The sequence below is a fragment of the Faecalibacterium sp. Marseille-Q3530 genome, assembly GCF_017377625.1.
Lineage (GTDB): Bacteria > Bacillota > Clostridia > Oscillospirales > Ruminococcaceae > Faecalibacterium > Faecalibacterium prausnitzii_E.
The window spans coordinates 1-56064 of the sequence record NZ_JAFREH010000011.1 but is presented as its reverse complement, the minus strand read 5'-3'; the positions used below and the strand labels follow the sequence as shown (position 1 = coordinate 56064).

Sequence of the window (56064 nt, the reverse complement as noted above, 5' to 3'; positions counted from 1 at the left end):
ATCCCCTACCCGGCTCTCGCGGGCTTTTTCGCCGCCGCCAGTATGCTCATCTCCAACATCGGGCTGGCGGGCATCATCCGGCTGTCCACCCCGGTTCTGGGCGCACTGTATCCGGCGGCCATCGTGCTCATCGCGCTGTCGTTCCTGCCCAAAGCGTTCCAGAAGCGGAGCGTCTACGTCTGCACCGTCGCACTGACGGCCGTGCAGAGCGTCCTTGCGGCCCTGCCGTTCACCGCAGCCTTCGTCACCGCCCTGCCGCTGGGGGCCTATGGCTTCGGCTGGGTCGTCCCGGCAGCGGCGGGACTTCTGGTCGGGTTCCTGTTCCCATGAAAAAGTGCCGTGCGGCTGCACGGCACTTTTTTATGGAAGTCCTGTTTACTTCAGCGAGTTGACCAGGCGCTGGAATGCCTTCTGCACACGCTTGGCCACCGTGGCCTCGGTGTAGTAGAAGTTTGCATCCGGCAGCTTGCCGCCCACGGCGGCGGGCGAAGCGTCATAGAGCACCTGCAGATAGGCGTTGACGTCTGCCTTCATCTCGTCGCCGATGCGGTAGACGATGTTGCACTTGGGCAGCGCCTTCTTCGCGATGGCTGCCTTGGCCACCACGCCGACCTTCTCGCAGAGTGCGGCGGTGCCGTCCAGATCGTCGTTGGCGGCATCCACGCTCTTCTGGTAGTCCTTCAGGAAGTTGATGACCTCCTCCGGGTGCTCCTCTGCGTAGGCGGTGCGCACCACCGTCACGCCGGTGATGAGCTGGGTGTCGCAGACCTTGTTCCACTCCTTGGTCAGGTCCAGCACGATGCGCAGGCTGCTGTCCTTCATCTGGGCGGCAGTCACATAGGGCTGGGGCAGCACAGCGATGGCGTCTTTCTTCGTGGCAGCCATCTGGGCAGTCACCTCAGATGCCTCGCTGTAATATTCGATCTTCACATCCTTGTCGGGGTCGATGCCGTTCTTCCGGAGCAGATAGCGCAGCACATACTCCGGGGTAGTCCCCTTGCCGGTGGACAGGATGGTACGGCCCTTCAGGTCTGCAAAGCGGTGGACGGTGTCGCCCTTTTCCACCACATACAGCACGCCCAGCGTGTTCACGGCCATGACCTGGATGCCGCCGTTGGTCTTCTGGTAAAGGGTGGCGGCGAGGTTGGCCGGGATGGCGGCGATGTCCACTTCGCCCTTGATGAGCTTGGGCACGACCTCATCGGCGGCACCGTAGAGCTGCAGGTCGTAGTTCTGGGAAGCCGTTCCGTTCTTTTCCATGGCCAGCAGATTCACCAGACCCATGGTGGTGGGGCCTTTCAGGCCGGCCACCCGGACGGTGGTGTTCGTCTTGGCCGATGCCCCGCAGGCCAGCATCCCGACGAGCAGCGCCGCCGACAGCAGCAGGGATGTCAGTTTTTTCATCATTGTGTTGTTCCTTCCTCTCTTGATCTGTTCCAATCGTGAACAAATTTGCAAATTTTTCGAAAAACATTTGCTTTACAGGCTCAAGTTTACTATAATAGAGCCAAAAATACCGTTGCACGCGCAACGGAATCGCCAGTGGGCGGTGAGGGCCCGGAGAAAACCTCACAGGACGGCTATGGAAAACATTCTTCCTTTGTTACGATCGACCTCTCTTTTCACCGGCATCGAAGACGACGCGCTCCGCGTTCTGCTGAGCGAGCTGGGTGCGGTGATCCGCAGCTACGGCAAGGGCGAAGCTCTGGTGCAGGCGGGGATGCCCAACCGCCGGGTGGGCATCGTGCTCACCGGCAGCATCGAAGCCTACCGCCCTGCGCCGGGCGGGGCCCGTGTGCCCATCACCCGGATGGGGCCGGGCGGCATCTTCGGCGATGTGCTGGGCGGCTCCAGTCTGGACAGCCCCGTCACCGTGGTGGCAGCTTCCAGCTGCGAGGTGCTGCTCTTCCCCTATGAGCGGCTGCTCCTCTCGGACGGCAGCGCCGCCCACCAGCAGGCGCTGCAGAACCTTGTGCGCACCATCAGCGACAAGTATTTCCTGCTCTCCCGCCGGGTGGACCTGCTGGTGCTGAAAAGCCTGCGGGCCAAGGTCTGCGCCTACCTGCTCAGTGAGGCTGAGCAGCAGGGCAGCCTGACCTTTTCCATCCCCTTCTCCCGCATCCAGCTGGCCGACTACCTCAACTGCGACCGCAGCGCCCTCTCGCGGGAGCTGAGCCTGATGCAGCGCGACGGCCTGCTGGACACCTACCGTTCCAGCTTCAAGCTGCTGCAGCCGGATGCGCTGCGGCAGATGGTGCTCTGACGGCCCGTTCCTGCGTACAATCCATAAAACGAGGTAACATTCATGTCCAAACCAATTCTCTGGATCGTCATTCCCTGTTACAACGAGGAAAAGGTCCTGCCCATCACAGCCCCGATGTTTTTGCAGAAGCTCCAGTCGCTGGCCGAAAAGGGCCTTGTCAGCGACAAGAGCCGGGTGCTCTTCGTCAACGACGGCTCCCGCGATTCCACCTGGGAGCTCATCTGCCGGTTCGCAAAGGAAGATGAACACTTCATCGGCATCTCCCAGAGCCGGAACCGCGGCCACCAGAACGCCGTGCTGGCCGGGCTGATGGAGGCCAAGGCCAGCGACTGCGACGTCACCATCTCCATCGACTGCGACGGGCAGGACGACATCAACGCCATGGACGAGATGGTGCAGAAGTATCTGGACGGTGCCGAGGTAGTCTACGGTGTGCGCAGCCGCCGCGACACCGACACCTTCTTCAAGCGGTTCACCGCCGAGGGGTTCTACCACCTGATGAACGCTCTGGGGGCCGACATCGTCTTCAACCATGCCGACTACCGGCTCATCAGCGCCCGTGTGCTGGAGAGCTTTGCGGACTATAAAGAAGTCAACATCTTCCTGCGCGGCATGGTGCCGCTGGTGGGCTTTCCCAGTGCGACCGTAAGCTACGAGCGCCACGAGCGTCTGGCCGGCGAGAGCCACTACCCCCTGCGCAAGATGCTGGCACTGGCCTTTGACGGCATCACCAGCCTGTCCAACAAGCCCATCCGGCTCATCACCGGCGCAGGCATCGTCGTCAGCCTCATCAGCTTCATCGGCGTCATCTGGGCCATCGTGCAGGCGGCGCTGGGCAGCGTGGTGGCAGGCTGGGCCTCCACCATCTGCATCGTCTGCTTCGTGGGCGGCGTCCAGCTCATCTGCCTGGGCGTCATCGGCGAATACATCGGCAAAATCTACATGGAGACCAAGGCGCGCCCCCGCTACATCATCAGTGAGCGCACCTGGGCCCCGTATGAAAGGAAGTATCACGGATGAGCAAACAGAGCTGGAAAGGCAGTACCCTGCTGAACCCGGAGCCGCCGGTGCTGGTCTCCTGCGGCGGGCTGGAGACCCCCAACCTCATCACCATCGGCTGGACGGGCACCATCTGCACCCAGCCCAGCATGGTATCCATCAGCGTCCGGCCGGAGCGGTTCAGTCACCACCTCATCCGGGAGAGCGGGCAGTTCGCCATCAACCTGCCCACGGAGGAACTGGTCCGCTCGGTGGACTGGTGCGGCGTCAAAAGTGGCCGGGATGTGGACAAATTCGCCGCCTGCGGGCTCCATGCAGCCCCCGGCACAGTCCTGACCGACTGCCCCATCCTCGAAGAAAGCCCGGTCAACCTCGAATGCCGGGTCACGCAGGTCATCCCGCTGGGCAGCCATGACCTCTTTCTGGCAGAGGTCGTAGCCTGCGATGTGGACGAGAGCCTGCTGGACGAGAACGGCAAGCTCTGCCTCGACAAGGCCCGGCTCATCGTCTACAGCCACGGCGAGTACCTGAGCCTCGGCAAAAAGCTGGGCACCTTCGGCTACAGTGTGCGGAAAAAGAAAACGCGGCGGAAATGACTCCCGCCGCACTTGACAAAAACGATAAAACGCACTATACTAAAATCAAAGAAGGCACTGCGACAAGCGGTTGACCTCTTGCTATCAGGTTAGTTCAAAAATTGAACCGTCGCCTTTGCCGAGGTGGCGGTTCAGCGTTTTTTCACGATAATGGTGATCGTAAATTCACCAATATGGAATGTAATACGCATTGCCTCACCCCCTTTCGGGAAGTGTAGGCCAACCGCCTGCCGTATGTGCAGTGCCTTGCTACCTAAGTAGCAGATTCAGTATAGCATAGATTTCGACAAGATGCAACAAAAGCGGGAAACACGGAAGCGTTTCCCGCTTTTGTTTATTGTTCCAGCAATTCGGTCAGGCAGCGCACCGTCCGGCCATGATTTCCGGTCACGGTCTCGGCGTGGAGCAGGCTGCTCAGAACGCTTTCCTCCACGCACTCCGCCACCGCGCGGAAGAGCGGGTTGATGGCGTCATCGTGGAGGATGGCCATAGGCAGGATGGCCGTGTCGGCGTAATGCGGCATCCGGTTGGCCGTGGTAAAGGCGATCACGATCTCGCCGCTGCCGTTGCCGCAGTAGGAGCCGGTGCGGGACAGGCCCACCAGCGCCCGGTGGCAGAGCCGCCGCAGCTGGCGCTCGCTGAGCGGGATGTCCGTAGCCAGCACCGTGATGATGGAGCCTTTGTCCTCAGGGGGCGGGATCTTCGCATCCAGCGGCGTCTGGAGGGGCGTCCCCGCCACGACGAGGTCGTCGAAAACGGCATGGTTCGAGAGGACGAGCGCACCGATGGTGTAGGTCTTCCCGTCCAGCTCCACCTGCCGGGATGCCGACCCGATGCCGCCTTTCAGGCCGTGGCAGCGCATCCCGCGCCCGGCTCCAACGGCACCCTCGGCAAAATCGGCCCGGCAGTCGGCCAACGCGGCAAAGACATGCTCTTCGGTCACATGCAGGCCCCGGATGTCATTCAGGCCGCTGTCGTTGCACTCGCAGACGACCGGGTTCACGCTGCCGGTAGTCTCGCAAATATCCGGATTACGCTGCAGCATATACTTCACCAGTGCCGTCTCCACGGTGCCCACACTGAGGGTATTGGTGAACAGGATCGGCGTTTCCAGCGTCCCCAGCTCGTCAATCTGGACCAGGCCGGTCGTCTTGCCGAAGCCGTTGATGACATGGCTGGCCGCCAGCACCTTATCGTGGAACACATCGCCCGGATGCGGCAGCAGAGCCGTCACGCCGGTCTGGACATTGCCGTCCGCCAGTGTGCAGTGCCCCACCGTCACGCCCGGCACATCGCTGATCTTGTTCCGGGGGCCGTGCGGCAGTCTGCCGACCCGGAAGCCCCATTTGTTCGTTTCGATTCCCATTGCAGCATCCTCCTTTGGACCAGTGCTTTTATTTTTCGTGTTTCACCCGCTCCATGGCCCCCAGGTCATACGGCGTGTTCTGGTAGACATAATAGTTCAGCCAGTTCTCATACAGCAGGTGCGCATGGGCGCGCCAGCGGAAGAGGGGCGGCTGCTCCGGATCGTCGCCGGGGTAGTAGTTCTTCGGGATGGCGATGGGCAGGCCCTTTGCCACATCCCGCTTGTACTCTGCATCCAGCGTGTACTTATCATACTCCGGGTGGCCGGTCACGAAGATCTGCCGCCCGTTTTCGGTGCTCATGAGGAACGGCCCGGCCTCGTCGCTCTCGGCTAGGATGCGCAGTGCCTCGCAGCGGTCCACATCCGCGCGGGAGATGCCGGTATGGCGGCTGTGGGGGGCGTAGAACACCTCATCAAAGCCGCGGACCAGCGGGTTCGACGGGCGGGTGACCCGGTGCTCGAACACGCCGAACATCTTCTGGGGCAGGATCTCCTTCCGGACGCCGTAGTGATAGTACAGGCCCGCCTGTGCACCCCAGCAGACATGCAGGGTGGAGTAGACATTCGTCTCGCTGAAGTCCATGATCTCGCACAGCTCCGGCCAGTAATCCACCTGTTCAAACGCCATCGTCTCCACCGGTGCGCCGGTGATGATCATGCCATCGTAGCGGTTGTTCTTCACTTCATCAAAGGTCTTGTAAAAGGCCTCCAGATGCGCCGCGGAGACATGGGTGGCCGCGTGGCTGGCCGTCTGGAGCAGGGTCATGTGGACCTGCAGCGGCGTGTTGGCCAGCAGCCGGGCGATCTGGGTCTCGGTGGCGATCTTGGTCGGCATCAGGTTCAGGATCAGGATCTCCAGCGGGCGGATGTGCTGGGAGGCCGCCCGCTCCCGGTGCATGACGAAGACATTCTCCTCATAGAGGGCGTCGTAGGCGGGGAGCGTTTTGGGGATGATCAGGGGCATGACGATTTCTCCTTCGGGATCAGATTTTGTCGAGTGCCTGTGCGATATCCGCGATCAGGTCCTCGCTGCTTTCCAGACCGCAGCTCATCCGGACCAGCTCGGCCGGCACACCGGCAGCCTTCAGCTGCTCGTCGGTCATCTGGCGATGGGTGCTGGAAGCCGGGTTCAGGCAGCAGGTGCGGGCGTCGGCCACATGGGTCTCGATGGCAGCCAGACGCAGGGACTTCATAAAGATGCTGGCGGCTTCGCGTCCGCCGGCCAGGCCGAAGGACACCACACCGCAGCTGCCGTTGGGCAGGTACTTTTCGGCCAGCGCATGGTAGGGGCTGGACTCCAAGCCGCAGTAGTTCACATACGCCACCTTGGGGTGTGCTTCCAGGAACTTTGCCACAGCCATGCCGTTGTCGCAGTGGCGCTGCATCCGGACATGCAGGCTTTCCAGACCGAGGTTCAGCATGTAGGCGTTCATGGGCGACTGCATGGAGCCGAAGTCGCGCATCAGCTGGGCCGTGGCCTTGGTGATGAAGGCCCCTTCTTTGCCGAAGCGCTCGGCGTAGGTGATGCCATGATAGCTGTCGTCCGGGGTGCACAGACCGGGGAACTTTTCGGCGTGGGCCATCCAGTCGAATCTGCCGCTGTCCACGATGGCACCGCCCAGAACCGCTCCGTGTCCGTCCATGTACTTGGTAGTGGAATGGGTCACGATGTCCGCGCCCCACTCGAACGGGCGGCAGTTGACCGGGGTCGGGAAGGTGTTGTCCACAATGAGCGGCACCCCATGCGCGTGTGCGGCGTTTGCAAACTTTTCAATGTCCAGCACGGTCAGGGCAGGGTTGGCGATGGTCTCGCCAAAAACGACTTTGGTGTTGGGCTGGAAAGCGGCGTCCAGCTCTTCCTCGCTGCACAGCGGGTCTACGAAGGTCGCGGTGATACCCATCTTCTTCATGGTGACGGAGATGAGGTTGAAGGTGCCGCCGTAGATTGTGCTGGACGCCACGATGTGGTCGCCCGCCTCACAGAGATTGAACAGCGCGAAGAAGTTGGCAGCCTGACCGCTGCTGGTCAGCATCGCGGCCGTGCCGCCCTCCAGCTCGCAGATCTTCTTGGCCACCAGGTCGCAGGTGGGGTTCTGCAAACGGGAATAGAAATAGCCGTCGGCCTCCAGGTCGAACAGCTTGCCCATATCCTCGCTGGTGGCGTATTTGAAGGTGGTGGACTGGATGATGGGGATCTGGCGGGGCTCGCCGTTGCCGGGCGTATAACCGCCCTGCACACAGATGGTATCACGGTTCATTGTTACATACTCCTTTACTGGGTTGGTCGGAATAGCACAATTCCCCGCCGGAAGACAGACCTCCGGCGGGGAATTGAAACGTTAAATTTTTCCCTGCCGAAGGGCAGCTTTTTTTACTTGCGCAGCCGCTTATCGCTCCGGGTGGCCCACAGGGTGCCGGCGGTCTGGAAGACCTGCACCAGCAGCACCAGCAGGATGACGCAGACGATCATGATGTTCGTCTGGTAGCGGTAGTAGCCGTAGGACAGCGCGATCTTGCCCAGACCGCCGCCGCCGATGACACCGGACATGGCCGAGTAGCCCAGAATGGTGGTCAGGGCCGTGGTCATGCTGGAAATGAGGCCCGGCAGACACTCCGGGATCATGACCTTGGTGATGATCTGGAACGGCGTTGCGCCCATGCTCTGGGCCGCTTCCACCACGCCCTCGTCCAGCTCGCGCAGGCTGGTCTCCACCAGACGCGCCACGAACGGGAAGGCTGCGACCACCAGCGGCACGATGGTAGCTTTGGTGCCGACCGTCGTGCCCACGATGAGGCGGGTCAGCGGGAAAACGCAGATCATCAAAATCAGGAACGGAACGCTGCGCAGGATGTTGATGATGATATTCAGCAGGTGCATCAGCCAGCCGGGCAGGGGCAGAACACCGTCCTTATCCCCGGCCACGAGCAGGACGCCCAGCGGCAGACCGATGACCAGCGAAAAGGCCGTGGAGAGCACCGTCACATAGAACGTCTCCCAGATGGCAAAGCCATAATCTGCAATGCTCATTCGCCGGTCACCTCCTCCACCGTCACACCGGGCTGGCTGCGCATGTAGGCAGCCGCCTGTTTTGCTTCTTCTGTGTCTTTGGGCAGCTTGAGCAGCATGCTGCCGTAGCACTGGCCGCTCAGGTCGCGGGTATCGGCGCTGAGCACACTGACCAGGATGCCCTTTTCTGCCGCGAGGCTCGCCACCAGCGGCTTTGCAGCAGACGAGCCGTTGAAGGTCACGCGGACCACATGGTCGTCGGGCGCGAAGCTCGACAGGTCACGGGCCGCACTGCCGCCGTTGGGTGCCACCAGACGCCGGGCCGCTGCGGTCCTGGGGTTGGCGAAGATCTCCTTCACCTCGCCCAGCTCGACCACCACGCCGCCGTCCAGAATGGCAACGTGATCGCAGATCTCTTCCACAACGCTCATCTGGTGGGTGATGACCACCACCGTGATGCCCAGCTTCCGGTTGATGTCCTTGATGAGGGTCAGGATGGAGTGAGTGGTGTTGGGGTCCAGCGCACTGGTGGCCTCGTCGCAGAGCAGAACTTTGGGATTCGTCGCCAGTGCACGGGCAATGGCGATGCGCTGCTTCTGGCCGCCGGACAGCTGGGCCGGGTAGGCGTTGGCCTTGTCGGGCAGGCCCACCATCTCCAGAAGTTCGCGGGCGCGTTTTTCGGCGTCGGCCTTCTTCACCCCGGCCAGCTCCATGGGGAAGCAGATGTTCTTCAGGCAGCTGCGCTGCATCAGCAGATTGAACTGCTGGAAGATCATTGTGATCTCCCGGCGGCGGGCACGCAGCTCGGCGGGCGAGAGCGTTTCCATCTCCACGCCGTCAATGACGACGCTGCCCTCGGTGGGGCGTTCCAGCAGGTTGATGCAGCGCACCAGCGTGGATTTGCCCGCACCGGACATGCCGATGATGCCGTAGATGGAACCATCCGGAATGGTCAGGTTGATATCACTCAGCGCGTTGACCGCGCCGTCCTTCATCTGGAAGGTCTTGGAAAGATGTTTGATCTCGATCACGGAAATGCTCCTTTGAATCAGACGGAGAGCTTAGCCCTCGATGGGAGACAGGTCGCTCTGCTTGCCGCCGTAGATGCCCATGGGCTCGACGTGGATGCCGGCCACGGTGACCAGATGGGTGCCGTGCTCCTGGTTGAAGTCGTCCAGGTAGGGCTGATGCTGGAAGTAGTTGGTGTCGATCTGGCCGTCCTCGACGACGTTGTTGGGCTGGATGTAGTCATCGAACTCCTGGATGTCCAGGGTGATGCCCTTCTGGGCCAGGATGTCCTTGCAGATCTCCAGGATCTCGCAGTGGGGAGCCGGCGTTGCGGCGCAGCTGACGGTCTCGCCGTTCAGTGCATCGTAGTCCACGGTGGAGTCGTAGCCGTCGGTGGGGTTCTCCACGACGAAGACGACGGAGCCTGCATACTTCTCATCGATGAAGTCCTTGACCTGCTGGCTCTCCAGAGCGGCGGCCAGAGCCTTGATCTTGGGGGACTCCTGATTGCCGTCCTTGCAGACCAGAACGTTGACGTAAGCAGAAGAGCCGTCCTCGATGGCCAGTGCATCCTCCACGGGGTTCAGACCGGCAGAGATGGCGTAGTTGGAGTTGATGACGGCGTAGTCCTCATCCTGCAGAACGCTGGGCACCTGTGCAGCCTCGACCTCGTCGATGTTGACGTTGAACGGGTTCTCCTCGATGTCGTTCTTGGTGGCGGTCAGGCCGGCATCCGCCTTGACCTTGAAGAAGCCGTTCTTCTCCAGCAGAGCCAGAGCGCGGGCCTCGTTGGTGGTGTCGTTGGGCACGGCCACGCTGATCTTATCCAACTTCTTGACCACCTCGGAAGAGGCGGCCGCGGAAGAAGCGGTGCTGCTTGCGGTGGAAGAAGAACCGCCGCAGGCGGTCAGGGCAGCTGCAGCGGCAGCGATGCCGGTCACTTTCAGAAAATCACGGCGCGAAATCTTAGACATAATGTTTTCCCTCTCTTGTTGTTCCATCATTTTTTTGCACTGCGCAGCACATTTTTCTGCGCCTTGTGCAGCCGGAAGCACGAAAAAAGCGCCTCCGTCCTCGGCGGGCAACTGCCCACAAGGACGAAAGCGCATAAAACTTCCGTGGTACCACCTTGGTTCACCGCGCCCTCACGGGCCCGGCCTCGATGCTGCGGCAGCGGCTTTCTCCTCCCACTGCTTACAGCCGGACGCTGTAACGGGCGCTCCCGTCGCGGGCTTAGCACTCTTGCACTTCGCCCCCGCAGCTCCGAGACCATTTTCGGTTCCCTGTTTCCTGCCCTTTTCCACCGACCGGGCTCTCTGGAAGGATCAATGCGAAAACCTACTCTTCTCTTCACAGCCATTTTTGTGATATTGGCTTTATTCTAATCCCCTTTTCGGCATTTGTCAACCCTTTCAACGAAGTTTTTTGGTAGGGAATACCCTCTCAGGCCGCTTTGCGGCCAGCTCTCCCAAAGGGAGAGCCCTTGGCAGACCAGGCAGACCTGCGCACTGCCGCCTGCGGCTCCCGAACGGCTGGGCCCTGTCCTCATTGCCAGCAGCCGTTTGCCTGAGCAGCAAGGCCCATCGCCTTCCGGCAGCATGGGCCTGTGCAGTCAGCACGGCCAAGACCGGTTCGCCAGTGGCTCGCCCTGCGGGAGAGCTGGCAACGCCAAAGGCGTTGACTGAGAGGGCAAGACATGCTATCTTATAAATCAAGAACGTATGCCCTTTGCGGCACAGTAAGGAGAGACGCAATGAACGGCAGGGAATTGTATCCCGACGCAGAACAGCGCCGCCGCATCATGGATTTCATTATGGCGGCCGGGCAGACGCTGCTGGAAAACGGCGCGGAGGTCTTCCGCGTGGAGCAGACCATGGAGATCATGGCGCGCAGCTTCCATCTGCGGGAATTTCATGTATATGTATTGACCAACGGCATTTTTGCCAGTGCCGGCACGGCCGAGATCAGCGAGGTGCGCAACGTGCCCACCCGCACGACCCATCTGGGCCGGGTGGCTGCGGTGAACCAGCTGTCCCGTCAGATCGCAGAGGGCAGCGTGACCACCATCGACGAAGCCGAGAGCCGCCTGGTGCAGGCGCAGAACATTCCCTTCCCGAAGGGCCGGGTGCAGCTTCTGGCCGGGCTTTCGGGCGCGTTCTGCTTCGCGCTCATCTTCGGCGGCACCCTGCGGGCCGCGCTGGTCGCTGCGGTGGCGGGCTGTGCGGCCAACGCCTATCTGCTGTTCTGCGGGCGGCACCCCATAGGCGGCGGGTTCCGCACCATCTCCACCGCTTCGCTCATCACCATCCTCTGCATTCTGGGCTGCCACCTGCTCCACACCGAGGCCAGCCATGCCATCATCGGCACCCTGATGATCCTCACGCCCGGCATCGCGTTCACCATGGGCATCCGGGATTTTGTGCAGGGCGATTATCTTTCCGGCACCATCCGGATGATCGACGCGCTGCTCATCGCAGCCAGCATTGCCATCGGCACCGGTCTGGTGCTGGGGGCCTATGCCGCATGGACGGGGGTGGTGGCCGCATGAGCGAACTTCTGTTGACGAGCGAGCAGATTGGCCAGCTGGTGGCCCAGTTCTTCATCGCCGGGGCGGGCACCCTGAGCTTTGCCGTCCTCTTCGCCTCCCCCAAGCGCACCCTGCCCTACTGCGGCCTTGTCGGCGCGATGGGCTGGTTCATTTACGAGCTGGCCGTTCTCTTCGGGCTGGAAAGCTTTACCGCCTCGCTGCTGGCCGTCATCCCGCTGACGCTGCTGGCCCGCATCTTCGCCATCGTACTCAAAACGCCGGTCACCATCTTTCTGCTGGCCGGCATCTTCCCGCTGGTGCCCGGTGCCGGCATCTACTACACCGCCTACTACTTTATCCAGGGCAACAACGCTCTGGCTCTGGCCAACGGCATCTCGACGTTTAAGGTCGCCGTGGCCCTTGCCATCGGCATCGCGCTGGTGCTGGGGCTTCCGCTACCCCGCTTCAAGACCCGCCCCAAGAAATGAACAAAAACGCTCCGGCACCATGCCGGAGCGTTTTTGTTCATCAGGAGAGCAGCAGCAGCTGTGCGCCGCCTGCCATGTTCAGCTGGAAGAACGCCTTCTGGCCGTTCTCACTGTAACTGACCTGCACCGGGGTCTTGCTTCCATCGGCATGGACCTGCTGCAGGGTGTACCCCTGCACCGCAGAAGCCGGAAGCTCGATGTTCGCCGTGACATCCGAGTCCATCACACGGGCATCGGTGACGACCGTGTTGCTCTTGACCTTGCCGCACTTGGTGCAGACGACCTTGTTCATGCAGGTCTGGTAATAGAAGGCCACCGTCATGATCTTCGGGCCGTCCTGCAGGCTGCCCTCATAGATTTCGAGGTTGGAGAAGTTCGAGAAGGTGTTCTTCACCTTGGTCAGGCGCTGTACGGGGTCTTTTCTGCCCTCTTTGCCGCAGTGCGGGCAGAGGGTGAAGGTCTTTCCCTCCAGCGTGAAGTCGGTAGGCACACAGTCCTCACGATACTCCACGAAGGTCTTCCACTTGTGCTCGTTCTCCTTGCACTCCTTCCGGGCCGGTTCCTCTGCAACGCTGGATACGGCCCCGCCCACCAGGATGCAGACAGAAAGCCCCAGCATGGCGAGCGTTTTCAGGATTCGTTTTCTCATAGCAGTTCCTTTCTCCCTGCCGGTCTGGCAGAGCTGCGCGGTGAAATGCGGTCTGTTTTTCCGCTTTCACGCTGTTTTTTGTGCTTTCATTATACCATTTGGTGGAAAACGCTGTCAATTGTTCCTTTTTAACCGGTGCTTGCGCAGGCGGGCCGTTCGCGCTATACTGTTCTCAGAACGATCGAAAGGAGACGCTCTCATGTCTGTTATGGAAAAACTTCTCACCCGCCGCACCTACCGCCGCTTTGCGCAGAAAGCTGTCCCGCAGGATGTGGTTGAGGACATCATCGAAGCCGTCCGCCTCTCCTCCTGCGGAGCCAATCGTCAGGCCGTGCGTCTGGTGGTCGTGAACAAACCCGAAGATGTGGCCAGCGTCCAGCCGCTGGTCAAATGGGCCGCCTATCTGCCCCCGGAGCAGGGCACCCCCAAGGCCGACGAGATGCCCACTTTATATGTAGCCGTCGTGCAGGACACTGCCATCCCCGGTGACCTGAACACCGACACCGGTATCGCGCTGGCCAACATGACGCTGGCCGCGTGGGACAAGGGCGTGGGCAGCTGCATCATGGGTGCCATCAACAAGCCCGCCCTCACCGAGCTGCTCCACATCAAGGAGCCGGAAAAGCTGGCATTTATGGTGGCGTTCGGCTACCCCACCCACGAAGCCCATATCGTCCCCCTGACCGGGGAGACCGGCGTGAAGTATTATCTGGACGGCCAGAAGGACTACTGTGTGCCGAAGCGGAGTGCTGAGGAGATCGCACGGTATTTGTAAGGTCTCTCTTCGTACAACCTCTCCGTTGAGCCTGCTGCTCGGAGCCATGGCAGAGAGGTTTTTGCATATATTCATTCATTTTCCCGGTATGATTGCATAAGTGTTCTCAAAACGGTTTCATTTTTATCGAATTTTTGCACAACGCTTGACTTTTTTATTTGTGCAATCTATACTAGACCCGTTCTCTGATGTTTCGATGAATCGCATCGCCGCAGAGAGATGAAAGATTATACAATCAATCGAGGAGTGTTTGAATATGAAAAAGATTACCCGTCGCAGCTTCCTGGCTGCTGCTGGTCTGACCGCTGCCGCTCTGGCTCTGACTGCCTGCGGTGGTTCCTCTTCCAGCACCGCTTCTTCCACTGCAAGCTCTGCCGCTGCTTCCTCCGAGGCAGCTTCTTCCAGCGCTGCTGCTGAGCTGACCACCGTTGAGGCCGGCAAGCTGACCATGGCCACCAACGCTGCCTTCCCTCCGTATGAGATGACCACCGACACCGGTGCGTTCGAGGGCATCGACGTGGACACCGCACAGGCCATTGCTGAGAAGCTGGGTCTGGAGCTTCAGATCGACGACATGGACTTCGATGCTGCGCTGCTGAGCGTCCAGCAGGGCAAGGCCGACATCGTCATGGCTGGCGTCACCGTCACCGACGAGCGCAAGGCCGTCATGGACTTCTCCGACAGCTATGCTACCGGCATCCAGTCCATCATCGTTCCCGAAGGCTCTGACATCGCTACCCCCGACGATCTGGCCGGCAAGAAGATCGGCACCCAGCGCGGCACCACCGGTTACATCTACTGCTCCGATGATTTCGGCGATGAGAACGTCGTGGCTTACGACGACGGCCTGACCGCTGTGCAGGCTCTGAACAACGGCCAGGTGGATGCTGTCGTCATCGACAACGCTCCCGCCAAGGAGTTCGTTGCTGCCAACCCCGGTCTGGTCATTCTGGACACCAGCTATGCTGAGGAAGACTACGCCATCGGCATGGCAAAGGGTTCTGCTCTGGAAGATGCCATCAACGCTACTCTGGAAGAGCTGAAGGCTGACGGCACCCTGCAGTCCATCGTGGACAAGTACATCACCGCTGAGTGATCAGCGCGACCGTGCACCACGGGGAGGAAGCTCCAAAGGAGCCCCTCCCCTTTTTTGGAAAAAGAAGGTTACAAAAATCTGACAAAACAGGAAAGTGAGGATGCGAATGGCCGCACAATATGAACTGCTGAAAGAGCTGCTCAACAGCGGCACGAAGCTCAGCTTCGGGCAGGAATTCTTCTACAAATTTTATCAGGCGTTCATCCTGAAGGACCGCTGGATGCAGTACGTTCAGGGCGTGGGCACCACGCTTCTGGTCACGGCCATCGCACTGGCGCTGGGTGTGGTGCTGGGCAGCGTGGTCGCACTGGTCCGTGTAGCCCACGACCAGCAGCGCTCCGACCGCAGGAACCCGGTGCTGGGCTTCTTCAACGCCATCTGCCAGGTGTACACCACCATCATCCGCGGCACCCCCATGATGGTCCAGCTGCTCATCATGAGCATGGTCATCTTTGCCAACAGCCGCAACTTCACCATGGTCGGTGCGCTGGCGCTGGGCATCAACTCCGGCGCTTATGTATCCGAGATCATCCGCGGCGGCCTGATGGCTGTGGACCCCGGCCAGATGGAAGCCGGCCGCAGCCTGGGCCTGAACTACATAACCACCATGGTGGTCATCATCATCCCGCAGGCCATCCGCGCCGTGCTGCCGGCTCTGGGCAATGAGTTCATCGTCCTGCTCAAGGATACCTCGCTCATCACCGTCATCGGCGGCAAGGAGCTGCTGTATGCGGCCCAGGGCATCATGAACCGCACCTACGAGGCCATGTTCCCGCTGTGCGGCGTTGCACTTGTTTATTTGATCCTCGTCATGCTGTTTACCTGGCTGCTGACGAAGTTTGAGAGGAGGATGGCTCAAGGTGACCGATAAGATTCTGGAAGTCCGCGGTCTGACCAAGACCTACGGCGGCGACAAGAAGAAGGGCGCAAAGCAGCCCACCCCCACCCTCGATGTCCTGAAGGGCATCGACATCGACATCTACCGCGGCGACGTGGTCTGCCTGATCGGCCCTTCTGGCTGCGGCAAGTCCACCTTCCTGCGCTGCCTGAACCGGCTGGAGATCCCCACCGGCGGCTCCATCAAGTTTGAGGGCGTCGAGATCGATGACAGCCACATTGATGCCGTCCGCCAGAAGATGGGGATGGTGTTCCAGCACTTCAACCTCTTCCCGCACCTGACGGTCAAGCAGAACCTCTGCCTGGCCCCCACCCTGCTCAAGCTGAAGAACCAGCAGGAAGCTGACAAGCGCGCCGAAGAGCTGCTGGCCCGCGTCGGCCTGTCCGACAAGGCCGACGCCTACCCCAAGAGCCTGTCCGGCGGCCAGCAGCAGCGCATCGCCATTGCCCGCGCCCTGGCCATGGACCCGGACGTCATCCTCTTCGATGAGCCTACCTCCGCGCTGGACCCCGAAATGGTCGGCGAGGTCCTGGAGCTGATGAAGGAGCTGGCCCACACCGGCATCACTATGCTGGTCGTCACCCACGAGATGGGCTTTGCGCGCGAGGTCTCCAACCGCGTTATCTTCATCGACGACGGCAAAGTCCAGGAGGACGAGCCCCCGCAGGAGCTGTTCGCCAACCCCAAGCATCCCCGCCTGAAGGCGTTCCTGTCCAAGATGCTGTAACATTGCTTTCAACAAAAAAATCTCCGCGCAGCTGCGCGGAGATTTTTTTGTTTCCTGCTGCCTGATCAGGCGTTCAGCACTGATTTTCCCGTCAGAGGGTCCGGGATGCCCAGCAGGGCCAGGATGATGGCCATGCGGATATACACGCCGTTGTGCACCTGGTCAAAGTAGGCGGCGCGGGGGTCGTTGTCCACATCGAGCTTGATCTCGTCGATGCGGGGCAGCGGGTGGAGCACCGGCATATCAGCCGGAGCCTGCTCCAGCAGCTTTGCATTCAGGGAGTAGCAGCCCTTCAGCCGGAGGTAATCCTCCTCGTTGAAAAAGCGCTCCTGCTGGATGCGGGTCATGTAGAGGACATCGAGGGTGGGCAGCTCGGCTTCGAGGTCGGCAGTCTCCTTGTAGGTCTGGTGGAGCGGCGTCAGCGTCTCGTCTTTGACGTACTGCGGGATGCGCAGTTCCTCCGGCGAGATGAAGACGAACCGGTTCCCCTCAAACTGGCTCAGCGCAGCGGTCAGGGAGTGGACCGTCCGGCCAAATTTGAGGTCGCCGCAGAAGCCGATGGTCAGATGGTCCAGCCGCCCTTTGCGCTGGCGAATGGTCATCAGGTCGATCATGGTCTGGGAGGGGTGGGCGTGCCCGCCGTCGCCTGCATTGATGACGGGCACCCGCGCATACAGGGATGCGCGCAGGGGTGCGCCCTCTTTGGGGTGGCGCATCGCGATGATGTCGGCGTAGTTGCTCACGACACGGGCCGTATCGGCCACCGTTTCGCCCTTGCTGGCGCTGGACAGCTGCGCCCCGGCAAAGCCCAGCGTCTTGCCGCCCAGCCGCAGCATGGCCGACTCGAACGAGAGCCGGGTGCGGGTGGACGGCTCATAGAACAGCGTTGCCAGAATGCGCCCGTCGCAGAGATGGGCATAGGGTGCGGGGTCTGCCTCCATCCGGTCGGCAAGGTCGAGAAGGGCCAGCTGCTCGTCCAGAGAAAAGCTGTTCGGCTCAATGAAATGTCTCACAGCCATTCTCCTTTCAGCACGAACTTCTCACGCTCGGCACCGGTGGAGATGAACTGGATCTCGTGGTCCAGCTGCTTTTCGAGGAACTCCACATAGCCTTTTGCCTCTTTGGGCAGCTCGTCCCAGCTCTTGCAGCCGGAGAGGTCGGTGTTCCAGCCGGGCAGCATCGTGACGACCGGCTCCATCCGGTCCAGGTCAGACAGCGTGTCGAAGCGGGGGACTTCCACACCGTCCAACTTGTAACCAGTGATGACCGGGATCTCGTTCATGCTGCTCAGAACGTCCAGCTTGGTCAGGGCGATCTTGTCCGCTCCCTGGCAGGCCAGACCGTAGCGGCTGGCCACGCAGTCAAAGGGGCCGACGCGGCGGGGGCGGCCGGGGGCCGCACCGTATTCGCCGCCTGCCTTCCGCAGCTGCTCATTCCAGTCCTCGTCCATGGCATGTTCTGCGGCGAAGGGGCCTGCGCCCACACAGGTGGAGTAGGCTTTCAGCACACCGACCACATGGTCGAGCCGGCAATTCGGGATGCCGGCCCCCAGCGGCGCATAGGCGGCCAGCGTATTGGAGCTGGACGTGAAGGGGAAGATGCCGTAGTCGATGTCCCGCATGGCACCCAGCTGGGCTTCCAGCACGATGCGCTTGCCGCTGTCGTGGGCCTGCTGTAAAAAGGCGCCCACGTCGCAGATGAACGGTGCGAATCGCTCGGCCTGGGTCCTGCACCAGTCCAGCAGCGCGTCATAGGACATCTTTTCCTGATGATAGCAGCCTGCCAGCTCCATGTTCTTGGAATCCAGGATCATGTGCAGGCGGTTTTGGGTGCGCTCTTCGTCCAGATGGAGCAGGTCGCCCAGACGCAGGGTCTTCTTGCGGTATTTGTCGCTGTAGGCGTAGGCGATGCCGCGCCGGGTGGAGCCGAAGGCGCTCCCCTTTTTGGCCAGACGGTCTTCTTCCAGACCATCCTGCACCTTGTGCCAGGGCATCGAGATGGTGGCCTTGTCGGAGAGCTTCAGGTTTTTGGGGCCGATCTCCACGCCGCGGGCCTCGATGGCCTGCATCTCGTTCGAGAGGTGGTCGAGGTCGATGACCATACCGGTGCCCAGCACACAGGTGACATCCGGGTGCAGGATGCCGGAGGGCAGAAGGTTCAGGATGAACTTGCCCTTTTCGGTGACGACGGTGTGCCCGGCATTGTTGCCGCCCTGATAGCGGGCAACGACATCGGCGTTTTCGGCCAGCAGGTCGATGACGCGGCCTTTGCCCTCATCGCCCCAATTGATTCCAGTAACAGCGGTCAGCATGATTTGTTATAACCTTCTTTTTGTTGTTCTCAATGGTCTGCGCTCTGGTGGGCAGACCGTAGTTTTTTCAGATTTCCTCTTGCAATTTTCGATTGCAGTGCTATTATACGAGCAGGAAAAGAATGTGTAAAACGTATCCTGCACATGGCTGCAATATGATTTTTACATGGAGGAGGGTAACATCTCATGTACGTGGACTGGGAATACTACAAGATCTTCTATTATGTTGCAAAATACCAGAATTTCACCAAGGCGGCGCGGGTGCTGGGCAACAACCAGCCCAACATCACCCACTCGATGAACCGGCTGGAAAGCCAGCTGAACTGTGTGCTGTTCATCCGCTCCAACCGGGGCGTGACCCTGACGCCGGAGGGCGAGATGCTCTATTCCCGCATTGCATCGGCGGCGGTGCAGATTCAGGACGCCGAGGAGGAGCTGAGCGCCAGCGCCACGCTGGAGCACGGTGCCATCAGCATCAGCGCCACCGAGACGGCCCTGAACATCTACCTCTCCGAAAAGCTGCGGGACTTCCACACCGAGTACCCCGGCATCCGGCTGCGCATCTCGAATCACTCCACCCCGCAGGCGATGCAGGCCGTGAAAAACGGCGAAGTGGATTTTGCCATCGTCTCCACCCCGGCCGAGGTGGAACCGGGGCTGAAGCGGGTGGAGTTGAAACCGTTTTATGAAGTGCTGGTGGGCGGCAGGACCTTCACGGCCCTGGCCAGCCAGAACCTCTCCTTAAAGGAACTGGAAAATTACCCGCTCATCTCCCTGAGCGACGAGAGCACGACCCGCAGCTTCTACCGGCAGTTCTTTCTCGACCACGACGCGGTGCTCCGGCCCGACACCGAGGCCGCCACCACCGACCAGATGCTCACGCTGGTCAAAAGCGAGCTGGGCCTCGCCTTTGTGCCGGAATCCATGGCGGCCGAGCCGCTGGCGCGAGGCGAGATCGTCCAGCTCCATCTGCGGGAGATCATCCCCCAGCGCTCCATCTGCCTGGTCTACGACCACCACCGCCCGCTGAACACCGCTGCGCGCAAGTTCCAGAAGCTGCTGACCAGCCCGGAAGAAACGCATTGAAAAAATGCACCCGCACTCTTTTGTTCCCGGAACGCAAAAAAGCCCCAGAAACACAAAAACCCGCCTGGCAGCGGTTTTTTGTGTATAGAGGGGTGGGAAAGTATATAAAGTTGGGAATCGCATATTCAGTGGCAGGAGCACAGCATTCTTGCCATTTGCCCCCTGCGATATGTATTATACCCATTTTTCTTTTCTTGTCAAACAAATTTTTTGCCGTTTGCTTTAATTTTACACTTTACATTTTGGTCAAAACTTTATATAATTAACGCAGTCAGATTTTTTCTGCTTCTTTTCGATGTTTGTGCTATTTTTACAACATTAAAACTTTACTTTCAAAAATTTTTATGGATTCCAACATATTTCAAAAAAGGAGACCTTCCCCATGGATGATTTAGACCGCAAGATCCTCTCCCTGCTCGCCAAAAATGCCCGGATGCCGGTCAAGGAGATCGCCGAGCAGGTCGCATTGACCAGCCCCGCCGTTTCCAGCCGCATCCACAAACTGGAGACCGACGGCATCATCAGCGGCTATACCGTAGTGCTCAACCGCCCGGCCGACCGGGTCTATGTGGACGCCCTCATCAGCCTGTCCGTGACGCCCAGCCACCGGGACGAGCTGGTGGAACTGATGCAGAACAGCAAGGAAGTGCTGCAATGCTACCACGTCACCGGTGCCTACACCTTCCTTATCAAAGTCAGCTGCGGCAGCATGCCCCAGCTGGAGCACCTCATTTTACAGTTCCAGAAGCTGGGCACCACCAGCACCCAGATCATCCTTTCCACCCCCGTCAACCACGGCGACCTGGAAGCAATGATGCTGTAAGACCACCCATCCCATAAAATATTTCATCCACCGCCGGGGCAGAATGCAATTTTTTGCCCCGGCGGTTCGTATATCCGGTACAAGGCCCTTCCGCCGCCCGCATAGACCGGCGCGGGGCGGGCATCCTAATGATACGCGCGGGGACTTCCCGCACACTGTTTGCAACGAAAGGAATCCAGCCTATGAAGTCCATGACCAAACGCCTCCTCGCCGCCCTGCTGGCTGTGGCCGCTCTGTTCGCTCTGGCGGGCTGCAGCAAGTCCGACAAGGCCGACGCTGCCCCCAAAGACTACACGAAGATCCTCCACGACGCTCGCCCGGACGAAGACAACGAATATTATATGATCTTCTCCCCCGGCGAAGACGGCAAGTTCACCGCCCAGTACGGCTACAGCGACAGCTACGACGCTGCCCAGCTGGATGAAGAGATCCGCAACATGCTGCTCCCCCTGCTGAACCTCGAAGAGGACATGTACACCGACTTTGCCGCCTCCGTTTCCGGCATGATGGTGCAGAGCTACGGCATCGCCATCGTCAAGCCCGCCGAGGGCAAACAACAGGCCGTATCCGAAGCCCTGGATGCCTACGTCCAGAGCCAGATGCAGAGCATGGAGCATTATCTGGAAGACCAGTACCAGATTGCCGCGTCATCTCATATCTCCACTGCTCCCACCGGCGAGGTGATTCTCGTCTGCTGCGAGAACCCCGAAGCCGTGATGAACGCCATCAAAACGGCGCTGGCCGCATAAGCTCCTCCGCCTTCCCGCTTTCACCGCGCTCTGTTTTGGGGGCGCGGTGTTTTATTTTCTTCCGCAAACTGGGTCAAATGGGCACTCTGTGCAAAAAGTTTTTTCAAAATCCCTCCAAATCACTTTCCAAAAGTGGTTTTTTGATGTATTCTATTCCTATCCGCTGTGTGTCTGCCACGCAGACGGAACGCTAAAAACGAAAGAGGGGTGCGCACAGATATGCTGAAATATCTGGCAAAACGCATCGGGCGCTCGATTTTGACCCTGTTCGTCATCGTGACGCTCGTTTTCTGCCTGCTGCGGCTGATGCCCGTGGAAGGCTACTTTGCAAACTACGAAAAAATGACCGAGGCCCAGATCCAGGCGGGCCTCCAGTCCATGGGCCTGCTGGACCCGCTGCCGGTGCAGATCGGGCGGTTCTGGTGGAATGCACTACACGGCGACCTCGGCGTCAGCCATATTTATAAGGTCAATGCGCCTGTGACCGGCATCCTGGCCAAAAAGCTGCCCATCTCGGTGCAGATGGGTGTTTTCTCCATGCTGCTGAGTCTGGTCGTCGGCATCCCGATGGGCCTGTTCATGGGCCGGTTCAAGAACCGCTGGCCGGATAAGATCGGCACGGCCATCATCGTGCTCATCCAGGCCGTGCCTGCCGCCGTGTATTATCTGTACATTCAGATGTACGGCACCACCGCGCTGGGCGTCGGCCTGCTGTTCGATGCCTCCAACTGGAAATACTGGGTGCTGCCTATCTGCTCCATGAGCCTGGGCAACGTGGCCTTCTACGGCATGTGGCTGCGCCGCTACATGGTGGATGAGAGCAACAAGGACTACGTCCGCCTGGCACTGGCCAAGGGCGTGAGCGAAAACAATATCGCGCTGCACCACATCTTCCGCAACGCCATGGTCCCGCTGGTGCAGTACATCCCGTCGGCCTTCCTGAACACCGTCGTCGGCTCCATCTACATCGAGAGCCTGTACAGCATCCCCGGCATGGGCGGCCTGCTGGTGACCTGTGTGCAGCGGCACGACAACACCATGGTGCAGGGCATCGTGCTGCTCTACGCCTGCGTGGGCATCATCGGCCTCATCCTGGGCGATCTGCTCATGGTGCTCATCGATCCCCGCATCAACTTTGGCAAGAAAGAAGGTGGCCGATAATGCTGTTCCACATGAAAGACCAGAAGGCAGCTGTGCTGGAAAACGACCTGAACAAGCTGCAAAAGGACGGCCCCGCTGTCTGGGCCAGCCTGCCGGAAGACGAGCTGTTCACCCCTGCCGGCTTCAGCGAAGAGCAGGCCGAGGCAACGGCCTACTCCAACTACAGCTACTGGGGCAGCACGTTCCGCGCCTTCTTCAAGAACAAGATGGCCGTGGCGCTCCTCATCGCGCTGGTGGCCGTGGTGGCTTTTGCCTTCGTGCAGCCCCATCTGCCCGGCCAGGTGGACCCCAACCTCTGTGAGGTGGACCCCGCCACCGGAATCCAGTACCGCAACATCGCCCCCGGCCAGCAGGGCTTCATCTGGGGCTCCAACGCCATCGGCCAGGACCTGTGGGCCCGCATCTGGGCCGGTGCCCGCACCAGCCTGACCATCGCCTTCTTTGTGGCCATGATCGAGGCCGTGGTGGGCATCACCGTGGGTGTGCTGTGGGGCTATGTCCGCCAGCTCGACTTCTTCTTCACCGAGCTGTACAACATCTGCGACAACATCCCCTCCACCATCATCCTGATCCTGATCTCCTACGTGGCTTCCCCCAGCATCCAGACGCTGATTTTGGGCATGTCGCTCACGGGCTGGATCGCCATGGCGCGCTTCATCCGCAACCAGATCCTGATCATCCGCGACCGCGACTACAACGTCGCCTCCCGCTGCATCGGCACCCCCACCTCCCGCATCGTGCTGCGCAACCTGCTGCCCTATCTGGTGTCGGTCATCATGCTGCGCATGGCGCTGACCATCCCCGCCGCCATCGGCAGCGAAGTGTTCATCACCTACATCGGTCTGGGCCTGTCGGTGGAGACGCCCTCGCTGGGCAACCTCATCAACGACGGGCGCAAGGTCATGATGCAGGCGGGCCTGCGGTATCAGCTGCTCTACCCCACCATCATCCTGAGCTTTGTCACCATCGCGTTCTACCTCATCGGCAACGCCTTCTCGGACGCTGCCGACCCGAAGAACCACATGCAGTAAGGAGGGACAGAAGATGGAAAAGAATCAGCTGATCCTTTCAGTCAAGGATTTGAACATCCAATTCAACCTGCGTGGAAAAGCGCTCCACGCCATCCGCGGCATCGACCTGGACATCTACCACGGCGAGGTCCTTGCCATCGTGGGCGAGTCCGGTTCGGGCAAGAGCGTGTTCACCAAGAGCTTCATGGGCCTGCTGGACGCCAACGGCTCTATTTCCAGCGGCACCATCGACTACTTCGGTGCTGATGACGGAAAGCCCATCCGCCTGTCCGACCTGAAAAAGGAAAAGGACTGGCTCCGGGTGCGCGGCCACGAGATCGCCATGATCATGCAGGACCCCATGACCAGCCTGAACCCGCTGAAGACCATCGGCGACCAGATCATGGAAGCCGTGGAGCTGCATCAGGGCCTGCGCGGCAAGGCCGCCAGAGAGAAGACGCTGGAATACCTGCGGGATGTCGGCATCGCCGACCCGGAGGTCCGCTTCGGCCAGTACCCGCACGAGTTCTCCGGCGGTATGCGCCAGCGCGTCGTCATCGCCATTGCGGTGGCCTGCAACCCGCAGATCCTGATCTGCGATGAACCGACCACCGCGCTGGACGTGACCATCCAGGCGCAGATCTTGCAGCTGCTCAAGGAGATGCAGGTCAAGTACAACCTGACCATCGTTCTCATCACCCACGACCTCGGTGTCGTGGCCAACATCGCCGACCGGGTGGCCGTCATGTATGCAGGCGACATCATCGAGATCGGCACCTCGGACGAGATCTATTACGACCCCCGCCACCCCTACACCTGGGCACTGCTGTCCAGTATGCCCCAGATGGGCATCAAGGGCGAGGACCTGTTCAACATCCAGGGCACCCCGCCGAACCTGTTCACCGAGATCCACGGCGACGCCTTTGCGCCCCGCAACCCGCAGGCGCTCAAGATCGACTTCGTCAAGCGTCCGCCGTATTTTGAGATCAGCCCCACCCACAAGGCCAAGACCTGGCTGCTGGACCCGCGGGCACCCAAGGTGGAGCCGCCGCTGGCGGTCCGCCTGCTGAAAGAGGAGGGGATGTAAAATGGCAGAGGAACGTGAAACGCTTCTGGAGGTCAAAGACCTCGAAGTGACCTATGGTTCCGGCAAAAAAGCCTACCGCGCCGTGAACCGCGCCAATTTCAAGATCTACAAGGGCGAGACGTTCGGCCTGGTGGGCGAGTCCGGTTCCGGCAAGACCACCATCGGCCGCGCCATCATGCGCATCCTGCCCACTTCCGGCGGCGAGATCCTGTACAAGGGCCAGAAGATCAACGGCAAGATCTCCCACGCGCTGGACCAGCAGGTCATCAAGGAGATCCAGATGATCTTCCAGGACCCGCAGTCCTCCCTGAACGAGCGCGCCAAGGTGAGCTACATCGTCGGCGAGGGCCTGATGAACGTCCGGCCCGACCTGACCGCTGCCCAGCGGGAAGAAAAAGTCCGCCAGGCGCTGCTGGATGTCGGCCTGCTGCCCGAATTTGCCTCCCGCTTCCCGCACGAGTTCTCCGGCGGCCAGCGCCAGCGCATCGGCATCGCCCGCGCCCTCATCGTGGAGCCGGAGTTCATCATCGCCGATGAGCCCATCTCTGCACTGGATATGTCCATCCGCGCCCAGGTGCTCAACCTGCTGCGCCATCTGCAAAAGGAGCGCGGCATCACCTACCTGTTCATCGCGCACGACCTGTCCGTCATGCGGTACATCTCGGACCGCATCGCCGTCATCCACAAGGGTGACATCGTGGAGCTGGCCGACGCCGAAGAGCTGGTGAATCACGCCATCCATCCCTATACCCGCAGCCTGCTTTCGGCCATCCCCATGCCGAACCCCCGGCTGGAGCGGAAGAAAAAGCTGCTGGTCTACGACCCCGCCATGCACGATTACACCGCCGAGCCCCCGCAGTGGCAGGAGCTGCGGCCCAATCACTTCGTGCTCTGCAATGCGACCGAAGCCGCACAGTGGATTCGCGAATCGTAAACTCTCTCAAATTTTTTAGGCTCTGTTTCGGCATTGTTCACCCTTTGTTTCTTGACTTTTGCCGGTGCCTTTACTACAATAGCAGGGAACGCATTGCACAATTTTTAACAAAAGGATAGGTTTTATGACAACGACCAGCAATGTTCTCTATGCGTCACAGGCTCGCCCGTGGCTCAAATATTATGACCCCAATTACATCGACCAGCCGATGCCGGAATGTTCTGCTTTCGACTTTGTCCGGCAGCAGAACAAGAACCGCCTGTCGGAAACGGCCCTCGAATATTATGGCCGGAAGTTCACCTATGCAGACTTCATCGTGAACACCAAGAAGACCGCTGCTGCCTTCCGGGCGGCAGGCGTCCGAAAGGGTGATATCATCACCGTGGTCAGCGTGATGACCCCGGAGGTCATCTATGCGTTCTACGCTGCTGACCGCATCGGCGCGACCCTGAATCTGGTGGACCCCCGGTACAGCGCCGACGGCATTCATGAGTACATCGAGGAAGTGGATTCTCATCTGCTGATCTGCCTGAACGTGGTGTATGACCGCTGCCGTCAGGCTGCCCGGCGCACCCATGTGGAGCGGGTCATCGTGCTTTCCCCGGCCGACTCGCTGCCCCTGCCGCTGGCCATCGGCTACAAGGTCTCCAATCCCGACCGCAACAAGTACGACTCCAATGCCCTGATGTGGAAGCAGTTCATCGCAAACGGGCAGGACGCCAGCACCGCCGGTGAGCCCTATGACCCGGACCATGCCTGTGTGGTGGTCCACACCGGCGGCACCACCGGCTCCCCCAAGGGCGTCATGCTGACGGACCGGAACTTCAACGCCCTCGCTCAGCAGTTTGCCGCATGGCATGCCCTGTTCCGGAAGGGGCAGACGCTCATGAACGTCATGCCCCCCTTCATCGCCTATGGCTACGCCTGCGGCGTCCACATGCCGCTGGCCCTGGGGCTGAAGGTCGTCATCATCCCGAATCTGGACCCCGCCAAGCTCGGCAGCCTTCTGTTGAAGCACAAGCCCGAACACATGTTCGGTGTGCCTTCCCATTACCAGCAGATGGCCGCTGACCCCAAGCTGAAAAACAAGGATCTGTCCTTCATCCGCAACTACGCCGCCGGCGGCGACGCCATCTCCATCGGCGCAGAAAAGACGGTGAACGACTTCCTTGCCGCCCACAACGTGGAGTATCCCCTTGCCAAGGGCTACGGCATGACGGAGGTCTCCTCCGCTGCCACCATCGCCGCCGGCACCATCACCAAGCCCGGCAGCGTGGGCATCCCCATGGTGAACACCCTTGTGTCGGTGTTCGAGCCGGGCACCACCAAGGAACTGCCCATCGGCGAGCGGGGCGAACTGTGCATCTGCAGCCCCTCCATGATGAAGGGCTACTACGGCAAGCCCGAAGAGACCGCGAACATCCTGCGCACCCACGAAGACGGCACGGTGTGGGCCCACACCGGCGACGTGGGCTACATGGACGAGGACGGCTTCGTCTACCTCGACAGCCGCATCAAACGCCTCATCATTCGCCACGACGGCTTCAAGGTCTTCCCCTCGATGATCGAAAACGTCATCAGCCAGCACCCCGCCGTCCACCAGTGTTCCGTGGTGGGCTGCACCGACAAAGACCATGTGCAGGGCCGCCTGCCCTTCGTCTTTGTGGTGCTGAAGCCGGAGGCCGCTGCTTCCACGAAAAAGCGCCAGATCATCAAGGAACTGCGCCAGATGTGCGCTGAGGAACTGCCCGAATACGTCCAGCCCGTGGGCTACAAGTTCCTCGACGCCATGCCCATGACCCCTGTGGGCAAGTTCGATTACCGCAAGCTCGAAACGGAGATCACCTCCCGCGATTACTGATAGAAAGGAAGTCCCTGTCCCCATGAAGAAAAAACTCATCAGCCTTGCCCTTTCGGCGGCTATGCTCTTTGCCGGGTTCAGCATCTCTGCCTTTGCAGAAGAGCCGCTGACCGGGTCTGAACCCGAACCCGCTGCCGCGGAGGCTGTGGAAGAAGAGGAGAACTCCCTCTTCCGCAAGCCCGCCGCAGAACAGACGCCTGAGACCACCGAGGGCGAAGCTGCCGACGAGACGGCGGAGCCTGAAGAGGAAAAGCAGCCCCTGTATGTTGCACTGGGCGACAGCATCTGCGCCGGTGTCGGCCTGACCAGCGTGCAGTACGCCCACAACCTGATGGGTGTGGACGTCTCCTACAACTTCAAGGGCTACCCGGATGCCTGCTATGTGGGCCAGGTCGCCCAGACCCTCGGTCTGGACCGCGACCACGCCATCAACCTCGGCCTGCCCGGCCTGATGAGCGCCGACCTCGTCGAGCTGGTCAAGACCGGCAAGATGAGCGAGATGAACACGCTCTCCGGCTGCCAGTACGATTATCCGGAGATCCTGGAGTACCTCAAGGAGGCCGACATCATCTCCATCCAGATGGGCTCCAATGATGCCTTCGTGCCCACGGTCGTTGCCATTGGCAACGCCACCAACTGGAAGAGCGAAGACCTCGCCTCCATCGTGCTGAGCGGCAACCTGCGCAGCAAGGACCCGGAGACCAGGGCCGCCTTCCAGGCCAGCATGAAGAAGCTCAGGCTCACCAAGAGCGAGACGGACGCGGTGTGGAACCTCGTCACCTCCGGCATGAACAAGATCTGCACCGACGCCTACCCCGTCAGCACCGCGAACATCCGCTCCGTTGTCGAGACCGTCCGCGCCCTGAACCCGGACGCACAGATCCTGCTCATCGGTGCCACCAACCCCGTTCCCCTGCTGCCCAGCTGGAGCAATTATTTCAACAAGCTCAACAAGTTCCAGAAGCAGCTCGCCGAGGTCTATGACATCGACTACGTGGCAGTGCCCTACGCTCAGACGGAGCTGGACGGCCACCCCACCGTCTCCGGCCACAAGTACATTGCCAAGAAGATCGTGAAGGCCATCCAGAACGGCTGATCCCGAACATAAAAAACTCCCCGAACCGTGACGTTCGGGGAGTTTTTTCATGCCGTTCTTCAGCTCAGCCGGCCGCTCTCGACCGAGAAGCTGACATCGGCCACGGCCATGGTGGACTTGCGGTGGGAGACCAGCAGAACGGTCTTTTCCCTGCATTCGTCCCGCACCGCCTTGAGGATGATGCCCTCGTTCAGGCTGTCGAGGTTGGAGGTCGGCTCGTCCAGCAGGAGGAAGGGCGCATCGTGGAGGAAGGCGCGGGCCACACCGATGCGCTGGCGCTCGCCGCCGGAGAGGGCACCGCCCAGCTCGCCCACCGGGGTATCGTAGCCCTTGGGCAGCTTCCGGATGAAGCCGTCCAGCGCCGCCTTTTTGCAGGCCGCTTCCACCTCGGCACGGGTGGCATCGCGCCGGGCAATTTTGATATTATTCTCGATGGTGTCGTCAAACAGTTCCGTCTCCTGCGTCACAAGGCTCTCCTGTGCCCGCAGTGCAGCGGTATTCACGCGGCGGATGTCCTCTGCACCAAAGCGGATGCTGCCGCCGGAAACATCCCAGAAGCGGAGCAGCAGCCGCAGGAAGGTCGATTTTCCGCTGCCGGAGCGGCCCGTGATGCCCACGATCTTCCGTTCGGGGATGGTCAGGCTCAGGTCGTGCAGGACTTCCTCGTCCGCGTAAGCGAAGCGGACCTTCCGGGCCTCGGCACCGGCAAAGGCCGTGTCGGCCCCATCAGTCACGTCGGCCGTGACCGGTTCTTCGTCCAGCAGGTCCAGCACACGGTCGGCGCTGGCAAACACCTGGGTCAGGCTTGCGCCGAGGTTGGCCAGCGCCACCACCGGGCCGAAGGAGCTCAGTGCAGCCAGCGTGCAGACCAGCACCCCATCGGCATCCAGCGCGCCGTTCTGGTACAGCTGGAGGCTGACCCCCAGCACGGCCAGGACGGTCAACAGGATGAGGGTGTTGGTGGCACCCACCGTCACGCCCTCGCGGTACTTCAGCGTCTTCTGCTTCTCCCCCAGCGCCTCGCTGTGAGCCGCAATGCCCTCGGCGCGGTTGGCGGTGTCCTGATATTGCAGCGTATCCCGCAGGCCGCGCAGGTTTTCCAGCATATAGCTGTTGGTGTCGGCGAGGGTCTGGCGGTAGGCGCGGGCGGCTTTGTCACCACGTCTGGCCGACCACACAGGCAGGGCCGCGCCCACCAGCAGGTAGCCCGCCAGCAGCACCAGCGCTGGCAGCAGATGATACCGGGCCGTGAAGCAGGTCATGCCGACGACACAGACCACCGCGATGCAGACCGGCGAGATGGTGTGGGCATAAAAGACTTCCAGCTGTTCGATGTCGGCGGTGATCAGGCTGATGAGGTCGCCGCGGTCGCGGCCCTCCAGCTTGGCGGGGGTCAGGCGGCGGAGCGCCCCAAAGACCCGATCGCGGATGAGGGCCAGCAGCTTGAAGGCGATAGAATGGTTGGATGCCTGCTCGGCATACCGCAGCACACCGCGCAGCAGCGCAAACACTAAGATGCAGGCAAAGACGGTGCCCACCGAGGGGATGGGGCTTTCCAGCCCGGCGGCAGCCAGCAGGCCGAAGCCACCGAAGATGGTGATGAAGGTGGCGCAGAAGTATCCCGCCACCCCCATCGCGATGGCAGCCAGCATCACAGGCAGCATCGGCCGGACCAATACGATGAGCCGCCGGACGATCGCAACCGGACTGCGTTTTTTCGGTGCGTTCATGCGCTCACCTCCCCAAGGTCTTCCAGCTGTTTCTGGGCGTTGTACAGGCGGCTGTAGACGCCGCCTTCGGCCAGCAGGGCCTCGTGTTTTCCCTGCTCGGCGATGCGGCCGCCGTCCATGACGTAGATGCAGTCGCTGTCCACCACATTGGCCAGGCGGTGGGAGATGAGGATGACCGTCTTCTTCCCCGCCAGCTTGCGGATGGCCGCCATGATGTCGTTTTCACTCTCGGCGTCCACATTGGAGGTGGCTTCGTCGAAGAGGTAGATGGGCGAGTCGTGCAGCAGCGCACGGGCCATGGCCAGACGCTGGCGCTGCCCGCCGGACAGGTTTGAGCCGCCCTCATGCAGCGGGGTGTCCAGCCCCTGCTGGCTGCGGCAGAACGCGGCAAGGTTCACCTCTTCCAGCGCGGCCCAAAGTGCAGCGTCATCGGCAGCGGGCGCTGCCATCCGCAGGTTGGAACCGACCGTTCCCCTGAAGATGGCCGCATTGTGCGGCACGACCGTCAAGGTGCGCAGGCGGCTCTCTTCCCGGAGCATCTGCACCGGCACACCCCCCAGCGTCACGCTGCCCGTATACCCGGTGCGGGCACCGGATAGAATGGCCGCAATGGTGCTTTTGCCGCAGCCGGACTCGCCCACCAGCGAGACGAAGCTGCCCTGCGGGATGCACAGCGAGACATCGTGGAGGATGGTGCGGTCGTTCTCGTAGCCAAAGGTCACATGGTCCAGCTTCAGGGTTGTATCCTCCCCTGCTTCCTGTGTGCCGTCGGCAGGCTCGTCCGCCGCCAGCAGACGGAAGATCTTCTCCGCCGAGGCTGCTCCGTTCATCGCGATGTGGAAGTAGCTGCCCAGCAAGCGGAGCGGCAGGAAGAAATCTGCCGCCAGCAGAAGAATGGTCAGCGCCGCTGTCAGGGTGATCTGCCCTTTGGCAAACGCCGCCACCGCGCTGATGATGCCCAGCCCCGCGCCGCCATAGGCCATCAGGTCCATGAGGGTCACGGAGTTCAGCTGCATGGTCAGCACTTTCATCGTGATCTTCCGGAAGCGCTCGGCCTGCCGGTTCATCTCCTCATGCTTCCAGCCGTCGGCCTGGTAGATCTTCAGGGTGGTCAGGCCCTGAATGTTTTCCAGAAAGCTGTCGCCAAGGGTGGTGTATTCGCCCCAGTATTTGTCCAACAGCTTTTTGGCGAATTTCTGCACCGCCACGATGGACATGGGGATCAGCGGCACACAGCACAGCAGGATGATGGCCGACCGCGCATGGACGCCCACCAGCAGCACAAAGAGGGTGACCGGGGCCAGCAGGCTGTAGAACAACTGAGGCAGATACTTTGCAAAGTAGGTGTCGATCTGCTCCACGCCCTCACTGGCCAGCATGACGGCCTCACTGGTGGCGACAGTCTCGCTGTAGCCCGCGCCCAGGCGTGTGAGTTTTTCGTAAATCTTGCTGCGCAGGGTGCGCTTGACATCCTTGGAGGCGCAGTCGCTCATGCTGGATGCCAGCAGGGTGAAGACATACCGCAGCGGGATGGTGAACAGGCAGAGCACAAAGTCCTGCCGCAGCATCTCGTGGGTCAGCCCGCCCGCAAAGACGGCTCCCACCAGCTGGGCAATGACCCGCACAAAGATGATGTTGCAGAGCATCCCCAGCCACTGGAACGCCACGTTCGCGCCCACAAAGCGCATGGCGCCCCGGTCAAAGGAGATCAGCTTTTTGTTGATCACGATACCGCCTCCGTGTCTTCGCTGGCGTCCGGGCCGAACATGCGGTCGTATGCGCCGGTAAAGGCCCGCTCCGGCAGTGCCGAGGTCAGGGCCAGCGCGGCCGTGCAGCGCTCCTCTTCAGTCAGGTCGATCTTCACGGGCGGGAAGTTTGCCAGCACCGTTTCCAGCTGCTCCTTCACTGCTCTGGCCACAAAGATGCCGCGGTCGGTCAGGTAGATCTTGCCATAGTGCTCCTTGACGATCATGCCGTGGTCCATCAGCAGGTTCATGATCCGCACCACCGAGGGCTTGGTCACGTTCAGCTTTTCCGCAATGCTGCGGGAGCAGATGTCCAGATGGGTCTGCGACACCTCATAGATTGCCAGCAGATACCGCAGATGCGCCGGTGTCAGTTCCATGCTTATCACACTCTTTTCATCGGGATTTTCAACCTCTCCGGCACGGCAGCGCATTGCCGGAAAGGTCTGGAGATGTTATCCAAAGCTAACTTTTATTTTTCTAAAAAAGGGCGCGGGCCGATTTGCTTTTCGACCCGCGCCCTGCGGTTTCCTCAGTGACAGCCGCCGTTGCAGTGCCCGCAATCACCGGAGCACCCGCCGCAGCCGCCGCCGTGCTTGTGGGAGTGCCAGGTGATCCAGCCCACACAGCCGAACACGATCGCCGCCACGATAATGGTCGGCAGATTGAAGTTTGCTGCCAGAAATTCCATCATAACAATGCACTCCTCTCAAAACAGAACCAATTTACTTGTTTGCCGTGAGCTTCTTGGTGTCGATGCTGACCTCATTGACGCCCGTATACTTGTTGGGGCGGACCAGCAGATAGATGAAGGCCACCAGGATGACGACTGCAACGATGGTGAAGAAGTTGAAACCGACCTCACCGGAAATGATGCCGCCCAGCTGATACACGACCAGCGCAGCGCAGTAAGCCAGAGCGCACATGTAGCCGATGGCGATGGCGGTCCACTTGCCGTTGTTCATCTCACGCTTGATGGCACCCATCGCAGCGAAGCAGGGAGCGCACAGCAGGTTGAAGATCATGAAAGCGTAAGCCGACAGAGCGGTGTAATCCTGTGCAACTGCAGCCCAGATCTCATCGCCGTTCTCAGACAGCTCGCCGCCGAAGTGATACAGAACACCGAAGGTGCCGACGACGTTCTCCTTTGCGATCAGGCCGGAGACGGAAGCGACGGTTGCACGCCAGTTGCCGAAGCCCAGAGGTGCAAAGATCCAGGCGATCTTGGTAGCGATAGCAGCCAGCACGGAGTTGTCCTGATCCTCGACCATGCCAAAGGCACCGTTCTCGAAGCCGAAGCCCTGCAGGAACCACAGCACAACGGTAGCGGCCAGAATGACGGAGCCTGCGCGCTTGATGAAGGACCAGCCACGCTCCCAGGTCGCACGGAAGACGTTGCTCCATGCAGGCACATGGTATGCGGGCAGCTCCATCACGAAGGGAGCAGGATCACCTGCGAAGAGCTTGGTCTTCTTCAGGATCACGCCGGAGCAGATGATGGCTGCCATGCCGATGAAGTATGCGGAGACTGCGACCACAGAGGAGCCGCCGAACAGAGCACCTGCGATGAGGCCGATGATGGGCATCTTTGCGCCGCAGGGGATGAAGCAGGTGGTCATGATGGTCATGCGGCGGTCACGCTCGTTCTCGATGGTACGGGAAGCCATAACACCGGGCACGCCGCAGCCGGTGCCGACCAGCACGGGGATGAAGCTCTTGCCGGACAGGCCGAACTTGCGGAAGATACGGTCCATAATGAAGGCGACGCGGGACATATAACCGACATCCTCCAGGATGGACAGCAGGAAGAACAGCACCAGCATCTGGGGAACGAAGCCCAGGACTGCGCCGACACCGGCGACGATGCCGTCCATGATCAGGCCGTACAGCCAGCCTGCCACGCCGATGCCCTCCAAAAATCCGCCCAGCGCATCCGGCACGATCTCACCGAACAGAACATCGTTGGTCCAGTCGGTCGCAAAGGTGCCAATGGACCAGCCGCCATCCGCGATGGAGGTGCCCATGGACAGGGAGTACATCAGGAACATGACCAGTGCGAAGATGGGCAGCGCCAGAACACGGTTGGTCACGATCTGGTCGATCTTATCGGAAACGGTCAGGTGCTCCACGCGGGCCTTCTTCTTGACGGCCTTTTCGACCACGGTGTTGATATAGGCGTAGCGCTGGTTGGTGATGATGCTCTCGGCGTCATCGTCCATCTCGTTCTCGCAATCCTTGATGTGGTCATCAATGTGAGCCAGCAGGCTCTTGTCGAGCTTCAGCTCGTCCTGGACCTTGTCGTCGCGCTCAAACAGCTTGACGGCGTACCAGCGCAGGAAGTGGTCATCGACCTTGCCCTGAATGGACTCCTCGATGTGTGCGATGGCGTGCTCCACGCTGCCGGTGAAGACATGGGGCAGCTCCTCGGAGGCCTTGCCCGCCTTGGCTGCGGCGATGGCAGCCTTGGCGGCCGCTTCGGTGCCCTCGCCCTTCAGCGCGCTGATCTCGACGGCCTGGCAGCCCAGCTCTTTGCTCAGCTTCTTCAGGTCGATCGTATCGCCGTTCTTGCGGACCAGGTCGATCATATTGACCGCCATGACCACCGGGATGCCCAGCTCGATCAGCTGGGTGGTCAGGTAGAGGTTGCGCTCGATGTTGGTGCCATCAATGATGTTCAGGATGGCGTCGGGCTTCTCCTTGACCAGATAGGTACGGGAGACGACCTCTTCCAGGGTGTAGGGAGACAGCGAATAGATACCGGGCAGGTCCTGAATGATGACGTCTTTCTCGCCCTTCAGCTTGCCTTCCTTCTTCTCGACAGTGACACCGGGCCAGTTGCCGACGTACTGGTTGGAGCCGGTCAGATTGTTGAACAGGGTCGTTTTGCCACAGTTCGGGTTGCCGGCCAATGCGATCTTAATGCTCATTGTGTTCCTTTCCTCTCTGTTCGGATCAAACCACTTCGATCATTTCAGCGTCGGCCTTGCGCACACTCAGTTCGTAGTTGCGCACGGTCAGTTCCATGGGGTCACCCAGAGGTGCCACCTTGCGGACATAGATCTCGACCCCCTTGGTGATGCCCATGTCCATGATGCGGCGCTTGACCGGGCCTTCGCCGTGCAGGCGTGCCACGGTGGCCGTTTCGCCGACCTTGACGTCTTTCAAAGTCTTCATGTAAATCCTCCTCTACTTGTCTTTTATTCAGAGACCATTCCAGTGTCGGAGCAGGTCCCAAACAGCGCTGCCGCTGTTTAGCCGATCAGAATGCGGTTGGCCATCGTCTTATCGAGCGCCAGGCGGCTTTCCTTGACCTGCACGATCAGGTTGCCCGCGATCTCGTTGACCACAGTCACATCGCTGCCCACCACAAAGCCGAGTTCTGCCAGATGCAGACGCACCTCGTCCTTGCCGGTGATCTTTTGAATGGTGACGGTCTCGCCCGCCTTGGCCATCGTCAAAGGCATCATCTTTCGTCCACTCCCTTATGTCACAATGTTTCACATCCCGCACAGCGTTCTGTGAGGTTCCTCCGGTCGGGGGAAGTTTCGATGTTGGTTAGTCAGTCGTGACTATCAGCATGGATAGTTTACGCTTACTAACCTTTCTTGTCAATAATTTTTTCATATTTTGAAATTAGTTTGTAGGAACAAACAGATTGTTTCTTTCTGTTTTGTTCAATTTTTGCTATTTTGAACAAGAACGATCGCGAACATTCCAGCCGTTCGTGTTTCTTCGGAGCGTCAGGTTTTCTCTCCGCAATCAACGTACCACCGTCCATCCGACGCACTTGTCCGGATATGACACAGCCGCCCGGTGCAGGGGTCAGACTGCAACGGGCGGCCGCGTGTCAAAAGGAGGATCTTTCCCGCCGGGGCGTGGTGTCTCCGGCAGGCGCCAGGATAAAAAGAGAGTATTGGTAGGAAATGTCAGTTTCAGGCCGCCACGGCAAGGCGGAAGATCGGGGTGCCGCTGTGGAACAGGCGCAGGTATACTCTGGTGCACTTGTTCAGCTGGGCAAACAGGCGCTCAGCGGCATCGCGGTCGCCATAGGCCTTCCAGCAGCCGCAGCAGGTAAAGTTGCGGCCCTGATTCTCGATGAAGCCCACCACATCGGTGAGCGGGTAGCCCAGAAATACACCGATCTCATGCGGAAACTCTGCCTCGCAGCACAACCGCTGCGACAGCTGCCGCAGCAGCGGTTCGCAGTCGTCCGACCCTTCGGGCAGACGGTAGCCTTCCTGCACCAGAAATGCGCGGACATTCTCATCCGAAAGCACTTCGCGCAGGCGGTTCTCCCGGTAGACATAGACCAGATACCGGTGGGTGCGGGTGCAGCCCTTGAGAACCCGGACCCGGAGGCCCTTCTCACCCAGCCGCGCGTTCCAGCCGCGCACCCGCTCGGCAAGGTCTTTGCAGTCCTGCGTCTCATAACGGAAGAGCCCGGCGGCCTTCAGGCCTGCCAGCACCGGCGAGCACTGTTCGATCATCACGGTCTCAAAATTACGCTCCATGGCCGGTTTTCCTCCGTTGCTTGGTTTAAGAAAAGCATTCCCGCTGTGCATCCAGACTATGCAGAGCTTCACAGTTAGGTTCATCTAACCTCAAGTTCAAAAAGAACGCGGTTCCTGTTGCGGACCGCCTTGCAGTTAGTTATTTCTAACGTGGCATTATCTTACCATAGCTTCGGAGAGGTGTCAAGGGTTTTTGAAAAGTTTTTCGTTTTCTCTTTTTGCGCCTTTTGCGCCGCCCCGCCGGAGTGCCGCGCTCGTTGAAAAGCGTCGAAATCCGTGTTATAATGATACCATCCACTAGAAATAGTGGTGCGCTGTCTGCATTGCAGGTGGTCGGGCTTCTTTCCGGCGTCAAATCCGGAGGAGGTCTGCTTTTTATCTTCTCCGGGATGTTTGCATGTCAACCACACCCAACCTGAACGGAGGAGTCCAACATGGATGTTTTGAATACTGTTGTGAACATACTGCATTTGATTGCAGACGTTGTCATCGGCGTTACGCAGGTAACCTGGATGATTTCAAGGGATGTCTTTCGGGACAAGCCCAAGGTCAAACACTATTCCAAACGCAATAAAAAGTAACGACCGCCTCACAGTTCCCCAACTAGAGCGGTCGTTACTTTTTAACACTTGCCGGTAAAGGAGCTGACCACTTTGCAGACAGCGCCTTTTCTATTTGTAGTATAGTCAATTTTTTACGATTTGTCAAGAACGCAACTTTTCAGGAGATCTTTATGTATTTTATTCCTTTTGAAACCGCCCGGCTGCGCCTGCGCCCGCAGGAGGCCAAAGATGCCGGTTTTGCACTTTGTATCTGGGGCGACCCTATTACCGGAAAATACCTGACCGATCCAGCACTGGACACCATCGACAATCTCAATGAGTATATGGAACTTCTGCGGCATCTGAATGACAGCGCTGACTGCTACTATGTCATCGCAGAGGATAAAGTCACCGGCCAAGCCATCGGCACCTGTTGCGCCGTCATTAAGGAAAACGGACGCTGCTGGGATATCGGGTACTGCATCCATCCTACTTGCTGGCGAAAGGGCTACGCCAAGGAAATGGTCGGTGCACTGGTCGATTTTGGCATCCAGAACGGCGTCAAGACATTTCTTGCCGATGTCGCCGCTGACAATGCCAGTTCCTGCGGTGTAATGTGCTCACTGGGCTTTGCTCCTTCCGAAAATGGAACCTTCCGCCGCAGCGGAACGAAAACAGAATACAAAAATCTGACCTTCAGAAAAGACCTATGAATATGACTTCTCTCACCCAGACCATCGCCTCCCTGCTGGAGGCCCACCCGGAGCGGCCTGTGCTCGTCGCGCTGGACGGCCGCTGCGGCAGCGGCAAAACGACGCTGGCGGCACAACTGGCAGAACCGTTTCCGGGCAGCGCCGTCTTCCATACCGACGACTACTATCTTCCCCCGGCACAGCGCATCCCGAACTGGGCCGAAACGCCCTGCGCCAATATGGACCTGACCCGCCTGCGGGAGGAAGTGCTCGTTCCGGCGCAGGCCGGGGCCGCGGTGCGCAGCCGGGCGTACTCCTGCCGGGAGGGTTCTTATCTGCCGGAGCAGTGCGTGCCGCCCGCACCGCTCTATATACTGGAGGGCAGCTACAGCCACCACCCGATTCTTGCAGGCTTTTATGACCTCAAAGTGTTCGTCACCTGTTCCAAAGAAGAGCAGGCCCGCCGTTTGCAGGCGCGGGAAGGCGAACGCTACGAAAACTTTGTCCGTCGGTGGATTCCTCTGGAAGAGGCCTACTTTGCGCAGTGCCGCATCGAAGCGCTGGCTGACCTCCTCTGGGATACTACAAATTTATGAAGTTTTTGAAAATTTGCGGCGATTTTTCCCGCCAACCTGTGGGAATTATGGTATAGTTATATTGGAATAGACTTGATTTCCCAAGGCAAGGAGAAGCATTATGGAACACTTCGTGGAATTTGAAAATGTTTCCAAATACTACCAGACAGGAAGTGTCCGCATCGCCGCAGCGGACCATCTGAATTTTTACGTGGACAAGGGTGAGTTCTGCATCATCGTTGGGCCGTCCGGTGCAGGCAAGACCACCCTGCTGAACATCCTCGGCGGCATGGACACCTGCGACGAGGGCCATGTCTGGCTCGACGGGCAGGATGTAAGTCGGTTCTCCGAGAAAGAGCTGACCCAATACCGGCGGTATGACGTCGGATTCGTCTTCCAGTTCTACAACCTCGTGCAGAACCTGACGGCGCTGGAAAACGTAGAACTGGCCAGCGAGATCTGCCGCGACCCGCTGGACCCCAAAGCCACGCTGGAAAGCGTCGGCCTCGGCGAGCGGCTGAACAACTTCCCGGCCCAGCTTTCGGGCGGCGAACAGCAGCGCGTCTCCATTGCGCGCGCCCTCGCCAAAAATCCGAAGCTCCTGCTCTGCGATGAGCCGACCGGTGCGCTGGACTACAAGACCGGCAAACAGGTGCTGGCCCTGCTGCAGCGCACCTGCCGCGAGACGGGCCGCACCGTCATCGTCATCACCCACAACACAGCCCTGACGGCCATGGCCGACCGCATCATTCAGGTGAAGAGCGGGCAGATCCTGTCCAACCAGGTCAACGAGCACCCTGTGCCCGTGGAACAGATCGAGTGGTGATTCTTGTGCAGAAAAGTTATCGAAAAAACATCCTCCGGGATCTCAGGGGCAACCTGAGCCGGTTTTTGTCCCTGTTCGGCATCGTGGCACTGGGCGTGATGATCCTGACGGGCCTTGCCAGCTTTGCGCCCAGTATGCGGATCGCCGGGCAGAAATATTACGTACAGCAGAACGTATTCGACCTCCGCGTCCTCTCCACCCTCGGCCTTTCCGAGGACGACATCGACGCCATTGCCGCGACCGAGGGCGTCACAGCAGTCCAGCCGGTGAAGTATCTGGACGCCGAGGGCCGCTGGTCCAGCACCGACCAGCCCGCTGTCCTGCGCATCCAGCAGCTCCCGGCAGACCCCGGTGCCGACACGGCCGAGAATATGAACCGCCCGCTGCTGCTGGCCGGCCGGATGCCCGAAGCTGCCGACGAATGCGTCGTACATGTCATGGGCCACGGGGAAGAGATCCCCATCGGCACCACGCTGACCCTGCCGGACGGCACCGATGGCCTCGCCCGCACCTCTTATACCGTGGTGGGGCAGGTGCAGGACCCGCTGCATTTTTCCTCCGACCAGGAGACTTCCACCGCCGGCGACGGCGTTCTGGACGCCATCGTCTACGTCTCGGACGGTCAGCTGACTGCCGATTATTACACTGTCTGTTATATCAAGGCCGAAAACGCCGACCAGTATGGCAATTATTCCGATGAATACCAGGCAGCCGTGGACGCCGTCGCCGACCGGCTGACCGCCATCAGCGGCGCACAGTGCACCACCCGCCGGGAATCCCTCATCGACGACGCCACTGCCAAACTGGCCGATGCCAAGCAAACCTACGACGAGCAGAAAGCGGAGGCCGAACGCCAGTTTGCACAGGCCGAGCAGAAGCTCGACGAGGCCGAAGCCCAGCTCACCGCCGCCAAAGCGCAGCTGGAGCAGGGCGAAGCGGAGTACACCTCCGGCAAGGCGCAGCTGGCCCAGCAGAAAGCCGCCCTGCCCGACACCATGCAGAGCGGTGCGGACAAAGTGCTGGACGGCGAAGAGCAGATCTTGGAATTTGAAGACCAGCTCCAGCAGATCGAACTTCTGGTCAACCTGAAGCAGGTGGCCGACCCGCTGCTGACCTATGCCGAGGCCGCACTCCACAACGCACAGAAAGCGCTCGACGAGGCCGAACCCGCCGACGAAGAATACACTGAGCTGCGGGATGCCCTCGCCAAGGCACAGGCCGCCTACGACAGCATCTACGCCCAGCTCAACGGCTACCAGCAGCAGCTGGACGAGGGCAAGCGGCAGATGTATGCCCAGGGGCTCCTCTCCTCGCCCAGCCTTTCCAATACGGAACTCGTCACCGAGGCCAAAGCCGCTCTGCGAAAGATGAAGCTGGAACTGATGCAGGGCCAGCTGGGGCTTTCCACCGGCACCGCCTCTGCCTATTCCGCCTTTGCCGCCGCCGAACAGCAGCTCGCCGATGCCCGCACCCGGCTGGATGACGGCTGGGCCGAATACGATACCGGCAAAGAGCAGCTGGACGCCTCCCGCACCGAATACGCAACGCAGAAAGCCGAGGCGGAGCAGAAGCTCGCCGACGGCCAGAAGCAGATCGACGATGCCGAAGAGCAGATCTCTGACATCCAGAACGGCGAGTGGTACGTCCTCGACCGGAACAGCACCATGAGCTTCGTCACCTTTGAGCAGTATGCCGACCGGATGGACGCCATCGCACGGGTCTTCCCAGTGTTCTTCTTCCTGGTGGCGGCACTGGTGGCCTCCACCACCATGACCCGCATGGTGGACGAGAACCGCCTGCAGATGGGCACCCTGAAAGCGCTGGGCTACTCCAACACAGCCATTGCGGGCAAGTACCTGTTCTACGGCCTGGCCTCCAGCATCCTGGGCAGCATCCTGGGCATGGCGGTGGGCTTTGTCGTCTTCCCCACCATCATCTGGCAGGCCTATCAGACCATGGTGTTCCGCCTGCCCACCTTCACCCTGCAATTCTACCCCGGCATGGCCGTGGGAAGCGTCCTGCTCAGTGCGGCCGTCATCGGCATCACCACCTGGGAGGCCTGCCGCGCCAGCCTGCGCGAAAAGACCGCCGCCCTGCTCCTGCCCCGCGCACCAGTGGCCGGCAAGCGCATCTTCCTCGAATACATCACCCCGCTGTGGAAGCACATGAGCTTTTCCCAGAAGACCACGGCTCGCAACCTGTTCCGGTATAAGAAGCGCTTCTTTATGACCGTGCTGGGCGTGGCGGGCTGCACGGCCCTGCTGCTCATCGGCTTTGGCATCCAGGATTCCATCCTGCCCATGCTCAGCCGCCAGACCACCGAGCTGAACCACAGCGACCTGACCATCTCGTACAGCGACGCCAGAGCCTTTTCCGTGGAACACGGTCTGGGCGATGTGCTGGATTCCAGCGCCGATGTGACCAGCTGGGGCCGTTTCTACAACAAGAGCGTGACCATCTACAATGCCAGTGGCGACAAGCAGACCGTAAGCATCGTAACGGCGGAAGACGAGAGCCAGATGACCGCATATTTCACCTTCCGCACCCGGCAGGGGCACAAGGCCATCCCCTTTGACGACAGCAGTGCCATCCTGACCGAGAAGACCGCCGAGAGCCTGGGCCTTGCGGTGGGCGACACCTTTGAGGTGGAGACCAGCGACGGCAGCCGCAAAACGCTGACCCTGACCGGCATCACCGAGAACTACGTCTTCACCCGGCTGTACCTTTCGCAGGTGCAGCTCCGGACGCTGACGGGCGGCACCCTGCCGGAGTGGAACACCGTTTATGGCCAGACCGACTGCCCCACCTCAGACGACCGCAACACCCTGCGCACCGACCTGCTGGCCTGCAATTACGTCAGCGGCGTCTCCTTCATGGAGGACACGACCGAAATGTTCGACAACCTCATCGGCTGTCTGAACTATGTGGTTATCCTGATCATCGTCTGTGCCGCTGCGCTGGCCGCCGTGGTGCTCTACAACCTCATCAGCGTGAACCTTGGCGAGCGCAAAAAGGAGCTGGCCACCATCAAGGTGCTGGGCTTCTTTGACAACGAGGTCTACCGCTACATCTTCCGCGAGATCGACCTGCTGGCCCTCATCGGGTCGCTGGCGGGCCTTGCGCTGGGTGTGCCGCTGCACCAGTTCATCGTCCGCACCGTGGAGATGGACCAGATGATGTTCATCCGCTCCATCGCACCCCGCAGCTACCTGTTCAGCGTAGCCCTCACCCTCTTCTTCACCGTCGTCGTCTGCCGCCTCATGCGCCGCCATGTCCGGAACATCAGCATGGTCGAAAGCATGAAGGCACCGGAATGATCTTCCCACTTGCATCTCCTATTGAATCGGAGTATAATAGAATCAGAAAATGGAAAGGAGCAATCCCATGCAGCGTACCTTTATTATCCTTCCAGAATTTGACAAGAACTGGAAAAGCATGGGCCTTTCTGATGAAGATCTGCGCCGTTTGGAAAACCTGATCCTGCAAGACCCGGAAGCCGGTGCATTGATGCAGGGCACCGGCGGGCTGCGCAAACTTCGCTTTGCTTTCGAAAATCGTGGAAAAAGCGGAAGTGCGCGGGTCTGCTACGTTGATTTCGTCCTTCGGGAAACGGTCTTTCTGATCACCGCCTATCCCAAAAACGAAAAAGAAAATCTCAGCAAAGCGGAACGAAACAACATCCGCAAAGTCATCGAATGCCTGGAACACACCGTAAGGAGTTGATTGGATGAACGTATACGAAAGCATTCTTCAGGGATTGAATGAAGCCGTTGCTTATACAAAGGGAACCTGCAAAGAAGCGCGCGTCCACAAAATCAGCGTGGAGCCTGTGCCGCATTTCAATGCTTCGGATATCAGGAGCATCCGGATGGACCTCGGCATGACACAGGTCATTTTCGCCTCTGTGATGGGCGTTTCCCCCAAGACTGTGGAAGCATGGGAACAGGGCATCAACACCCCAAATGGACCCTCCTGCCGTTTGCTTGGTCTCTACCGGGCAGATCCTTCCAGCGCAAGGCAGCTGGTTCTGGAATCTTAAATCTCTGAAACCAAAAGACGACCCGCCGGTCGATCGTTTTTACGATTCCGGCGGGTCGTCTTTTTGTTGCTTGTCAGGTTCTTGCCAGCACCGGCAGCGCGGCGATCTCATCCTGCAGCTCTCTGGCCTGGGTCTTTGTGAGCTTTTTGCAGGAGACCATCCGGTCCAGCACCACCTGCGAGCGCTTGAGCGCCAGCTCCGGGCTGGAATGGGGCGAGTAGGCGGACGGCGCATTGGGCAGGCCCGCCAGCAGGACGCATTCGGCGGAGGTCAGCTCCGCAGGCGTCTTGCCGAAGTAGCCTTCCGCCGCCTCGGCGATGCCGTAGCATCCGCTGCCGAAATAGATCGTATTCACGTACATCTCAAAGATCTGCTGCTTGGAGCAGTGCTTTTCGATGTCCAGCGCCGCGAAAAGTTCTGCCGCCTTGCGGGCAAAGTGCTTCTCCTGCGTGAAGTAGATGTTCTTTGCCAGCTGCTGGGTCAGGGTGCTGCCGCCTTCGGCCAGCGAGCGGGTCCGCAGGTCTGTCCACAGCGCCCGGACGATGGCCACCGGGTCCACGCCGTGGTGCAGCTCGAACCGGCTGTCCTCCACGGCGATGACGGCGTCGATGTAGGTCTGGGGGATGGCATCGCAGGTGGTGAATCCGGGGCGGGCCGAGAGGGTCTCGTACAGCTGCGCCGCCGGGAGTTCGGGCTGGGTGCCACGGTAGAGTTTCCATCCCTGTACCCCCAGCACAGTCCCCGCCGCAGCCAGCACCAGCAGTGCCAGCAGCAGCGCCCAGCACAGCAGCCGTTTGAGGAGATCCTTCAGTGTCCGCATCGCGCTCGCTCCTTTCACCTTCTGAATGGTATTATCCTACCCGATTTCACCGTTCTTTTCAAGCAGATTTTGTGAACATTCCGCCGCAGACCGCTCAGGCCCGGACATCGCATCTGCGCAGCAGAAAATGCGCCAGCAGAAAGAACACCGCCAGCCACCCCAGACAGCTGGCTGCAAACAGCCCGTAGCTGCCAGCCAAAGCATCCGCACTTTTGTTGGAGTTCATACCCAGCTGCATCAGAGAATAGGGCCACAACAGCCCATGACCCTTGGAGCTGATAAAGATGCCGGTAATGCCGCCCAGCAGCCCCAGAAAAATGGGCACGGCAAAGCTGCGGATGACCATGGCCAGCACCAGCTGCGCGGCAATGACGGCCAGTGCGCCCAGCAACCCCCGCAGCAGAAAAAGTGGCAGCCGAACCGGCGGCCAGCCGGGCAGATGGGCAAATACCTTGCCGCAGAACACAAACAGCGCGAACACAAAACCGTGGGTCAGAAGCGCCAGCTTTGTCACCACCGCAAACTTTGCGGCAAACAGGTCCAGCGGCGGTACAGGGCTTGCCATGATCAGGTTCCAGTTGTGCCCCAGATGTTCCAGCCGCCACAAGTAGGCAGCATAGGTGGCTACCATGGCAGGGAAGAAGAGCATGGAATAAAACAGGGTGTGCTGGGTCCACAGGCTATACCAGCCGTCGGTGAGGATCTCAAGATTTTGCAGATAATTGAACGTGCCATAGGTGGCCGAAAGAATGGGCAGCACAAAGAACATGGCCCAGATGGGGGATGCGTGGAGTTTGCGGTTCTCCGCAAAAATGCAGCGTTTCAGCATGGTTTTATACCTCCTCGTCCTGTACCTTGCGCCACGCAAGGGCAAACAGCACAGCGCCCAGCGCAAGGGTGAAGGCCAACAGTCCCCAGTTGAAGGGGCGGGTGCCGTAGGTGACGGTGTGGGTAGCCTTGTCCCAGTTCGCCACTTCGTAGGCGCTCAGAGGGATGTAGTACCCAAAGGGTACAAAGTAACTGGCAAGCGGCGGCATAAAAGCAGAGAACAGACCCACCAGCGCCCCTACGATGCCCACGCAGAGCGCCGGCAGGGGGTTGCCCACCCACAGCATCAGCAGAAATTCGCCAAAGAAGAGCATTGCGTCCACAGCCAGCGTACAGACGAACAGATAGACCAGCTGCCCAGTGGGAAAGGCTTCGGTATAACCATGGACACGCCCCAGTACCGGAACACAGGCCAGTTCCAGCACCGTGACCAACAGCACCTCCAGCACTCCAAAGACCGCTTTGCCTGCAAACAGACTGCGGCGGCTCTGCAGGGTGTAGAGCAGCTTGGCGGTGTTGCCTTTGATCTCCATATCCCACAGCCGGGAGGCCAGAACTGCCATCATCACCGGCATCAGAATGGCCTCAATGACGGGCAGGCTGTAAAGCAGGGCGCTATAACCGTTGGCAAGCTCCTCCGGGTCTGCCGGGGCAAGGCCGCCCACCCACAGAACGACAATGCCGGGGATGAACAGACAGAGAGCAAGGTCGTGCCGACGGTGGGCTTTTTGCAGTTCTACACGGAAAGCTGCCATCTTACGCCACCTCCCCGCTGTTCTGGGTCAGGCTGAGGAAGATATCCTCAAGGCTCTTTGTCTGGGCCGTCAGCCCCACGACACCTGCCCCGCGTTCGGCAAGGGCGCAGACCAGTGCCGCCAGCGCGGCATCGTCCTGCGGCGGCAGCAGAACGACGTCCGGCTCCTCCGTCCGGGCTGCTGCCTGCATCCCCTGCTCGTTCAGCACGGCAAGGGCCTTTGACACATCCAGCACCCGCAGCAGAATGCCGCCCCGGCTGTGTTTTTGCAGCTGCTGCAAAGAACCCTCGAACAGCAGTTTGCCGTGGTTCAGGATGCCCACCTGATCCACCATCTGCTCGATCTCGCCCAGCAGGTGGCTGGAGATCAGCACGGTGGCTCCGGTGGTCTGCGGCATGGAAGCAATCAGACTGCGCATCTCCTGAATGCCCGCCGGGTCCAGACCGTTGGTGGGCTCATCTAAAATCAGCAGTTTGGGGCTGCCCAGCAGCGCCATGGCGATGCCCAGCCGCTGCTTCATGCCAAGGGAATATTGCCCCACCTTCCGGTCAGCGTCTTTGGTCAGGTGTACGATGTCCAGCACCCGGTCGATGTCCCGACGCTCCACCTCCTTCAGGTCGGCCACGATGGCCAGATTCTCCCGCGCCGTCAGGTGGAGATAGCCGGACGGTGATTCGATCAGACTTCCGGTCTGCCGCAGCAGGGCAATGCGGCTCGATTCGTTCAGGGTGTGCCCCAGCAGCTCCACACTGCCGCCGGTGGGGTGCACAAGCCCCAGCAGCATCTTCATGGTGGTGGATTTGCCCGCACCGTTGGGGCCTAAAAAGCCGTAGACACAGCCCTCCGGGACGATCAGGTTCAAATGATCCACCACCGGGTGACCATGGTAGCTTTTGCAAAGGTCGTGCGTCTCGATCACAGATTTCATGCTATCCGCTCCTTTTCGTGTTTCCTGTTGTTCGGAACACGTTCAGGATACACCCGCTGCCTTAATCCACCCGGAAGCCGAGCTTAATTTGGCCTTAAATTTTCGGCAAAGCGCTGCTCTGCCGGGCCATTTGTGGTATAGTGAAGAAAAACGCACAAAGGAACACGAACGCTATGACTTCCATCTATGATGCCGAACTTCTTCTGGTGGACGACAACCCGGACCTGCTCCGCCTGCTCTGCGAACAGCTGAGCGGGGCCGGGTATCACCACATCCGCACCGCAGCCACCTGTGCCGCTGCGCGGGCTGCCTTCGACGCCGCACCGCCCCACTTGATGGTGCTGGACATCAACCTGCCGGACGGCGACGGTTTTTCGCTGTTCCGGGCACTGCGGGCAAAAGCGGACGTCCCGGCATTGTTCCTCTCTGCACGGGATGCCGATGCAGACCGGCTGTTCGGGCTGGGCCTTGGCGCAGACGATTATCTGACCAAACCTTTCCTCATGCAGGAGCTTCTTTTGCGGGTACAGCACATTTTGCAGCGGGTCTACCGCACCGAGCTGGCGCGGGGCGCTTCACAGCAGCTGACACTGGGGGACCGTATCGTCCAGCTCAACGATGCGCTGGTCCAGCTTCCGGACGGTCCCGCCCTCCCCCTGACCGCCACTGAACTGGCTCTGCTGCGCAAGCTGGCCGAGAATCGGGGCCACATCGTGACCTATGACGCCCTGTGCGAAGCCGTCTGGGGCGCGGATTACTACGGCTGTGAAAACAGTTTGAACGTCCACATCCGCCACCTGCGCGAAAAGCTGGAGCCCCTGCCCGGCAGGCCGCAGTTTCTGCGCACCGTGCGGGGCATCGGCTACAAACTGGCCGGGGAGGTACGCTCATGAAAACCTTTTCGCGCCTTTTCCGGCGGTATCTGCTGGCGGCGGTGGGCATCGTGCTGCTGATGTTCGTGCTGGGCACCAGCTTTTTGGGCTGGGTGCTCTGGCGGGAAGGGCAGCGCCCCCAGCGGGAATACTCTTACAGCAACATTGCCGATTCCATGGTGCAGACCGCCGACGGCCTTGCCTTCGGCCCGCAGCACACCCCCGAAGAATGGATGGACGGCTACTCCTGGGCCATGGTGCTGGACGCCGACGGCCGGGTGATCTGGAGCTATGCACTGCCCTGGACGCTCGACCGCCGCTACACCTCCAGCGATGTGGCCCGGTTCTCGCGCTGGTATCTGGACGACTACCCGGTCTTCTGCTGGACGGAGGACTACGGGCTGTTCGTGGCCGGTACGGAGCCGGGCAGCATGTGGAAGTACACAGCCTACGCCTCGCCGGGGATGCTGACCGACGTTGCCGGGTTCCTCCTCCCCTGCCTGCTTGGGATGCTGGCGGCCGGACTGGCCGTCTGCTTTCTGCTCAGCTGGCGGGGTGCCAGAGAACTGCTGGCCCTTGCCCGGCGGGACAATGCCCGCACCCAGTGGATCGCGGGCGTCAGCCACGATGTGCGCACCCCGCTGGCGCTGATCTTAGGCTGGGCCGAGCAACTGGAGCAGGATGCAGCCCTGCCCGCCCCGGCACGGCAGAAAGCCGGTGGCATCCGCACCCAGAGCGAGCGGCTGCGCACCCTCATCGACGATCTGAACCTGACCAGCAAGCTCCAATATGGAGCCCAGCCCCTCCGGCGGGAGCTGCTGACCGTCGGCCCGTTGCTGCGGCAGCTGGTGGCCCAGTTCTGCGACAGCCCCCTGGCCGACCAGTGCGACCTCTCGCTGACCCAGACCCTCGATGCCGAACAGGCCCAAATCTCTGCAGACCCTGCCCTTCTGGGGCGGCTGGTGGAAAACCTGCTCAGCAACAGCGTCCGGCACAACCCGCAGCCGGTGACCGTCTGCCTGTGTGCCGAGGTCCGCAGCCGTCAGCTCTGCCTGACCTTCACCGACGACGGCGTCGGCTACCCGCCCGCCGTGCTGGCCGCACTCAAAGAGCCGGAATCCTCTGAGGATGCTCCCCACATCCTCGGCCTGCATGTCGTGGAGCAGATCGCCGCCGCCCACGGCGGAACTGCCGTATTCGAACAGAGCCACCCCCATGGAGCCAGAGCGATCATCCGCCTCCCGCTGGGGGAGCTGACGCGAAGCACCTGAGAGGGCCATACCTCACCGTTTCAGCTTTTCTTCGATCTTCTCCTTCTCCAGCCCCTCGCCAATGACGATGAGCACCTCCTGCCCATTGGGAATGCCCGCAGCGGTCAGGCCGTCGGCGGTGGCGTTCAGCTCCACCCAGCCGCCTGCTTCCCGCACGAAGCCCTTCACCCGCAGCACATGGCCGCAGGTGGGGTCGGTGAACAGCGACGGGATGTTCCGTTCCAGCTGCTCCCGCGGCAGGCCCAATTCCAGAAAATAGGCCGAACCAAAGGCCCTGTGCTCGTCAAAATGCAGCTTTTCGCAGCTGGCCTGCCGATAGCCGCAGCGGTCGAGGGCCGCGAAGTCGGCATCCGTCAGGTCGACCCAGTCTTTGGTCAGAAACTCGCCGGGCTGGAAGCTCCGGCTGCACTTGCAGGCGGTCAGTGCACGGCGCAGATGTTCCTGTGCGGCCTGCATGTCCGCAGCGTCGGCCAGCTGGCTCCGGCTGAACACCACCCTCCCTGCGTTAGCCGCCTCGGACGCCAGGATATAATCGGCCTGCGCCGAGAGGGTCTCCGGCAGCAGCGCATCCACGATGGCGATGACATTGCCCAGCTGATACCACCGGTCCAGCGGGTCGTCCCGCAGGACATCGAAGAACTCATCCACGTCAAAAATGCCGCTCGGCTCCACGAGCACCCGGTCAAAGCCGCGCATCGCCATGGAGATGAGCTTGGTGCGCATCCGGCGCTGGTGGGTGTCGCAGTCGCACCCGCCGCTGATCGTCTCGATCTCGCAGTGGTCGCCCAGAAGGTCCTGCACCAGCATGGCGTCCACGTTCACGGCGCCGAAGTCATTTTCCAGAATGCAGACATTGTGCCCCTGTGCCACCAGATATGCCGCGTACCGGCGCAGAAATGTGGTCTTTCCGGCTCCCAGAAAGCCGGTGATGAGATCTACCTGTACCATCGTTGTCCCCTCCGCTGTTTTGATTTCAGGGTCAGTATACTATAACCGGCAAAAACAAGCAAGGGGAAGGCGTTGTGCCTTCCCCTTGTCTGGTCCTTATAGAAACTCTACGCTTCCATCCTCGATGTGGTACATACCGATTCAGCGGCCCACCGAATCGCGGCCAAAAAAAGACGCCGGTGCAGCGCACTGCATCAGCGTCCGGAGGATCATTTTCTCTTATGCGTGGTTGAAGCCCTTGCCGAAGACCTCGGTGGTGCTCAGCATGGACATGAAGGCGTTCAGATGCTCTTTGTGGATGAACTCCTGCAGCTGGTCGGCCTCGTGGCGGGTGAGGGTGGTGTAGATGATGTAGTGGGGCTTATCGGTGTAGGCACCGAAGCAGGGCGTATAGGTCGCGCCGCGCATCAGCTTGCGCATGACGAAATCGCAGATGGGTTTCTTTTCATCACAGACGATGAGGATGGCCTTGCACATCTTGATCTTTTCCAGCACGGCGTCGATGACCAGCGACTTGACCGTCAGGCCCACGAAGGAATAGAGCGCCGTGTACAGGTCGAAGACGAAGCAGGCTGCGATGACCATGAACAGGTCTGTGATGAACAGTGCGACCGCGATGCTGTGGATGTGGGTGTATTTTTCCACGATGAGGGCGATGATGTCGGTGCCGCCGGACGATGCGCCCACATTGAACAGCAGTGCCGAGGCGATGGCCGGCAGCGCAATGGCGAAGAGCAGGTCCAGCATGGGCTGGTCGGACAGCGGGCCGCTGAGGGGGCAAAGCTTTTCAAAAACCATCAGCTCCACCGACATCACAAAGGTCGCATAGCCCGTGGTCATGGCGAACTCTTTGCCCAGAAAGATGAGGCCCACCACCAGCAGCACAAGGTTCGCCGCCGAGGAGAAAGCCGAGGCCGACATCGGGGTCAGCTTGGCCACCAGAGCCGCCGTACCGGTCACGCCGCCAAAGACGAAGTTGTTGGGGAACTTGAAGAAGTACACGCCCACCGACATGATGGAGATGCTCAGTGTGATGAGGACGTACTGCTTGACGTACTTCATCACCTTTTCCCGCTGGGTCATTTCCGCAGATGTTTCCATAAACTCTCTTTTCCTTTTTCCTAATCAACCAAACAGTTTTTTCGTATTGTGGATATAGACCGACAGCACCAGCCCAACGCAGATATACAGCATCATCACCGAGCTGCCGCCCGCCGAATAGAACGGCAGGGTGACGCCGATGACGGGCAGGACGCGCAGGTTCATCCCCACATTGACCGCGATCTGGGCCATGAGCGCCCCGCCGATGCCGGCGCAGATGAAGGTGCCCAGCAGATCTTCGCTGCGGGCACCGGTCAGAAAGGTCTTGATGACGATGGCGAACAGCACCCCCAGCACCACGCAGCAGCCCACAAAGCCGGTCACGTTGCCGATCCAGCTGAAGATGAAGTCGTTGTGGGCGTTGGGCACACTGTAATAACCGCCGCCAAAGAGGCCGTTGCCGAAGATGCCGCCGCTGCCCAGCGCGATCTCACCGCGCTGCTGCTGGTAGATGATGTTCTTCCAGATGGCCTCGCTGGGGGCCCAGCCGGTCTTGTTCTCCGGGTCCAGCACAGCCAGGATGCGGTACCACTGGTAGCCCTTGCCGATCTTATCGCTGAAAAAGGCAAAGGCTGCCGCCATCGCCATGCCCGCTGCCGCCAGCGCCCCGATGATATACTTCCAGCTCAGGCCCGCCGCAAACATCATGCTACACCCGATGATGGCATAGATGATGGCTGTGCCGTCGTCGCCCTGCACATGGATGATGAGGATGGGGACGGCCAGATGCAGCAGCAGCTTGCCCAGCTCCTTCGGCTCGTTGATGCGCCCCCGCACATTGTTCAGGTGCATCGCAAAGGTCAGGATGAAGCTGATCTTGGCCAGCTCCGTGGGCTGCAGGGTGAAGCCGCCCAGCTTGTACCAGGAGTAGTTGTCGGTGTCGCCCGCATTGTAGCCAATGGTCAGCGGGCCGACGGTCACGTTCCGGATGAACAGCGTCGGCAGCACCAGACCCCAGGTCAGGGCTACATGCACCGGCCACACCTTGACGAGGCTGCGGTAGTCGACATTGGACAGCAGCAGCGCCACCACGATGCCGATGAGGGCCGAAACGCCCTGCACCAGCGCGCGGCGGTAGTCGCCGATGCCGGTGATCTGGCCCGTAAGCCCATCCACGGCAAATCCATTGCCCTGCTTCGCCGCCCAGGACGACAGCGCCACGCAGGCCATCACGCTGCTGAAAATGCACAGCAGCAGGTACACTTTATCCGTTCGTTTGAAATATCGTTGAATGCTCTCCAAAGAAGCACCGCCCTTTCGTGTTCCAGCAGGGGGAGCTTTTTTCCGCTGCTCCCCCATTTTAGTGTATTATACAGCAATGCGTGATTCTGCGCAAGACGGGGTGTATTTTTCACAGATTTTTCGTGCGGCTGTGACAGCTTTGCAAAATCCTGCCGACCGGCCTTGACAAAGCGGAACAGACCCTCTACAATGGACGTGGAAGCCCTGCCGACCGGCAGGCCCTCTGGAGGACTTTTTGCATGAAAGCACCCGTTCAACGATTTTTATCTGCGCTCTGCGCATTGAGCTTTTTGCTCGCTGCCCTCTTCCCCACTGCCGCACTGGCAGCCGGTGCGGACGACCTGGCCGTTTCCAACACCCTGACCCGCGAGGATGCGGCCCAGATGCAGGAGGCGGACAGCGCCGTTGCGGCCCTGACGGACAGCGGCGATTTTGCTGCGCTCTCCCGCGCCGAGCGCTTTGCCGCCGCACAGGCCCAGCTCCAGCAGCTGGCGGAACAGGGCCTTATTTCGGTGCGTTCGATCTACATAGACGAAGCGAACGGCATGGTCAGCTTCTCCTACAGCTGCGGTGTGCAGGGCGGCATCCTCGTGGATGACCCGGAGGAGGAAAACGCTGCTGTGACCCTCTCCCAGACGCCCTCGGTCGATTTGCAGGAGATGTCCAATGCCCCCCGCGGAAATCTTGGTTCGGCCATGATCTACTATGCCTTCGACAACACGGTCAACAGCTCCCGCTATCCTTATTATTCCTATATGAAGGGCTTCTGGACGGCCATGGGGCTGAACACCCGCATCGACACGATGGTCACAGTGGCAGACCTGCGCCGGATGGACCGGTACGACCTGTGCATCCTGAGCGCCCATGGTGCCTACTACACCTACGCGCGCGGCCTGTTCCGGCAGCTGCGCACCGAACCGGTCATCCTGCTGACGGAGGAATCCAGCATGACGCGGGACCTCTTCTACGGCTTTGACCTGCTGACCCACCGGGTCATCAAGATCAACGGCCGGTACTGCGTCACAGCGGGCTTCTTCAAGAATGCCTACCGCTTCGGCCAGCTGAAGGACACCCTCGTCTACTCCGAGACCTGCGAGTTCCTGGGTGTGGACGACAGCATCGACCTCTCGATGGCAAACGCCCTGCTGGCAGGCGGAGCCTCCGCTGTGGTGGGCTATGTCAACAATGTCTACACCGTTTACTCCCGCAGTATGCTGTGGGACACGGTCAACTACCTCATCCTGGGGCAGAGCATCGGGCAGGCCGTAGCACACGCGCAGGCGACCTATGGCACAGACGACCTCGTCTGGTACACCGCGCAGGGCGGCAAGCGCCCCCATGCGGCGGCGGCCTACACCATGCTGCTGGGCGATGCCGATGCAGCCCTGCCCATCGTCGAAGAGCCTGCCGACGAGACGCCCGTGCAGCAGGCCGCGTAAGCGTTGCACTTTGAGGCGATTTATAGTATACTGGGGGATGGCAGAAATCTGCCATCCTCTTTTTCAACCCCCTCAGTCCTGCCTTCGGTCCGCCGGGGCGGATTGAGCCTCCAGATGGGAGTGCATCTTATGTCTCAATTCATCACGACTTCGCGGGAGGAGACCGTGGCACTGGGCAGGCGGCTTGCCGCTGCCCTGCCGGACGGCTCCCTCATCGCGTTTACCGGCGGTCTCGGCGCAGGCAAGACCGCTTTCTGCGAGGGCCTGGCCGAGGGCCTTGGCTGCACCGACCCGGTCAGCAGCCCCACCTTTGCCATCGTGAACTATTACCGCGGCCCGCGCCCGTTCGCACATTTTGACCTCTACCGCATCTCCACCGAGAACGACCTGTGCGCGGCCGGGTTCTACGATTATCTGGATCAGGGGGCCATCGTCGCCGCCGAGTGGAGCGAGAACTTCGCCGACCTGCTGGCGCTGGAAGACCCGATCCGCATCCACATCGAGCGGCTGGACGATACCACCCGCCGCATCACCATCGAGGGGGTCGAACTATGAACATTTTAGCCGTGGACACCGCCGGAAAGACCGTCGGCGTGGCCCTGATGCAGGGCGACCGCCTGCTGTATGAGTGCTATCTGGATGCCGGGATGACCCACAGCGAGACGCTGATGCCCCTCATCGACGGCTGCCTCCGGCTCTGCGGCCTGACCTGCAAGGACATCGACCTGTTCGGCGTCAATGCCGGCCCCGGCAGCTTCACCGGCCTGCGCATCGGGCTGGCTGCGGTCAAGGGCCTTGCCTTCCCGCGCGAAACGCTCTGCGCCCCGGTCTCGACGCTGGAAGCGCTGGCCGCAGCCCACACCGGCGAGGGCACCGTGCTCTGCGCACTGGATGCCCGCCGCGCACAGGTATACAGCGCCGCGTTCGACCTGGCCACCCACGCACGGCTGCTGGACGACGACGCCCGCGCCGTGGCTGACCTTGCCCAATTTGTAGAAAATTGCAAAAAGCCCCTGTTTTTTGTTGGTGATGGCGCATCTCTGTGCTATAATAAATACAGCAATGTTCCGGGTGTGCTCTGTGTGCCGCCTGCCCTGCGAGGCGGGCGGGCCGCAGCCGTTGCGCTGGTGGCAAAGCAGATGGCCGAGCGGGGCGAAGCCGTCCTGCCCGAAGCCCTTCTGCCGGATTACCACCGGCTGAGCCAGGCCGAGCGGGAACGCGCCGAGCGCCTTGCCGCCGAAGCCGCCCAGAACGTCAAAACGGATAATGGAAAGGACTAAGACCATGGCAAAACCCATTGCTCTCGCCGCTGACCACGGCGGATTTGAACTGAAAGAAGCCGTCAAGGCTCATCTGGACGAGCTGGGGCTGGAGTACATCGACTTCGGCACCCACAGCACCGCCAGCGTAGATTATCCCGATATGGCTCTGCCCGCCTGCGACGCCGTCGTGAGCGGCCAGTGCAGCAAGGCCCTGCTGTTCTGCGGCACCGGTGTCGGCATCAGCATGGCCGCCAACAAGGTCAAGGGCATCCGCGCCTGCTGCTGCTCCGACAGCTTCAGCTGTGAGTACACCCGCCGCCACAACGATGCCAATGCCCTGTGCATGGGCGGCCGCGTCGTCGGCCCCGGCCTGGCCTGCCAGCTGGTGGACCTGTTCCTGAACACCCCGTTCGAGGGCGGCCGCCACGCCAACCGCATCGCCAAGCTGATGGCGATCGAGAATCGGTAACCTGTCCGTTCGACCTCTCCGTCATCGCTGGCGAGCCGAAGGCGAGCCTGAGAGGTTTTATCCAATAAAAAAGGAGCGTTTATTATGACCCCTATGATCGTTGAGCATCCCCTGCTGCAGCACAAGATCAGCCTGCTTCGCAACAAGCAGACCGGCACCAAGGAGTTCCGTGACCTCGTTGGCGAGATCGCGACCCTGCTGTGCTACGAAGCCACCCGTGACCTGCCTCTGGAAGAGGTCGAGATCGAGACGCCCATCACCATGGCAAAGACCAAGGTCCTGGCTGGCCGCAAGCTGGCTCTGGTGCCCATCCTGCGCGCAGGCATGGGTATGCTGGACGGTATGCTGACCCTGCTGCCCGCCGCAAAGGTCGGCTTCATCGGCCTGTACCGCGACGAGACCACCCTGCAGCCCGTGGAGTACTTCTGCAAGCTGCCCCAGGATATCGCCGAGCGCGACGTCCTGGTCCTGGACCCGATGCTGGCCACCGGTGGCAGCGCCATCGACGCCATCAGCCAGATCAAGAAGCACGGCGCAAAGCGGATCAAGTTCATCGGCCTGATCGCTGCTCCGGAAGGCATTGAGGCCCTGCACAAGGCACACCCCGATGTCGATATCTATCTGGGTGCCAAGGATGACCACCTGAATGAGAACGGTTACATCGTGCCCGGCCTGGGTGACGCAGGCGACCGTATCTACGGCACCAAGTAATCTCAACCGAACGAAAAATGGCTGTGCAGCCCGGCTGCACAGCCATTTTTTGTTTGCTTATCTGCCGCGGCCACCGCCGCCGCCATGGAACGAGCCGCCGCCTGCGTGGAAGCTCCCGCCGCCAAAACTGCCGCCGGAGCGTCCGCCGCCCATGCCGCCGCCAAAGGAACCTCCGCCGAAGCCGCCGCCCCCACGGGGAGGACGCGGCCCGCCGCGCGGCGGGCCGCGTCCTCCCCGTGGG

At 60.5% G+C, this 56064-nt stretch carries 58 protein-coding genes, 1 pseudogene and 1 other annotated feature (1 of these 60 only partly in view); of the genes and pseudogenes, 33 read left to right on the top strand and 26 right to left on the bottom strand.

Features of this window, described 5'->3' with window-relative positions:
• Positions 1–330, top strand: partial view of a branched-chain amino acid transport system II carrier protein gene (brnQ, locus tag J3350_RS09995; RefSeq protein ID WP_207686508.1) — the 3' portion only. 930 nt of this gene lie to the left of the window's left edge; only the last 330 of its 1260 coding nucleotides appear in the window; the start codon falls outside the window, past its left edge; the stop codon is at positions 328–330.
• A 45-nt stretch (positions 331–375) separates the two neighbouring features.
• On the opposite strand, the gene J3350_RS09990 is transcribed toward brnQ, so the two are convergent.
• Positions 376–1404 carry an ABC transporter substrate-binding protein gene (locus J3350_RS09990; RefSeq protein WP_207686535.1) on the bottom strand — a complete coding sequence of 343 codons (1029 nt, stop codon included), beginning with the start codon at positions 1402–1404 and terminating at the stop codon, positions 376–378.
• Between the two features lie 178 nt (positions 1405–1582).
• Between J3350_RS09990 and J3350_RS09985 the strand changes: the two genes are divergently transcribed.
• From J3350_RS09985 to J3350_RS09975, 3 genes are read left to right on the top strand one after another with little or no spacing between them, the layout of a single operon-like run.
• Complete coding sequence (locus J3350_RS09985; protein ID WP_207686507.1) at positions 1583–2263, top strand: Crp/Fnr family transcriptional regulator; 681 nt, start codon at positions 1583–1585, stop codon at positions 2261–2263.
• Positions 2264–2305: 42 nt separating this feature from the next.
• A complete protein-coding gene (locus J3350_RS09980) occupies positions 2306–3283 on the top strand; it encodes a glycosyltransferase family 2 protein (RefSeq protein WP_118553593.1) in 978 nt (325 codons plus the stop codon).
• The gene (locus J3350_RS09975; protein WP_207686506.1) at positions 3280–3858 is read left to right on the top strand and encodes a flavin reductase family protein; all 579 of its coding nucleotides are present in this window, start codon (positions 3280–3282) and stop codon (positions 3856–3858) included. Before J3350_RS09980 ends, J3350_RS09975 begins: the two co-directional genes overlap by 4 nt.
• 334 nt (positions 3859–4192) lie before the next feature.
• Here the strand turns inward: J3350_RS09975 and J3350_RS09970 are convergent, their stop codons facing one another.
• The 6 genes from J3350_RS09970 to J3350_RS09945 form a co-directional block, all read right to left on the bottom strand.
• Positions 4193–5224, bottom strand: a complete 1032-nt coding sequence (locus J3350_RS09970; protein WP_207686505.1) for a P1 family peptidase — start codon at positions 5222–5224, stop codon at positions 4193–4195.
• Positions 5225–5252: 28 nt separating this feature from the next.
• On the bottom strand, positions 5253–6188 hold the full coding sequence (metA, locus tag J3350_RS09965; protein WP_207686504.1) for a homoserine O-succinyltransferase: 936 nt from the start codon (positions 6186–6188) through the stop codon (positions 5253–5255).
• A 19-nt stretch (positions 6189–6207) separates the two neighbouring features.
• The gene (locus J3350_RS09960) at positions 6208–7482 is read right to left on the bottom strand and encodes an O-acetylhomoserine aminocarboxypropyltransferase/cysteine synthase family protein (RefSeq protein WP_097791941.1); all 1275 of its coding nucleotides are present in this window, start codon (positions 7480–7482) and stop codon (positions 6208–6210) included.
• Between the two features lie 113 nt (positions 7483–7595).
• The gene (locus J3350_RS09955) at positions 7596–8252 is read right to left on the bottom strand and encodes a methionine ABC transporter permease (RefSeq protein WP_097791942.1); all 657 of its coding nucleotides are present in this window, start codon (positions 8250–8252) and stop codon (positions 7596–7598) included.
• The gene (locus tag J3350_RS09950; RefSeq protein ID WP_207686503.1) at positions 8249–9262 is read right to left on the bottom strand and encodes a methionine ABC transporter ATP-binding protein; all 1014 of its coding nucleotides are present in this window, start codon (positions 9260–9262) and stop codon (positions 8249–8251) included. Before J3350_RS09950 ends, J3350_RS09955 begins: the two co-directional genes overlap by 4 nt.
• A gap of 30 nt (positions 9263–9292) precedes the next feature.
• Positions 9293–10213, bottom strand: a complete 921-nt coding sequence (locus J3350_RS09945) for a MetQ/NlpA family ABC transporter substrate-binding protein (RefSeq protein ID WP_242700242.1) — start codon at positions 10211–10213, stop codon at positions 9293–9295.
• A 116-nt stretch (positions 10214–10329) separates the two neighbouring features.
• Positions 10330–10602: a binding site (T-box leader), on the bottom strand.
• A gap of 390 nt (positions 10603–10992) precedes the next feature.
• Here J3350_RS09945 and J3350_RS09940 point away from each other — a divergent pair.
• The gene (locus J3350_RS09940) at positions 10993–11787 is read left to right on the top strand and encodes a threonine/serine exporter ThrE family protein (protein WP_207686501.1); all 795 of its coding nucleotides are present in this window, start codon (positions 10993–10995) and stop codon (positions 11785–11787) included.
• Positions 11784–12254 (top strand): threonine/serine exporter family protein, encoded by a 471-nt coding sequence (locus J3350_RS09935; RefSeq protein WP_207686500.1) that lies wholly within the window; start codon positions 11784–11786, stop codon positions 12252–12254. The genes J3350_RS09940 and J3350_RS09935 overlap by 4 nt, the downstream gene beginning before the upstream one ends.
• A 40-nt stretch (positions 12255–12294) precedes the next feature.
• Here the strand turns inward: J3350_RS09935 and J3350_RS09930 are convergent, their stop codons facing one another.
• Positions 12295–12903 carry a hypothetical protein gene (locus tag J3350_RS09930; RefSeq protein WP_207686499.1) on the bottom strand — a complete coding sequence of 203 codons (609 nt, stop codon included), beginning with the start codon at positions 12901–12903 and terminating at the stop codon, positions 12295–12297.
• Positions 12904–13102: 199 nt separating this feature from the next.
• Between J3350_RS09930 and J3350_RS09925 the strand changes: the two genes are divergently transcribed.
• From J3350_RS09925 to J3350_RS09910, 4 genes are all read left to right on the top strand, one after another.
• Entirely contained in the window at positions 13103–13678 is a 576-nt protein-coding gene (locus tag J3350_RS09925) for a nitroreductase family protein (RefSeq protein WP_207686498.1), read from the top strand.
• A 256-nt stretch (positions 13679–13934) separates the two neighbouring features.
• The gene (locus J3350_RS09920; RefSeq protein ID WP_097791949.1) at positions 13935–14774 is read left to right on the top strand and encodes an ABC transporter substrate-binding protein; all 840 of its coding nucleotides are present in this window, start codon (positions 13935–13937) and stop codon (positions 14772–14774) included.
• A 106-nt stretch (positions 14775–14880) separates the two neighbouring features.
• Positions 14881–15645: an amino acid ABC transporter permease gene (locus J3350_RS09915; RefSeq protein ID WP_207686497.1), complete on the top strand. Its 765-nt coding sequence runs from the start codon at positions 14881–14883 to the stop codon at positions 15643–15645.
• A complete protein-coding gene (locus tag J3350_RS09910) occupies positions 15635–16399 on the top strand; it encodes an amino acid ABC transporter ATP-binding protein (RefSeq protein WP_097791951.1) in 765 nt (254 codons plus the stop codon). The genes J3350_RS09915 and J3350_RS09910 overlap by 11 nt, the downstream gene beginning before the upstream one ends.
• Before the next feature lie 65 nt (positions 16400–16464).
• Here J3350_RS09910 and pyrB read toward each other — a convergent pair whose 3' ends face one another.
• Entirely contained in the window at positions 16465–17412 is a 948-nt protein-coding gene (pyrB, locus tag J3350_RS09905; protein ID WP_370569310.1) for an aspartate carbamoyltransferase, read from the bottom strand.
• Positions 17409–18710: an adenylosuccinate synthase gene (locus J3350_RS09900; protein WP_207686496.1), complete on the bottom strand. Its 1302-nt coding sequence runs from the start codon at positions 18708–18710 to the stop codon at positions 17409–17411. The genes pyrB and J3350_RS09900 overlap by 4 nt, the downstream gene beginning before the upstream one ends.
• 186 nt (positions 18711–18896) lie before the next feature.
• Between J3350_RS09900 and J3350_RS09895 the strand changes: the two genes are divergently transcribed.
• The 9 genes from J3350_RS09895 to J3350_RS09855 all read left to right on the top strand — a co-directional run bounded on the left by J3350_RS09895 (position 18897) and on the right by J3350_RS09855 (position 28517).
• On the top strand, positions 18897–19796 hold the full coding sequence (locus J3350_RS09895) for a LysR family transcriptional regulator (protein ID WP_097791954.1): 900 nt from the start codon (positions 18897–18899) through the stop codon (positions 19794–19796).
• A 382-nt stretch (positions 19797–20178) separates the two neighbouring features.
• Positions 20179–20619 carry an Lrp/AsnC family transcriptional regulator gene (locus tag J3350_RS09890; RefSeq protein ID WP_055189621.1) on the top strand — a complete coding sequence of 147 codons (441 nt, stop codon included), beginning with the start codon at positions 20179–20181 and terminating at the stop codon, positions 20617–20619.
• 182 nt (positions 20620–20801) lie between these two features.
• On the top strand, positions 20802–21368 hold the full coding sequence (locus J3350_RS09885) for a DUF4358 domain-containing protein (RefSeq protein WP_242700241.1): 567 nt from the start codon (positions 20802–20804) through the stop codon (positions 21366–21368).
• A gap of 219 nt (positions 21369–21587) precedes the next feature.
• Complete coding sequence (locus J3350_RS09880; RefSeq protein ID WP_207686495.1) at positions 21588–22529, top strand: ABC transporter permease; 942 nt, start codon at positions 21588–21590, stop codon at positions 22527–22529.
• Entirely contained in the window at positions 22529–23560 is a 1032-nt protein-coding gene (locus tag J3350_RS09875; RefSeq protein WP_207686494.1) for an ABC transporter permease, read from the top strand. The genes J3350_RS09880 and J3350_RS09875 overlap by 1 nt, the downstream gene beginning before the upstream one ends.
• A gap of 13 nt (positions 23561–23573) precedes the next feature.
• Positions 23574–24626, top strand: coding sequence for an ABC transporter ATP-binding protein (locus tag J3350_RS09870; RefSeq protein WP_207686493.1), 1053 nt, complete (start codon positions 23574–23576; stop codon positions 24624–24626).
• Between the two features lies 1 nt (position 24627).
• A complete protein-coding gene (locus J3350_RS09865) occupies positions 24628–25560 on the top strand; it encodes an ATP-binding cassette domain-containing protein (RefSeq protein ID WP_097791958.1) in 933 nt (310 codons plus the stop codon).
• A gap of 124 nt (positions 25561–25684) precedes the next feature.
• Positions 25685–27421 (top strand): class I adenylate-forming enzyme family protein, encoded by a 1737-nt coding sequence (locus J3350_RS09860; protein WP_207686492.1) that lies wholly within the window; start codon positions 25685–25687, stop codon positions 27419–27421.
• A gap of 22 nt (positions 27422–27443) precedes the next feature.
• A complete protein-coding gene (locus J3350_RS09855; protein WP_207686491.1) occupies positions 27444–28517 on the top strand; it encodes a GDSL-type esterase/lipase family protein in 1074 nt (357 codons plus the stop codon).
• A 59-nt stretch (positions 28518–28576) separates the two neighbouring features.
• Here J3350_RS09855 and J3350_RS09850 read toward each other — a convergent pair whose 3' ends face one another.
• The 8 genes from J3350_RS09850 to J3350_RS09815 form a co-directional block, all read right to left on the bottom strand.
• Positions 28577–30247 (bottom strand): amino acid ABC transporter ATP-binding/permease protein, encoded by a 1671-nt coding sequence (locus J3350_RS09850; RefSeq protein ID WP_207686490.1) that lies wholly within the window; start codon positions 30245–30247, stop codon positions 28577–28579.
• Positions 30244–31974 (bottom strand): ABC transporter ATP-binding protein/permease, encoded by a 1731-nt coding sequence (locus tag J3350_RS09845; RefSeq protein ID WP_207686489.1) that lies wholly within the window; start codon positions 31972–31974, stop codon positions 30244–30246. Before J3350_RS09845 ends, J3350_RS09850 begins: the two co-directional genes overlap by 4 nt.
• Complete coding sequence (locus J3350_RS09840; protein ID WP_118553615.1) at positions 31971–32372, bottom strand: metal-dependent transcriptional regulator; 402 nt, start codon at positions 32370–32372, stop codon at positions 31971–31973. The genes J3350_RS09845 and J3350_RS09840 overlap by 4 nt, the downstream gene beginning before the upstream one ends.
• 152 nt (positions 32373–32524) lie before the next feature.
• Positions 32525–32686 (bottom strand): FeoB-associated Cys-rich membrane protein, encoded by a 162-nt coding sequence (locus J3350_RS09835; protein ID WP_097791964.1) that lies wholly within the window; start codon positions 32684–32686, stop codon positions 32525–32527.
• A gap of 31 nt (positions 32687–32717) precedes the next feature.
• Positions 32718–34919 (bottom strand): ferrous iron transport protein B, encoded by a 2202-nt coding sequence (gene feoB / locus J3350_RS09830; protein ID WP_207686488.1) that lies wholly within the window; start codon positions 34917–34919, stop codon positions 32718–32720.
• 25 nt (positions 34920–34944) lie between these two features.
• A complete protein-coding gene (locus J3350_RS09825; RefSeq protein WP_015565615.1) occupies positions 34945–35166 on the bottom strand; it encodes a FeoA family protein in 222 nt (73 codons plus the stop codon).
• 77 nt (positions 35167–35243) lie between these two features.
• Positions 35244–35459, bottom strand: coding sequence for a FeoA family protein (locus tag J3350_RS09820; RefSeq protein WP_097791966.1), 216 nt, complete (start codon positions 35457–35459; stop codon positions 35244–35246).
• Between the two features lie 465 nt (positions 35460–35924).
• A complete protein-coding gene (locus tag J3350_RS09815) occupies positions 35925–36503 on the bottom strand; it encodes a DUF3793 family protein (protein ID WP_207686487.1) in 579 nt (192 codons plus the stop codon).
• Between the two features lie 434 nt (positions 36504–36937).
• Here J3350_RS09815 and J3350_RS09810 point away from each other — a divergent pair, with 434 nt between their 5' ends.
• From J3350_RS09810 to J3350_RS09780, 7 genes are all read left to right on the top strand, one after another.
• Positions 36938–37084, top strand: a complete 147-nt coding sequence (locus tag J3350_RS09810) for a hypothetical protein (protein WP_207686486.1) — start codon at positions 36938–36940, stop codon at positions 37082–37084.
• A gap of 152 nt (positions 37085–37236) precedes the next feature.
• Complete coding sequence (locus J3350_RS09805; protein ID WP_097791968.1) at positions 37237–37758, top strand: GNAT family N-acetyltransferase; 522 nt, start codon at positions 37237–37239, stop codon at positions 37756–37758.
• Entirely contained in the window at positions 37755–38333 is a 579-nt protein-coding gene (locus tag J3350_RS09800; RefSeq protein ID WP_207686485.1) for a uridine kinase, read from the top strand. Before J3350_RS09805 ends, J3350_RS09800 begins: the two co-directional genes overlap by 4 nt.
• Before the next feature lie 100 nt (positions 38334–38433).
• Positions 38434–39138 carry an ABC transporter ATP-binding protein gene (locus J3350_RS09795; RefSeq protein WP_207686484.1) on the top strand — a complete coding sequence of 235 codons (705 nt, stop codon included), beginning with the start codon at positions 38434–38436 and terminating at the stop codon, positions 39136–39138.
• Positions 39139–39143: 5 nt separating this feature from the next.
• Positions 39144–42455: an FtsX-like permease family protein gene (locus J3350_RS09790; protein ID WP_370569309.1), complete on the top strand. Its 3312-nt coding sequence runs from the start codon at positions 39144–39146 to the stop codon at positions 42453–42455.
• A gap of 67 nt (positions 42456–42522) precedes the next feature.
• Entirely contained in the window at positions 42523–42861 is a 339-nt protein-coding gene (locus J3350_RS09785; RefSeq protein ID WP_097791972.1) for a type II toxin-antitoxin system RelE/ParE family toxin, read from the top strand.
• A 4-nt stretch (positions 42862–42865) separates the two neighbouring features.
• Positions 42866–43177: a DNA-binding transcriptional regulator gene (locus J3350_RS09780; RefSeq protein ID WP_097791973.1), complete on the top strand. Its 312-nt coding sequence runs from the start codon at positions 42866–42868 to the stop codon at positions 43175–43177.
• A gap of 73 nt (positions 43178–43250) precedes the next feature.
• Here the strand turns inward: J3350_RS09780 and J3350_RS09775 are convergent, their stop codons facing one another.
• The 4 genes from J3350_RS09775 to J3350_RS09760 form a co-directional block, all read right to left on the bottom strand.
• On the bottom strand, positions 43251–43997 hold the full coding sequence (locus tag J3350_RS09775) for a transglycosylase domain-containing protein (protein ID WP_207686482.1): 747 nt from the start codon (positions 43995–43997) through the stop codon (positions 43251–43253).
• A gap of 94 nt (positions 43998–44091) precedes the next feature.
• Positions 44092–44826 (bottom strand): ABC transporter permease, encoded by a 735-nt coding sequence (locus J3350_RS09770; RefSeq protein ID WP_207686481.1) that lies wholly within the window; start codon positions 44824–44826, stop codon positions 44092–44094.
• 4 nt (positions 44827–44830) lie between these two features.
• Positions 44831–45580, bottom strand: coding sequence for an ABC transporter permease (locus J3350_RS09765; protein ID WP_207686480.1), 750 nt, complete (start codon positions 45578–45580; stop codon positions 44831–44833).
• Between the two features lies 1 nt (position 45581).
• Positions 45582–46508, bottom strand: a complete 927-nt coding sequence (locus tag J3350_RS09760) for an ABC transporter ATP-binding protein (RefSeq protein WP_207686479.1) — start codon at positions 46506–46508, stop codon at positions 45582–45584.
• Between the two features lie 173 nt (positions 46509–46681).
• Here J3350_RS09760 and J3350_RS09755 point away from each other — a divergent pair, with 173 nt between their 5' ends.
• Together J3350_RS09755 and J3350_RS09750 are read left to right on the top strand one after the other, a co-directional pair.
• Positions 46682–47401: a response regulator transcription factor gene (locus J3350_RS09755; protein WP_207686478.1), complete on the top strand. Its 720-nt coding sequence runs from the start codon at positions 46682–46684 to the stop codon at positions 47399–47401.
• Positions 47398–48651: a sensor histidine kinase KdpD gene (locus J3350_RS09750; RefSeq protein WP_207686477.1), complete on the top strand. Its 1254-nt coding sequence runs from the start codon at positions 47398–47400 to the stop codon at positions 48649–48651. The genes J3350_RS09755 and J3350_RS09750 overlap by 4 nt, the downstream gene beginning before the upstream one ends.
• 12 nt (positions 48652–48663) lie before the next feature.
• On the opposite strand, the gene J3350_RS09745 is transcribed toward J3350_RS09750, so the two are convergent.
• The 3 genes from J3350_RS09745 to J3350_RS09735 form a co-directional block, all read right to left on the bottom strand.
• Positions 48664–49599, bottom strand: coding sequence for a GTP-binding protein (locus tag J3350_RS09745; protein ID WP_207686476.1), 936 nt, complete (start codon positions 49597–49599; stop codon positions 48664–48666).
• Positions 49600–49818: 219 nt separating this feature from the next.
• Entirely contained in the window at positions 49819–50700 is an 882-nt protein-coding gene (locus J3350_RS09740; protein ID WP_179859481.1) for a YitT family protein, read from the bottom strand.
• 24 nt (positions 50701–50724) lie between these two features.
• A complete protein-coding gene (locus J3350_RS09735; RefSeq protein ID WP_242700240.1) occupies positions 50725–51942 on the bottom strand; it encodes an FtsW/RodA/SpoVE family cell cycle protein in 1218 nt (405 codons plus the stop codon).
• Between the two features lie 239 nt (positions 51943–52181).
• Here J3350_RS09735 and J3350_RS09730 point away from each other — a divergent pair, with 239 nt between their 5' ends.
• The 5 genes from J3350_RS09730 (at position 52182) to upp (ending at position 55823) form a co-directional block, all read left to right on the top strand.
• Entirely contained in the window at positions 52182–53381 is a 1200-nt protein-coding gene (locus J3350_RS09730) for a C25 family cysteine peptidase (RefSeq protein WP_207686475.1), read from the top strand.
• A 129-nt stretch (positions 53382–53510) separates the two neighbouring features.
• Positions 53511–53936: a tRNA (adenosine(37)-N6)-threonylcarbamoyltransferase complex ATPase subunit type 1 TsaE gene (tsaE, locus tag J3350_RS09725; protein ID WP_097791987.1), complete on the top strand. Its 426-nt coding sequence runs from the start codon at positions 53511–53513 to the stop codon at positions 53934–53936.
• Positions 53933–54661 carry a tRNA (adenosine(37)-N6)-threonylcarbamoyltransferase complex dimerization subunit type 1 TsaB gene (gene tsaB, locus J3350_RS09720; RefSeq protein ID WP_097791988.1) on the top strand — a complete coding sequence of 243 codons (729 nt, stop codon included), beginning with the start codon at positions 53933–53935 and terminating at the stop codon, positions 54659–54661. The genes tsaE and tsaB overlap by 4 nt, the downstream gene beginning before the upstream one ends.
• 4 nt (positions 54662–54665) lie before the next feature.
• Positions 54666–55112: a ribose 5-phosphate isomerase B gene (rpiB, locus tag J3350_RS09715; protein ID WP_097791989.1), complete on the top strand. Its 447-nt coding sequence runs from the start codon at positions 54666–54668 to the stop codon at positions 55110–55112.
• An 84-nt stretch (positions 55113–55196) separates the two neighbouring features.
• Positions 55197–55823, top strand: a complete 627-nt coding sequence (gene upp / locus J3350_RS09710) for a uracil phosphoribosyltransferase (RefSeq protein ID WP_097791990.1) — start codon at positions 55197–55199, stop codon at positions 55821–55823.
• Positions 55824–55825: 2 nt separating this feature from the next.
• On the opposite strand, the pseudogene J3350_RS09705 reads toward upp, so the two are convergent.
• A pseudogene (locus J3350_RS09705) lies at positions 55826–56064 on the bottom strand (hypothetical protein); the annotation flags it as partial.

Coding starts and splice junctions, on each gene's coding strand:
- J3350_RS09840 (WP_118553615.1), bottom strand. CDS start 32,372: ATGGAACTGACACCGGCGCATCTGCGGTATCTGCTGGCAATCTATGAG.
- J3350_RS09810 (WP_207686486.1), top strand. CDS start 36,938: ATGGATGTTTTGAATACTGTTGTGAACATACTGCATTTGATTGCAGAC.
- J3350_RS09980 (WP_118553593.1), top strand. CDS start 2,306: ATGTCCAAACCAATTCTCTGGATCGTCATTCCCTGTTACAACGAGGAA.
- J3350_RS09930 (WP_207686499.1), bottom strand. CDS start 12,903: ATGAGAAAACGAATCCTGAAAACGCTCGCCATGCTGGGGCTTTCTGTC.
- J3350_RS09860 (WP_207686492.1), top strand. CDS start 25,685: ATGACAACGACCAGCAATGTTCTCTATGCGTCACAGGCTCGCCCGTGG.
- J3350_RS09800 (WP_207686485.1), top strand. CDS start 37,755: ATGAATATGACTTCTCTCACCCAGACCATCGCCTCCCTGCTGGAGGCC.
- J3350_RS09775 (WP_207686482.1), bottom strand. CDS start 43,997: ATGCGGACACTGAAGGATCTCCTCAAACGGCTGCTGTGCTGGGCGCTG.
- J3350_RS09820 (WP_097791966.1), bottom strand. CDS start 35,459: ATGATGCCTTTGACGATGGCCAAGGCGGGCGAGACCGTCACCATTCAA.
- J3350_RS09805 (WP_097791968.1), top strand. CDS start 37,237: ATGTATTTTATTCCTTTTGAAACCGCCCGGCTGCGCCTGCGCCCGCAG.
- J3350_RS09975 (WP_207686506.1), top strand. CDS start 3,280: ATGAGCAAACAGAGCTGGAAAGGCAGTACCCTGCTGAACCCGGAGCCG.
- upp (WP_097791990.1), top strand. CDS start 55,197: ATGACCCCTATGATCGTTGAGCATCCCCTGCTGCAGCACAAGATCAGC.
- rpiB (WP_097791989.1), top strand. CDS start 54,666: ATGGCAAAACCCATTGCTCTCGCCGCTGACCACGGCGGATTTGAACTG.
- J3350_RS09865 (WP_097791958.1), top strand. CDS start 24,628: ATGGCAGAGGAACGTGAAACGCTTCTGGAGGTCAAAGACCTCGAAGTG.
- J3350_RS09760 (WP_207686479.1), bottom strand. CDS start 46,508: ATGAAATCTGTGATCGAGACGCACGACCTTTGCAAAAGCTACCATGGT.
- J3350_RS09850 (WP_207686490.1), bottom strand. CDS start 30,247: ATGAACGCACCGAAAAAACGCAGTCCGGTTGCGATCGTCCGGCGGCTC.
- J3350_RS09870 (WP_207686493.1), top strand. CDS start 23,574: ATGGAAAAGAATCAGCTGATCCTTTCAGTCAAGGATTTGAACATCCAA.
- J3350_RS09825 (WP_015565615.1), bottom strand. CDS start 35,166: ATGAAGACTTTGAAAGACGTCAAGGTCGGCGAAACGGCCACCGTGGCA.
- J3350_RS09770 (WP_207686481.1), bottom strand. CDS start 44,826: ATGCTGAAACGCTGCATTTTTGCGGAGAACCGCAAACTCCACGCATCC.
- J3350_RS09855 (WP_207686491.1), top strand. CDS start 27,444: ATGAAGAAAAAACTCATCAGCCTTGCCCTTTCGGCGGCTATGCTCTTT.
- J3350_RS09780 (WP_097791973.1), top strand. CDS start 42,866: ATGAACGTATACGAAAGCATTCTTCAGGGATTGAATGAAGCCGTTGCT.
- J3350_RS09880 (WP_207686495.1), top strand. CDS start 21,588: ATGCTGAAATATCTGGCAAAACGCATCGGGCGCTCGATTTTGACCCTG.
- J3350_RS09795 (WP_207686484.1), top strand. CDS start 38,434: ATGGAACACTTCGTGGAATTTGAAAATGTTTCCAAATACTACCAGACA.
- J3350_RS09745 (WP_207686476.1), bottom strand. CDS start 49,599: ATGGTACAGGTAGATCTCATCACCGGCTTTCTGGGAGCCGGAAAGACC.
- J3350_RS09955 (WP_097791942.1), bottom strand. CDS start 8,252: ATGAGCATTGCAGATTATGGCTTTGCCATCTGGGAGACGTTCTATGTG.
- metA (WP_207686504.1), bottom strand. CDS start 6,188: ATGCCCCTGATCATCCCCAAAACGCTCCCCGCCTACGACGCCCTCTAT.
- J3350_RS09875 (WP_207686494.1), top strand. CDS start 22,529: ATGCTGTTCCACATGAAAGACCAGAAGGCAGCTGTGCTGGAAAACGAC.
- J3350_RS09935 (WP_207686500.1), top strand. CDS start 11,784: ATGAGCGAACTTCTGTTGACGAGCGAGCAGATTGGCCAGCTGGTGGCC.
- J3350_RS09835 (WP_097791964.1), bottom strand. CDS start 32,686: ATGATGGAATTTCTGGCAGCAAACTTCAATCTGCCGACCATTATCGTG.
- J3350_RS09895 (WP_097791954.1), top strand. CDS start 18,897: ATGTACGTGGACTGGGAATACTACAAGATCTTCTATTATGTTGCAAAA.
- J3350_RS09900 (WP_207686496.1), bottom strand. CDS start 18,710: ATGCTGACCGCTGTTACTGGAATCAATTGGGGCGATGAGGGCAAAGGC.
- J3350_RS09815 (WP_207686487.1), bottom strand. CDS start 36,503: ATGGAGCGTAATTTTGAGACCGTGATGATCGAACAGTGCTCGCCGGTG.
- J3350_RS09920 (WP_097791949.1), top strand. CDS start 13,935: ATGAAAAAGATTACCCGTCGCAGCTTCCTGGCTGCTGCTGGTCTGACC.
- J3350_RS09990 (WP_207686535.1), bottom strand. CDS start 1,404: ATGAAAAAACTGACATCCCTGCTGCTGTCGGCGGCGCTGCTCGTCGGG.
- tsaB (WP_097791988.1), top strand. CDS start 53,933: ATGAACATTTTAGCCGTGGACACCGCCGGAAAGACCGTCGGCGTGGCC.
- J3350_RS09785 (WP_097791972.1), top strand. CDS start 42,523: ATGCAGCGTACCTTTATTATCCTTCCAGAATTTGACAAGAACTGGAAA.
- J3350_RS09915 (WP_207686497.1), top strand. CDS start 14,881: ATGGCCGCACAATATGAACTGCTGAAAGAGCTGCTCAACAGCGGCACG.
- J3350_RS09985 (WP_207686507.1), top strand. CDS start 1,583: ATGGAAAACATTCTTCCTTTGTTACGATCGACCTCTCTTTTCACCGGC.
- J3350_RS09755 (WP_207686478.1), top strand. CDS start 46,682: ATGACTTCCATCTATGATGCCGAACTTCTTCTGGTGGACGACAACCCG.
- feoB (WP_207686488.1), bottom strand. CDS start 34,919: ATGAGCATTAAGATCGCATTGGCCGGCAACCCGAACTGTGGCAAAACG.
- J3350_RS09960 (WP_097791941.1), bottom strand. CDS start 7,482: ATGAACCGTGATACCATCTGTGTGCAGGGCGGTTATACGCCCGGCAAC.
- J3350_RS09940 (WP_207686501.1), top strand. CDS start 10,993: ATGAACGGCAGGGAATTGTATCCCGACGCAGAACAGCGCCGCCGCATC.
- J3350_RS09730 (WP_207686475.1), top strand. CDS start 52,182: ATGAAAGCACCCGTTCAACGATTTTTATCTGCGCTCTGCGCATTGAGC.
- J3350_RS09890 (WP_055189621.1), top strand. CDS start 20,179: ATGGATGATTTAGACCGCAAGATCCTCTCCCTGCTCGCCAAAAATGCC.
- J3350_RS09750 (WP_207686477.1), top strand. CDS start 47,398: ATGAAAACCTTTTCGCGCCTTTTCCGGCGGTATCTGCTGGCGGCGGTG.
- J3350_RS09925 (WP_207686498.1), top strand. CDS start 13,103: ATGTCTGTTATGGAAAAACTTCTCACCCGCCGCACCTACCGCCGCTTT.
- J3350_RS09885 (WP_242700241.1), top strand. CDS start 20,802: ATGAAGTCCATGACCAAACGCCTCCTCGCCGCCCTGCTGGCTGTGGCC.
- J3350_RS09970 (WP_207686505.1), bottom strand. CDS start 5,224: ATGGGAATCGAAACGAACAAATGGGGCTTCCGGGTCGGCAGACTGCCG.
- J3350_RS09765 (WP_207686480.1), bottom strand. CDS start 45,580: ATGGCAGCTTTCCGTGTAGAACTGCAAAAAGCCCACCGTCGGCACGAC.
- tsaE (WP_097791987.1), top strand. CDS start 53,511: ATGTCTCAATTCATCACGACTTCGCGGGAGGAGACCGTGGCACTGGGC.
- J3350_RS09945 (WP_242700242.1), bottom strand. CDS start 10,213: ATGTCTAAGATTTCGCGCCGTGATTTTCTGAAAGTGACCGGCATCGCT.
- J3350_RS09740 (WP_179859481.1), bottom strand. CDS start 50,700: ATGGAAACATCTGCGGAAATGACCCAGCGGGAAAAGGTGATGAAGTAC.